General features: G+C 59.5%; 54 protein-coding genes (2 of these 54 only partly in view). 37 read left to right on the top strand and 17 right to left on the bottom strand.

Annotated features, from left to right (window positions below; translation table 11 throughout):
* The 19 genes from AT6N2_RS04215 to dnaE form a co-directional block, all read left to right on the top strand.
* On the top strand, positions 1 to 967 hold the 3' portion of the coding sequence (locus tag AT6N2_RS04215) for an NADH-quinone oxidoreductase subunit D (protein WP_063951200.1). 224 nt of this gene lie to the left of the window's left edge; the window shows 967 of its 1,191 coding nt (coding positions 225–1,191); the start codon falls outside the window, past its left edge; its stop codon occupies positions 965 to 967.
* Positions 967 to 1,227, top strand: a complete 261-nt coding sequence (locus AT6N2_RS04210; protein ID WP_006697991.1) for a hypothetical protein — start codon at positions 967 to 969, stop codon at positions 1,225 to 1,227. Before AT6N2_RS04215 ends, AT6N2_RS04210 begins: the two co-directional genes overlap by 1 nt.
* 16 nt (positions 1,228 to 1,243) lie before the next feature.
* A complete protein-coding gene (gene nuoE, locus AT6N2_RS04205) occupies positions 1,244 to 2,056 on the top strand; it encodes an NADH-quinone oxidoreductase subunit NuoE (protein ID WP_063951198.1) in 813 nt (270 codons plus the stop codon).
* 11 nt (positions 2,057 to 2,067) lie between these two features.
* Positions 2,068 to 3,372, top strand: a complete 1,305-nt coding sequence (gene nuoF / locus AT6N2_RS04200) for an NADH-quinone oxidoreductase subunit NuoF (protein WP_004441321.1) — start codon at positions 2,068 to 2,070, stop codon at positions 3,370 to 3,372.
* A gap of 145 nt (positions 3,373 to 3,517) precedes the next feature.
* The gene (gene nuoG, locus AT6N2_RS04195; protein ID WP_209088722.1) at positions 3,518 to 5,599 is read left to right on the top strand and encodes an NADH-quinone oxidoreductase subunit NuoG; all 2,082 of its coding nucleotides are present in this window, start codon (positions 3,518 to 3,520) and stop codon (positions 5,597 to 5,599) included.
* A 12-nt stretch (positions 5,600 to 5,611) separates the two neighbouring features.
* Positions 5,612 to 6,658, top strand: a complete 1,047-nt coding sequence (nuoH, locus tag AT6N2_RS04190) for an NADH-quinone oxidoreductase subunit NuoH (protein ID WP_063951196.1) — start codon at positions 5,612 to 5,614, stop codon at positions 6,656 to 6,658.
* Between the two features lie 36 nt (positions 6,659 to 6,694).
* Positions 6,695 to 7,186 carry an NADH-quinone oxidoreductase subunit NuoI gene (nuoI, locus tag AT6N2_RS04185; RefSeq protein WP_004441327.1) on the top strand — a complete coding sequence of 164 codons (492 nt, stop codon included), beginning with the start codon at positions 6,695 to 6,697 and terminating at the stop codon, positions 7,184 to 7,186.
* Positions 7,187 to 7,322: 136 nt separating this feature from the next.
* Positions 7,323 to 7,937 carry an NADH-quinone oxidoreductase subunit J gene (locus AT6N2_RS04180; protein WP_209088719.1) on the top strand — a complete coding sequence of 205 codons (615 nt, stop codon included), beginning with the start codon at positions 7,323 to 7,325 and terminating at the stop codon, positions 7,935 to 7,937.
* 27 nt (positions 7,938 to 7,964) lie between these two features.
* The gene (nuoK, locus tag AT6N2_RS04175; protein ID WP_138795558.1) at positions 7,965 to 8,273 is read left to right on the top strand and encodes an NADH-quinone oxidoreductase subunit NuoK; all 309 of its coding nucleotides are present in this window, start codon (positions 7,965 to 7,967) and stop codon (positions 8,271 to 8,273) included.
* A gap of 7 nt (positions 8,274 to 8,280) precedes the next feature.
* The gene (gene nuoL / locus AT6N2_RS04170) at positions 8,281 to 10,278 is read left to right on the top strand and encodes an NADH-quinone oxidoreductase subunit L (protein ID WP_209088717.1); all 1,998 of its coding nucleotides are present in this window, start codon (positions 8,281 to 8,283) and stop codon (positions 10,276 to 10,278) included.
* The gene (locus AT6N2_RS04165; protein ID WP_063951192.1) at positions 10,278 to 11,789 is read left to right on the top strand and encodes an NADH-quinone oxidoreductase subunit M; all 1,512 of its coding nucleotides are present in this window, start codon (positions 10,278 to 10,280) and stop codon (positions 11,787 to 11,789) included. The genes nuoL and AT6N2_RS04165 overlap by 1 nt, the downstream gene beginning before the upstream one ends.
* Positions 11,790 to 11,807: 18 nt before the next feature.
* Positions 11,808 to 13,250 (top strand): NADH-quinone oxidoreductase subunit NuoN, encoded by a 1,443-nt coding sequence (nuoN, locus tag AT6N2_RS04160; protein WP_209088714.1) that lies wholly within the window; start codon positions 11,808 to 11,810, stop codon positions 13,248 to 13,250.
* A gap of 26 nt (positions 13,251 to 13,276) precedes the next feature.
* Positions 13,277 to 14,017 (top strand): biotin--[acetyl-CoA-carboxylase] ligase, encoded by a 741-nt coding sequence (locus tag AT6N2_RS04155; RefSeq protein WP_209088711.1) that lies wholly within the window; start codon positions 13,277 to 13,279, stop codon positions 14,015 to 14,017.
* A gap of 204 nt (positions 14,018 to 14,221) precedes the next feature.
* Positions 14,222 to 15,889, top strand: a complete 1,668-nt coding sequence (locus AT6N2_RS04150; protein ID WP_209088708.1) for a ribonuclease J — start codon at positions 14,222 to 14,224, stop codon at positions 15,887 to 15,889.
* A gap of 311 nt (positions 15,890 to 16,200) precedes the next feature.
* Positions 16,201 to 16,470, top strand: a complete 270-nt coding sequence (locus AT6N2_RS04145) for a DUF1467 family protein (RefSeq protein WP_209088705.1) — start codon at positions 16,201 to 16,203, stop codon at positions 16,468 to 16,470.
* Positions 16,471 to 17,122: 652 nt separating this feature from the next.
* Entirely contained in the window at positions 17,123 to 18,445 is a 1,323-nt protein-coding gene (gene proS, locus AT6N2_RS04140) for a proline--tRNA ligase (RefSeq protein WP_209088702.1), read from the top strand.
* Positions 18,446 to 18,567: 122 nt separating this feature from the next.
* Positions 18,568 to 19,875, top strand: a complete 1,308-nt coding sequence (locus tag AT6N2_RS04135) for a lipoprotein-releasing ABC transporter permease subunit (RefSeq protein WP_063951188.1) — start codon at positions 18,568 to 18,570, stop codon at positions 19,873 to 19,875.
* Positions 19,876 to 19,890: 15 nt separating this feature from the next.
* Entirely contained in the window at positions 19,891 to 20,574 is a 684-nt protein-coding gene (locus AT6N2_RS04130; RefSeq protein WP_063951187.1) for an ABC transporter ATP-binding protein, read from the top strand.
* Between the two features lie 529 nt (positions 20,575 to 21,103).
* Positions 21,104 to 24,604, top strand: a complete 3,501-nt coding sequence (dnaE, locus tag AT6N2_RS04125; RefSeq protein WP_209088699.1) for a DNA polymerase III subunit alpha — start codon at positions 21,104 to 21,106, stop codon at positions 24,602 to 24,604.
* 21 nt (positions 24,605 to 24,625) lie between these two features.
* On the opposite strand, the gene AT6N2_RS04120 is transcribed toward dnaE, so the two are convergent.
* The 3 genes from AT6N2_RS04120 to AT6N2_RS04110 form a co-directional block, all read right to left on the bottom strand.
* Entirely contained in the window at positions 24,626 to 25,864 is a 1,239-nt protein-coding gene (locus AT6N2_RS04120) for a L,D-transpeptidase family protein (RefSeq protein ID WP_209088696.1), read from the bottom strand.
* Positions 25,865 to 26,019: 155 nt separating this feature from the next.
* Complete coding sequence (locus AT6N2_RS04115; protein ID WP_209088693.1) at positions 26,020 to 27,303, bottom strand: DNA polymerase IV; 1,284 nt, start codon at positions 27,301 to 27,303, stop codon at positions 26,020 to 26,022.
* A 70-nt stretch (positions 27,304 to 27,373) separates the two neighbouring features.
* The gene (locus tag AT6N2_RS04110) at positions 27,374 to 27,682 is read right to left on the bottom strand and encodes a DUF3572 domain-containing protein (protein ID WP_063951183.1); all 309 of its coding nucleotides are present in this window, start codon (positions 27,680 to 27,682) and stop codon (positions 27,374 to 27,376) included.
* Positions 27,683 to 27,812: 130 nt separating this feature from the next.
* Between AT6N2_RS04110 and AT6N2_RS04105 the strand changes: the two genes are divergently transcribed.
* Both AT6N2_RS04105 and AT6N2_RS04100 read left to right on the top strand, forming a co-directional pair.
* The gene (locus AT6N2_RS04105) at positions 27,813 to 28,184 is read left to right on the top strand and encodes a response regulator (protein ID WP_003496409.1); all 372 of its coding nucleotides are present in this window, start codon (positions 27,813 to 27,815) and stop codon (positions 28,182 to 28,184) included.
* Between the two features lie 18 nt (positions 28,185 to 28,202).
* Complete coding sequence (locus AT6N2_RS04100) at positions 28,203 to 29,573, top strand: PleD family two-component system response regulator (protein WP_209088690.1); 1,371 nt, start codon at positions 28,203 to 28,205, stop codon at positions 29,571 to 29,573.
* A gap of 940 nt (positions 29,574 to 30,513) precedes the next feature.
* Here the strand turns inward: AT6N2_RS04100 and rpmG are convergent.
* From rpmG to topA, 6 genes are all read right to left on the bottom strand, one after another.
* Complete coding sequence (gene rpmG, locus AT6N2_RS04095) at positions 30,514 to 30,681, bottom strand: 50S ribosomal protein L33 (protein WP_003496403.1); 168 nt, start codon at positions 30,679 to 30,681, stop codon at positions 30,514 to 30,516.
* An 89-nt stretch (positions 30,682 to 30,770) separates the two neighbouring features.
* Positions 30,771 to 31,937, bottom strand: coding sequence for an MFS transporter (locus AT6N2_RS04090; protein ID WP_172801657.1), 1,167 nt, complete (start codon positions 31,935 to 31,937; stop codon positions 30,771 to 30,773).
* Positions 31,938 to 31,954: 17 nt separating this feature from the next.
* Positions 31,955 to 32,623, bottom strand: a complete 669-nt coding sequence (locus AT6N2_RS04085; RefSeq protein WP_425292734.1) for an NUDIX domain-containing protein — start codon at positions 32,621 to 32,623, stop codon at positions 31,955 to 31,957.
* A 20-nt stretch (positions 32,624 to 32,643) separates the two neighbouring features.
* Positions 32,644 to 33,087, bottom strand: coding sequence for a DUF983 domain-containing protein (locus AT6N2_RS04080; protein WP_209088687.1), 444 nt, complete (start codon positions 33,085 to 33,087; stop codon positions 32,644 to 32,646).
* 42 nt (positions 33,088 to 33,129) lie between these two features.
* Complete coding sequence (gene rnr / locus AT6N2_RS04075) at positions 33,130 to 35,484, bottom strand: ribonuclease R (RefSeq protein WP_209088684.1); 2,355 nt, start codon at positions 35,482 to 35,484, stop codon at positions 33,130 to 33,132.
* Complete coding sequence (gene topA, locus AT6N2_RS04070) at positions 35,481 to 38,165, bottom strand: type I DNA topoisomerase (protein ID WP_209088681.1); 2,685 nt, start codon at positions 38,163 to 38,165, stop codon at positions 35,481 to 35,483. Before topA ends, rnr begins: the two co-directional genes overlap by 4 nt.
* 259 nt (positions 38,166 to 38,424) lie before the next feature.
* On the opposite strand from topA, the gene AT6N2_RS04065 reads away from it, so the two are divergent.
* Entirely contained in the window at positions 38,425 to 38,658 is a 234-nt protein-coding gene (locus tag AT6N2_RS04065) for a hypothetical protein (RefSeq protein WP_077225113.1), read from the top strand.
* Here the strand turns inward: AT6N2_RS04065 and dprA are convergent.
* From dprA to AT6N2_RS04045, 4 genes are read right to left on the bottom strand one after another with little or no spacing between them, the layout of a single operon-like run.
* Positions 38,611 to 39,753: a DNA-processing protein DprA gene (dprA, locus tag AT6N2_RS04060; protein ID WP_063951176.1), complete on the bottom strand. Its 1,143-nt coding sequence runs from the start codon at positions 39,751 to 39,753 to the stop codon at positions 38,611 to 38,613. The two genes, AT6N2_RS04065 and dprA, sit on opposite strands and share 48 nt — an antisense overlap.
* Positions 39,754 to 39,774: 21 nt before the next feature.
* The gene (plsY, locus tag AT6N2_RS04055; protein ID WP_209088678.1) at positions 39,775 to 40,392 is read right to left on the bottom strand and encodes a glycerol-3-phosphate 1-O-acyltransferase PlsY; all 618 of its coding nucleotides are present in this window, start codon (positions 40,390 to 40,392) and stop codon (positions 39,775 to 39,777) included.
* A gap of 45 nt (positions 40,393 to 40,437) precedes the next feature.
* On the bottom strand, positions 40,438 to 41,730 hold the full coding sequence (locus AT6N2_RS04050) for a dihydroorotase (RefSeq protein WP_209088675.1): 1,293 nt from the start codon (positions 41,728 to 41,730) through the stop codon (positions 40,438 to 40,440).
* Positions 41,727 to 42,668: an aspartate carbamoyltransferase catalytic subunit gene (locus AT6N2_RS04045; protein ID WP_209088672.1), complete on the bottom strand. Its 942-nt coding sequence runs from the start codon at positions 42,666 to 42,668 to the stop codon at positions 41,727 to 41,729. The genes AT6N2_RS04050 and AT6N2_RS04045 overlap by 4 nt, the downstream gene beginning before the upstream one ends.
* Before the next feature lie 129 nt (positions 42,669 to 42,797).
* Here AT6N2_RS04045 and AT6N2_RS04040 point away from each other — a divergent pair, with 129 nt between their 5' ends.
* From AT6N2_RS04040 to AT6N2_RS04010, 7 genes are all read left to right on the top strand, one after another.
* Positions 42,798 to 44,450, top strand: coding sequence for an acyl-CoA dehydrogenase family protein (locus AT6N2_RS04040; RefSeq protein WP_063951173.1), 1,653 nt, complete (start codon positions 42,798 to 42,800; stop codon positions 44,448 to 44,450).
* A gap of 138 nt (positions 44,451 to 44,588) precedes the next feature.
* Complete coding sequence (locus AT6N2_RS04035) at positions 44,589 to 45,200, top strand: GNAT family N-acetyltransferase (protein ID WP_209088669.1); 612 nt, start codon at positions 44,589 to 44,591, stop codon at positions 45,198 to 45,200.
* A 62-nt stretch (positions 45,201 to 45,262) separates the two neighbouring features.
* Positions 45,263 to 45,559: a type II toxin-antitoxin system ParD family antitoxin gene (locus AT6N2_RS04030; RefSeq protein ID WP_209088666.1), complete on the top strand. Its 297-nt coding sequence runs from the start codon at positions 45,263 to 45,265 to the stop codon at positions 45,557 to 45,559.
* Positions 45,556 to 45,930: a type II toxin-antitoxin system RelE/ParE family toxin gene (locus AT6N2_RS04025; RefSeq protein WP_209088663.1), complete on the top strand. Its 375-nt coding sequence runs from the start codon at positions 45,556 to 45,558 to the stop codon at positions 45,928 to 45,930. The genes AT6N2_RS04030 and AT6N2_RS04025 overlap by 4 nt, the downstream gene beginning before the upstream one ends.
* A gap of 151 nt (positions 45,931 to 46,081) precedes the next feature.
* On the top strand, positions 46,082 to 46,726 hold the full coding sequence (locus AT6N2_RS04020) for a TetR/AcrR family transcriptional regulator (protein ID WP_063951169.1): 645 nt from the start codon (positions 46,082 to 46,084) through the stop codon (positions 46,724 to 46,726).
* Between the two features lie 246 nt (positions 46,727 to 46,972).
* Positions 46,973 to 47,134: a hypothetical protein gene (locus tag AT6N2_RS04015; RefSeq protein ID WP_209089734.1), complete on the top strand. Its 162-nt coding sequence runs from the start codon at positions 46,973 to 46,975 to the stop codon at positions 47,132 to 47,134.
* Entirely contained in the window at positions 47,131 to 47,427 is a 297-nt protein-coding gene (locus AT6N2_RS04010) for a DUF6105 family protein (RefSeq protein WP_209088660.1), read from the top strand. The genes AT6N2_RS04015 and AT6N2_RS04010 overlap by 4 nt, the downstream gene beginning before the upstream one ends.
* Here the strand turns inward: AT6N2_RS04010 and ruvX are convergent.
* Positions 47,400 to 47,879, bottom strand: coding sequence for a Holliday junction resolvase RuvX (gene ruvX / locus AT6N2_RS04005; protein WP_063951167.1), 480 nt, complete (start codon positions 47,877 to 47,879; stop codon positions 47,400 to 47,402). The genes AT6N2_RS04010 and ruvX overlap by 28 nt on opposite strands.
* Positions 47,880 to 47,893: 14 nt before the next feature.
* Positions 47,894 to 48,196, bottom strand: coding sequence for an alkylphosphonate utilization protein (locus tag AT6N2_RS04000; RefSeq protein WP_144574660.1), 303 nt, complete (start codon positions 48,194 to 48,196; stop codon positions 47,894 to 47,896).
* A gap of 84 nt (positions 48,197 to 48,280) precedes the next feature.
* Between AT6N2_RS04000 and AT6N2_RS03995 the strand changes: the two genes are divergently transcribed.
* The 4 genes from AT6N2_RS03995 to AT6N2_RS03980 all read left to right on the top strand — a co-directional run bounded on the left by AT6N2_RS03995 (position 48,281) and on the right by AT6N2_RS03980 (position 51,422).
* Positions 48,281 to 48,985, top strand: coding sequence for a metal-dependent hydrolase (locus AT6N2_RS03995; RefSeq protein WP_209088657.1), 705 nt, complete (start codon positions 48,281 to 48,283; stop codon positions 48,983 to 48,985).
* A 125-nt stretch (positions 48,986 to 49,110) separates the two neighbouring features.
* Complete coding sequence (gatC, locus tag AT6N2_RS03990) at positions 49,111 to 49,398, top strand: Asp-tRNA(Asn)/Glu-tRNA(Gln) amidotransferase subunit GatC (RefSeq protein WP_063951164.1); 288 nt, start codon at positions 49,111 to 49,113, stop codon at positions 49,396 to 49,398.
* A gap of 54 nt (positions 49,399 to 49,452) precedes the next feature.
* Positions 49,453 to 50,934 carry an Asp-tRNA(Asn)/Glu-tRNA(Gln) amidotransferase subunit GatA gene (gene gatA, locus AT6N2_RS03985; RefSeq protein ID WP_063951163.1) on the top strand — a complete coding sequence of 494 codons (1,482 nt, stop codon included), beginning with the start codon at positions 49,453 to 49,455 and terminating at the stop codon, positions 50,932 to 50,934.
* 20 nt (positions 50,935 to 50,954) lie between these two features.
* Entirely contained in the window at positions 50,955 to 51,422 is a 468-nt protein-coding gene (locus tag AT6N2_RS03980) for a GNAT family N-acetyltransferase (protein ID WP_209088654.1), read from the top strand.
* A 66-nt stretch (positions 51,423 to 51,488) separates the two neighbouring features.
* Here AT6N2_RS03980 and AT6N2_RS03975 read toward each other — a convergent pair whose 3' ends face one another.
* Positions 51,489 to 51,746, bottom strand: coding sequence for a YjhX family toxin (locus AT6N2_RS03975; RefSeq protein ID WP_063951161.1), 258 nt, complete (start codon positions 51,744 to 51,746; stop codon positions 51,489 to 51,491).
* A 272-nt stretch (positions 51,747 to 52,018) separates the two neighbouring features.
* On the opposite strand from AT6N2_RS03975, the gene AT6N2_RS03970 reads away from it, so the two are divergent.
* Complete coding sequence (locus AT6N2_RS03970; protein WP_144574643.1) at positions 52,019 to 52,528, top strand: GNAT family N-acetyltransferase; 510 nt, start codon at positions 52,019 to 52,021, stop codon at positions 52,526 to 52,528.
* On the opposite strand, the gene AT6N2_RS03965 is transcribed toward AT6N2_RS03970, so the two are convergent.
* Positions 52,510 to 52,842 (bottom strand): DUF1294 domain-containing protein, encoded by a 333-nt coding sequence (locus tag AT6N2_RS03965; protein WP_209088651.1) that lies wholly within the window; start codon positions 52,840 to 52,842, stop codon positions 52,510 to 52,512. The two genes, AT6N2_RS03970 and AT6N2_RS03965, sit on opposite strands and share 19 nt — an antisense overlap.
* A 151-nt stretch (positions 52,843 to 52,993) precedes the next feature.
* Between AT6N2_RS03965 and gatB the strand changes: the two genes are divergently transcribed.
* The 3 genes from gatB to AT6N2_RS03950 form a co-directional block, all read left to right on the top strand.
* Entirely contained in the window at positions 52,994 to 54,499 is a 1,506-nt protein-coding gene (gene gatB / locus AT6N2_RS03960; RefSeq protein ID WP_006698017.1) for an Asp-tRNA(Asn)/Glu-tRNA(Gln) amidotransferase subunit GatB, read from the top strand.
* A gap of 281 nt (positions 54,500 to 54,780) precedes the next feature.
* Positions 54,781 to 55,278 carry a GNAT family N-acetyltransferase gene (locus AT6N2_RS03955; RefSeq protein ID WP_063951159.1) on the top strand — a complete coding sequence of 166 codons (498 nt, stop codon included), beginning with the start codon at positions 54,781 to 54,783 and terminating at the stop codon, positions 55,276 to 55,278.
* Positions 55,275 to 55,709: the 5' portion of a GNAT family N-acetyltransferase gene (locus AT6N2_RS03950; RefSeq protein WP_063951158.1), read on the top strand. Its footprint extends 39 nt past the window's final position; 435 of the gene's 474 nt are visible here — the first part of the coding sequence; the start codon lies at positions 55,275 to 55,277; its stop codon lies beyond the right edge, outside the window. The genes AT6N2_RS03955 and AT6N2_RS03950 overlap by 4 nt, the downstream gene beginning before the upstream one ends.

Raw genomic sequence — 55,709 nt, 5'->3', positions numbered from 1 at the left:
CCAGGAACACGCTTTCGCGCTTGCCGTCGAAAAGCTGCTGGGCCTGGAAATCCCCATGCGCGGCCAGCTGATCCGCGTTCTCTATTCGGAAATCGGCCGCATCCTGTCGCACATCATGAACGTGACCACGCAGGCGATGGACGTGGGCGCGATGACGCCGCCGGTCTGGGGCTTTGAAGAGCGTGAAAAGCTGATGGTCTTTTATGAGCGGGCCTGCGGCGCGCGCATGCACTCTGCCTATTTCCGCCCGGGTGGTGTTCACCAGGACCTGCCGCCGGAACTGGTCGACGACATCGGCAAGTGGTGCGATCCCTTCATCACCGTCCTCGACAATATCGAGGGTCTTCTGACGGACAACCGTATCTACAAGCAGCGTAACGTCGATATCGGCGTCGTCTCGCTTGAGGATGCTTTTGCATGGGGCTTTACGGGCGTCATGGTTCGCGGCTCGGGCGCTGCCTGGGACCTGCGCCGGGCGCAGCCCTATGAGTGCTACTCCGATCTCGAATTCGACATTCCGGTCGGCAAAAACGGCGACTGCTACGATCGTTATCTGATCCGCATGCAGGAAATGCGCGAATCCGTGAAGATCATGAAGCAGTGCGTTGAGCTTCTGTCCGGCAAGCATCGCATCGGCCCGGTCTCCTCGCTCGATGGCAAGGTGGTTCCGCCCAAGCGTGGTGAGATGAAGCGTTCGATGGAAGCGCTGATCCACCACTTCAAGCTCTACACCGAAGGTTACCACGTTCCCGCCGGCGAAGTTTACGCCGCCGTCGAGGCGCCGAAGGGCGAGTTCGGCGTCTATGTGGTTGCCGATGGTTCCAACAAGCCCTACCGCTGCAAGATCCGCGCGCCGGGCTACGCCCATCTTCAGGCGATGGACTTCCTGTGCAAGGGCCATCAGCTTGCCGACGTTACAGCCGTGCTCGGCTCTCTCGACATCGTGTTCGGGGAGGTCGACCGCTGATGCGTTTGCCGCTGGCCATTCCGGCTTTTCTCGCAGCGATGACGGCACCCGTTCTTGCCCAGACGGCAACGGACGAGGGTGCTGTTGCGCTATCGAGCGGCGGCTCTTCGACCATCAAGCAGCTTCTGTCGTCGGGATACGAGATCAAGGCCTCGGTTCCCAATGGCAGCAAGTTCATCGTGTTCATGCAAAAAGACAAGGCGGCTTATGCCTGCGAATTCGTCACGGTGGCGAGATCGCGGTGTGAGACGTTAAACTGAAAAGTCGTGAGGAAGTATGTCCGTTCGTCGACTAGCCGAAGATCAGTTCCAGCCCGTGGCATTTGCCTTCAATGCGGAAAACACCGCATGGGCTGAGAAGACGATCAAGAAATATCCCGAGGGACGTCAGCAATCTGCCGTTATCCCCCTGCTCATGCGTGCGCAGGAGCAGGACGGCTGGGTTACCCGCGCCGCCATCGAAAAAATCGCAGACATGCTTGATATGGCCTATATCCGTGTCCTGGAAGTGGCGACCTTCTATACGCAGTTCCAGCTGAAGCCTGTCGGCACGCGTGCTCACGTTCAGGTCTGCGGCACCACGCCCTGCATGCTGCGTGGCTCCGAAGCGCTGATGGATGTCTGCCGCAAGAAGATCCACCACGATCCGCTGCACACCAACGAAAGCGGCACGCTTTCCTGGGAAGAAGTGGAATGTCAGGGCGCCTGCGTCAACGCGCCAATGGTCATCATCTTCAAGGATGCCTATGAAGACCTGACGCCGGAGCGTCTGGAAGAGATCATCGACACGTTCGAGGCAGGCAAGGGCGATACCGTCAAGACCGGTCCGCAGATCGACCGTCATCAGTCCGTGCCCGTTGGCGGCCTGACGACGTTGACGGAAGAGATCAAGCCGGATCGTTCCAACCTCGATAAGCCCGCAGAGCCTGCAGCCGACGCCGCCCAGACGCCGCCGTCCAATGCTGCCAAGCCGAAGACCGACGCGCCGGAAACCGATCCGAAGCTGAAGACACCGGCAACGGCGCCGAAGGCTGCCGCTGAAAACGCCAAGGCTGCCGAGACCGAAGACGCCGGCAAGAAGTCGCAGTGAGAGGTTGAACCATGTTGAAAGATCAGGATCGCATCTTTACCAATCTCTACGGCCTCAAGGACAAGTCCCTGAAGGGCGTGCTGGCGCGCGGCCACTGGGATGGTACCAAGCAGATCATCGAAAAGGGCCGGGACTGGATCATCAATGAGATGAAAGCGTCCGGCCTTCGCGGTCGTGGCGGCGCCGGCTTTCCGACGGGTCTCAAGTGGTCGTTCATGCCGAAGGAAAACGACGGCCGTCCGCATTACCTCGTCGTCAATGCCGACGAATCCGAACCGGGCACCTGCAAGGACCGCGAAATCCTGCGCAACGATCCGCACACGCTGATCGAAGGCTGCGTGATCGCTGGTTTCGCCATGGGTGCGCATACGGCTTACATCTATGTTCGTGGCGAATATATGCGCGAGCGCGAAGCGCTTCAGGCAGCCATCGATGAATGCTACGATGCAGGCCTGCTAGGCGGGAACAACAAGAACGGCTGGGATTTCGACATCTACGTCCATCACGGTGCAGGTGCCTATATCTGCGGCGAAGAGACGGCATTGCTTGAAAGCCTCGAAGGCAAGAAGGGCCAGCCGCGCCTCAAGCCGCCGTTCCCGGCTAATATGGGCCTTTATGGTTGCCCCACCACCGTCAACAACGTTGAGTCCATCGCCGTTGCGCCGACCATTCTGCGTCGCGGCGCGGCCTGGTTCTCGTCGATTGGCCGTCCGAACAACGTCGGCACCAAGCTGTTCATGGTCTCCGGCCATGTTGAGCGTCCCTGCACGTTCGAAGACGCGCTCGGTCTGTCCTTCCGCGAACTGATTGAACACCACTGCGGTGGCATCCGTGGCGGCTGGGACAATCTGCTTGGCGTCATCCCCGGCGGCGCATCCTGCCCCATCGTGCGCGGTGAGGACATGAAGGACGCGATCATGGACTTCGACGGCATGCGCGAAGTGAAGTCTTCCTTCGGCACCGGTGGCATGATCGTCATGGACAAGTCCACCGACGTCATCAAGGCGATTGCCCGCATCGCGGCCTTCTTCAAGCACGAAAGCTGCGGCCAGTGCACGCCATGCCGCGAAGGCACGGGCTGGATGTGGCGCGTGCTGGAGCGTATGGTCAAGGGCAATGCGCAGAAGCGCGAGATCGACATGCTGTTCGAAGTGACGAAACAGATCGAAGGCCACACCATCTGCGCGCTCGGCGATGCTGCCGCATGGCCGGTACAGGCGCTGATCCGCAATTTCCGTCCGGAAATCGAAAAGCGCATCGACCAATATACCTACAGGGCCATGGATGATGGCGCTGTTCTGGAAGCCGCTGAATAAGCGTTGAGGCTTCGGGCGAAGCCGGAGAATTTCCGGTCTCGCGACACCATGAAGCGCCTGGCTGTTAATTGCCGGGTGCGATTAAGGATTTGTTGCGGACCGTGTGAGACACGGGACGAACAGGCAACAGGACGTAAGTAGGACCATGGCAAAGCTCAAGGTTGACGGTAAAGAGATCGAGGTTCCGGATCATTTCACGCTGTTGCAGGCGTGTGAGGAGGCTGGCGCCGAAGTTCCGCGCTTTTGTTTTCATGAGCGCTTGTCGGTCGCGGGTAACTGCCGCATGTGTCTCATCGAGGTGAAGGGCGGACCGCCTAAGCCGGCCGCTTCCTGCGCCATGGGCGTGCGCGATGTTCGCGGCGGCCCGAACGGCGAATTGCCTGAGGTCTTCACCAACACGCCGATGGTCAAGAAGGCCCGCGAAGGCGTGATGGAATTCCTGCTCATCAACCACCCGCTGGATTGCCCGATCTGCGACCAGGGCGGCGAATGCGACCTGCAGGACCAGGCGATGGCCTTCGGTATCGCTGGTTCGCGTTACGCGGAAAACAAACGCGCGGTCGAAGACAAATATATCGGGCCGCTCGTCAAGACGGTCATGAACCGTTGCATCCACTGCACACGCTGCGTCCGTTTCACCACGGAAGTGGCCGGCATTGCCGAACTCGGCCTCATCGGCCGCGGCGAAGATGCCGAGATCACCACCTATCTAGAACAGGCGATGACATCAGAGCTTCAGGGCAACGTCGTTGATCTCTGCCCGGTCGGCGCGCTCACCTCCAAGCCCTTCGCCTTCACCGCCCGCCCGTGGGAGCTGAACAAGACCGAAACCATCGACGTGATGGACGCTCTCGGTTCGGCCATCCGCGTCGATACCCGTGGCCGCGAAGTCATGCGCGTCATGCCGCGCGTCAACGAGGCGATCAATGAAGAGTGGATCTCCGACAAGAGCCGCTTCATCTGGGACGGCCTGAAGACGCAGCGCCTTGACCGGCCTTACGTCCGCAAGGATGGTCGCCTTCAGCCCGCAACCTGGGGCGAAGCATTCGGCGCGATCAAGCAGGCTGTTGCCGCAACGTCCGGCAACAAGATCGGCGCGATCGCTGGCGATCTGTCGTCCGTCGAAGAAATGTTCGCGCTGAAGTCGCTTCTCGCTTCGCTCGGCTCCGCCAATGTCGATTGCCGCCAGGATGGTGCAGCGCTTGACCCGTCGCTCGGCCGCGCCAGCTATCTGTTCAATACCACCATCGAAGGTATCGAACAGGCCGACGCCTTGCTGATCGTTGGTTCCAACCCGCGTTACGAAGCGGCTGTCCTCAACGCCCGCATTCGCAAGCGCTGGCGTCGTGGCGGCTTCCCGATCGGTGTGATCGGCGAAGCCGGTGAGCTGCGTTACAATTACGAATATCTCGGTTCGGGTGCTGAAACCCTGTCCGATCTCGCCAATGGCTCCCACAGCTTCATCGAGAAGCTGAAGTCCGCCAAGAATCCGCTGATCATCGTTGGTCAGGGCGCTTTGTCCCGCGCTGATGGCGCTGCCGTTCTTGCGGCTGCTGCCAAGCTCGCGACCTCGGTCGGCGCTGTCACCGAAGAGTGGAACGGGTTCTCGGTTCTGCACACTGCCGCTGCCCGTGTTGGCGGTCTCGATATCGGCTTCGTGCCGGGCGAGGGCGGTGTCGCCGCAGCCGACATGGTCGCCTCGATGGATGTTCTCTTCCTGCTCGGCGCCGATGAACTCGACCTGTCGAACAAGGGCGCGAAGTTCACCGTCTATATCGGCAGCCATGGCGATCAGGGCGCGATGAACGCCGACGTTATCCTTCCGGGTGCGGCCTATACCGAAAAATCCGGTATCTGGGTCAACACCGAAGGCCGTGTGCAGGTTGGCAACCGTGCCGGTTTCGCACCGGGCGAGGCCCGTGAAGACTGGGCGATCCTGCGTGCGCTGTCCGACGTCCTCGGCAAGAAACTGCCCTTCGATTCGCTGTCTGCCTTGCGCGGCCAGCTCTACGTCGCGCATCCGCATCTGGCGGAAACCGACGAGATCGTTGCCGGCAAGGCTTCCGATATCGAGGCTCTGGCTGCTAAAACGGGCTCGCTTGTGAAGTCGGCGTTTGCTTCGCCGGTAAAAGACTTTTATTTGACGAACCCGATTGCGCGCGCCTCTGCCGTCATGGCCGAGTGCTCCGCATTGGCCCGCAACAATTTCCAGGCTGCGGCAGAGTAAGGGTAGGGGATTATGGAATCGTTTTTCTGGAGCTACGTCTGGCCCGCGCTGATCATGGTCGGCCAGTCCCTGCTGCTTCTTGTCGTTCTTCTGGTGTCGATCGCGTTTCTGCTTCTTGCCGACCGTAAGGTCTGGGCGGCGGTTCAGCTGCGCCGTGGTCCGAACGTCGTTGGTCCCTTTGGTCTGTTCCAGTCCTTCGCCGACCTGCTGAAGTTCATCCTCAAGGAGCCCGTTATTCCCGCGGGTGCGAACAAGGCGGTCTTCCTCCTGGCGCCGCTTGTTGCCGTGACGCTGGCGCTTGCCACCTACGCGGTCATTCCTTTTGCGGATGGCTGGGTTGTCGCCAATATCAATGTCGGCATTCTCTACATCTTCGCGATCTCGTCGCTTGAAGTGTATGGCATCATCATGGGCGGCTGGGCTTCGAACTCGAAATATCCTTTCCTTGGCGCGTTGCGTTCTGCCGCGCAGATGGTGTCTTACGAAGTCTCGATCGGTCTCGTTATCGTCACCGTTCTGCTCTGCGTCGGCTCGCTGAATCTTACGGATATCGTTCTGGCGCAGCGTACCGGCCTCGGCACCATGCTCGGCCTGCCCGCCTCGTTCCTTGACTGGCACTGGCTGTCGCTGTTCCCGATGTTCATCGTGTTCTTCATCTCGGGCCTTGCCGAAACCAACCGTCCTCCCTTCGACCTTCCGGAAGCGGAATCGGAACTGGTTGCCGGTCACATGGTGGAATATGGCTCCACGCCCTACATGATGTTCATGCTCGGTGAATATGCCGCAATCGTCCTGATCTGCTGCCTCACCACCATTCTTTTCCTTGGCGGCTGGCTGCCAATCGTGGATGTATGGTTCCTGAACTGGGTGCCTGGTATCATCTGGTTCGCGCTGAAGGGCTGCATGGTCTTCTTCATGATCGCGCTCACCAAGGCCTTCGTTCCGCGTTACCGTTACGACCAGCTCATGCGCCTTGGCTGGAAGGTTTTCCTGCCGCTGTCGCTCGCCATGGTCGTTATCGTTGCATTCGTACTGAAGCTGACGGGGTGGGCCGGTTGATGTCCAAACTCCTCGCTCAAAGATCTGGAGACTGAGATGGCAAGCCTCTCCCAAGCCGTCAACTCGCTGTTCCTCAAGGAATTCGTCGGCGCGATCTTCCTGACGATGCGTCACTTCTTCAAGCAGAAGGCGACGATCAATTATCCTTTCGAAAAGGGTCCGGTCTCGCCGCGCTTCCGTGGCGAACATGCGCTGCGCCGTTATCCGAACGGGGAAGAACGCTGCATCGCCTGCAAGCTGTGCGAAGCGATCTGTCCTGCTCAGGCGATCACCATCGAAGCCGGCCCGCGTCGCAACGACGGCACGCGTCGCACGGTGCGTTACGATATCGACATGGTGAAGTGCATCTATTGCGGCTTCTGCCAGGAAGCCTGCCCGGTCGATGCCATCGTCGAGGGCCCAAACTTCGAATTCGCGACGGAAACCCGCGAAGAGCTTTATTTCGACAAGCAGAAGCTTCTCGACAATGGCGACCGCTGGGAGCGTGAAATCGCGCGCAACCTCGCACTGGATGCACCTTACCGTTAAGGTGCAACCGTCTTTCCGGGGGCAATCCCGGAGAGCGATGAAAAGTAAAATGCCTGCGCGGTTTTCGCCGGCGGGGACGAAACGGGCGAGGGGGCGTTAAGCCCTCTTCTCCCGATGAGGACAAGAAGGCACCAAGATGGGTCTGCACGCTGTATTCTTTTATATATTCGCTTTCGTCGCCGTGGCGTCTGCGTTCATGGTCATCGCCTCGAAGAACCCCGTTCATTCGGTGCTCTTCCTGATTTTGACCTTTTTCAACGCAGCCGCGCTGTTCCTGCTGACGGGGGCTGAGTTCCTCGCCATGATCCTGCTGGTGGTTTATGTCGGCGCGGTGGCGGTGCTGTTCCTCTTCGTTGTCATGATGCTGGACGTGGATTTCGCCGAGCTGCGCTCCGGTGTGCTGCAATATGCTCCTGTTGGCGCGCTGATCGGCGTCATCCTGGCGGCGGAACTGATCGTTGTGGTGGGTGGCAGCATGCTGAACCCGATCGCGGCAAAGTCCATCACCATGCCCATCCCGCCTGTGGCCGAACGCACCAATACGGCGGCACTCGGTGACGTGCTCTATACCAATTACGTCTACTTCTTCCAGCTCGCCGGTCTCGTGCTGCTGGTGGCCATGATCGGCTCCATCGTGCTGACGCTGCGTCATCGCACCGACATCAAGCGACAGGACATCTCCACGCAGGTTGGTCGCGACCCGAAGACCGCCGTTACCACGGTCAAGGTCAAGCCGGGCCAAGGCATCTGAAGGCGAACGGATCCAAGGAAAAAGAATATGGAAATCGGTCTTTCCCACTACCTGACGGTCAGCGCCATCCTCTTCACGATCGGCGTCTTCGGCATCTTCCTCAACCGGAAGAATGTCATCGTCATCCTCATGTCGATCGAGCTTATCCTGCTTGCGGTCAACCTTAACATGGTGGCGTTTTCGTCGTTCCTGAACGATATCGTCGGCCAGGTCTTCGCATTGTTCATCCTGACCGTTGCTGCTGCCGAAGCGGCCATTGGTCTTGCAATACTCGTTGTCTTCTACCGCAACCGCGGATCGATCGCCGTCGAAGACGTCAATATGATGAAGGGCTGATAAGGCTATGATCTACAAGGCTATCGTCTTTCTTCCACTGATCGGCTTCCTGATCGCCGGCTTGTTCGGCCGGTCCATCGGCGCCAAGGCTTCGGAATACGTCACCACCGGTCTGATGATCGTGGTCGCCATTCTGTCGTGGATCGTGTTCTTCAACGTCGCGCTTGCCCATGGCGAGCCGGGCGAGGTGATCAAGGTCACCGTGCTGCGCTGGATCCAGTCCGGCGGCATCGATGTCGAATGGGCGTTCCGCATCGATACGCTGACGGCCGTCATGTTCGTCGTCGTCAACACCGTCTCGACGCTCGTGCACCTCTATTCGATCGGATACATGCACCACGATCCGCATCGTCCGCGCTTCTTTGCCTATCTGTCGCTCTTCACCTTCGCCATGCTGATGCTGGTGACCTCGGACAACCTGTTGCAGATGTTCTTCGGCTGGGAAGGCGTGGGTCTGGCGTCCTATCTGCTGATCGGCTTCTGGTTCAAGAAGCCGTCCGCATCGGCTGCCGCCATGAAGGCCTTCATCGTCAACCGCGTCGGTGACTTCGGTTTCATTCTCGGCATTGGCGGCGTGTTCGTGCTGTTCGGCTCGATCAATTTCGAAACGATCTTCGCGGCTGCGGCAACCTATCTGCCGGCCGAAGGCGCTGCCTCGACGGAAACCGTCATCAACCTGTTCGGCATGCATCTGGATAAGGCCAATGCGATGACAGGCGTCTGCCTGCTGCTCTTCATGGGCGCCATGGGTAAGTCGGCGCAGTTCCTGCTGCACACCTGGCTGCCGGACGCGATGGAAGGCCCGACACCCGTGTCTGCCCTCATTCACGCCGCAACCATGGTCACCGCCGGCGTCTTCCTCGTTGCCCGCATGTCGCCGCTGTTCGAACTGTCGCATGATGCGCTCACCGTCGTAACGCTGATCGGCGCGATCACCGCTTTCTTCGCGGCAACCGTCGGCCTCGTACAGAACGACATCAAGCGCGTTATCGCCTATTCGACCTGCTCGCAGCTCGGTTACATGTTCGTGGCGCTTGGCGTCGGTGCTTATGGTGCCGCTGTGTTCCACCTCTTCACGCACGCCTTCTTCAAGGCTCTCCTGTTCTTGTGCGCCGGCTCGGTCATCCATGCCGTCGATGGCGAGCAGGACATGCGTTACATGGGCGGTCTGCGCAAGCATATCCCCATCACCTTCTGGACCATGACTGTCGGCACGCTGGCACTGACCGGCGTCGGTATTCCGGGCACGATGATCGGTTTTGCCGGCTTCTTCTCCAAGGACGTCATCATCGAATCCGCTTATGCCTCGCATTCGGTTCTGTCCGGTTTAGCCTTCACGCTGCTGGTTATCGCCGCGCTGTTCACCAGCTTCTACTCCTGGCGTCTGGCCTTCATGACCTTCTTCGGCAAGCCGCGCGCTTCCGCCGACGTCATGCACCATGTGCATGAATCGCCGATGGTCATGCTGATCCCGCTCTTCATCCTCACCGTTGGTGCGATCTTCGCCGGTGTCGCATTCGAAGGTTATTTCTTCGGCCACGAATATGCCGAGTTCTGGAAGGGCGCGCTCTTCACGCTCCCGGAAAACGAGATCCTCGAAGAGTTCCACCACGTTCCGCTGTGGGTGAAGTGGAGCCCGTTCGTCGCCATGGCGCTTGGTTTCGTGACCGCATGGTACATGTACATCAAGTCGCCGGAGACGCCGAAGCGTTTGGCCGAGACCCATCGTGGTCTCTACCAGTTCCTTCTCAACAAGTGGTATTTCGACGAACTCTACGACTTCCTCTTCGTTCGTTCCGCAAAGGCGCTCGGCCGCTTCCTGTGGAAGAAGGGCGACGTCGCCGTCATCGACCACTATGGACCGAACGGCATTGCAGCGCGTGTGGTTGACGTGACCAACCGCATGGTCCGCCTGCAATCCGGTTACCTCTATCACTATGCCTTTGCGATGCTGATCGGCATCGCGGCGCTTGTCACCTGGATGATGCTCGGGAGTGCCCTCTGATGACCGATTGGCCCATTCTTTCAACGGTCACCTTTCTGCCGCTCGTCGGCGTGGTGCTCCTGCTTCTGACGAATGAGAACGGCCCCTATGGTCGCCGCAATATTCTCAACGTCTCGCTGCTGACGACGGTCTTCACCTTCATCGTGTCGCTGTTCATCTGGATCGGTTTCGACAATTCGAACCCCGGCTTCCAGATGGTCGAGAAGCATCAGTGGTTCGGTAACATCGCCGCCTATCATCTTGGCGTCGACGGCATCTCCATGCTGTTCGTTATCCTCACCACTTTCCTCATGCCGTTCTGCGTGCTGGCAAGCTGGGATTCGATCGAAAAGCGCATCAAGGAATACATGATCGCCTTCCTGCTGCTGGAAGTCGTCATGATCGGCGTCTTTGTGGCGCTGGATACGGTTCTCTTCTACGTCTTCTTCGAAGCGACGCTGATTCCGATGTTCATCATCATCGGTGTCTGGGGCGGCAAGGATCGCGTTTACGCGTCCTACAAGTTCTTCCTCTACACGCTGCTCGGCTCGGTTCTGACCATGCTCGCCATCATGGCCATGTACTGGCAGGCCGGCACGACCGATATGACGGAACTGCTGAAATACGGCTTCCCCGCTGGCATGCAGACCTGGCTGTGGCTTGCCTGTTTTGCCGCCTTCTCGGTCAAGATGCCGATGTGGCCGGTGCACACTTGGCTGCCCGATGCCCACGTTCAGGCGCCGACCGCAGGTTCCGTCATTCTGGCTGGCGTCATGCTGAAGCTCGGCGGTTACGGTTTCATCCGCTTCTCGCTGTCGATGTTCCCCTTAGCGTCGGATTATTTCGCACCCTTCGTCTTCACGCTGTCGGTTCTCGCCATCATCTACACCTCGCTGGTGGCGATGATGCAGGACGACATCAAGAAGCTGATCGCCTATTCCTCCGTTGCTCACATGGGTTACGTCACCATGGGCATCTTCGCTGCCAACGTTCAGGGCGTGCAGGGTGCAATCTTCCAGATGCTGTCGCACGGTATCGTGTCGGGCGCGCTCTTCCTCTGCGTCGGCGTCGTTTACGACCGTCTCCATACCCGCGAAATCGCGGCCTATGGCGGCCTCGTCAACAACATGCCGAAATATGCCGTGGCCTTCATGATCTTCACCATGGCCAATGTCGGTCTGCCCGGCACCTCCGGCTTCATCGGTGAATTCCTCACGCTCATCGGTGTGTTCCGCGCCAACACGCTGGTCGCACTCTTTGCTGCCACCGGCGTCATCCTCTCGGCCGCCTATGCGCTGTGGCTTTACCGCCGCGTGATCTTCGGCGCGCTGGAGAAGGAAAGCCTGAAGAGCCTGCTCGATCTGTCGACCCGCGAAAAGGTCATCCTTTATCCGCTGGTCGTGCTGACGATCTTCTTCGGTGTCTATCCGGCACCGGTGTTCGATGCGACAGCCGCCTCGGTCGATCTTCTGGTAAACAACTATTCGGCTGCACTGCAGGCGGCGCAAAATGTTGCGCTCTCTATGAATTGACGACAGGACCCGTTGGACATGACCGCTGAAATCCTTTTTGCCAGTCTGCACATTGCGACGCCCGAGCTGATCCTTGCGGTCGGCGCGCTGGCGCTGCTCATGATTGGCGTCTTCTCGGGCGACAAGTCGACAACGACGGTCACCGGCCTTGCCGTTGCCCTCCTGCTCGTCGTCGGTCTCTGGATCATCTTTGCCCCCGCATCGGGCGTTGCTTTCGGCGGTGTCTACATCGCCGATGCCTTCGGGAACTTCATGAAGGTGCTGGCGCTGATCGGCTCCATCACCGCCATGATCCTTGCCGTCGGCCAAGGGCGCTTCGAGCCGATCGGCCGTTTCGAATATCCGGTGCTGCTGGTTCTCGCGACGCTCGGCATCCTGCTGATGATCTCGGCCAATAACCTGATCTCGCTCTACATGGCGCTGGAACTGCAGTCGTTGGCACTCTACGTCGTCTGCGCCATCAACCGCGAAAGCCTGCGCTCCACGGAAGCGGGCCTGAAGTATTTCGTTCTCGGCGCACTGTCCTCGGGCATGCTGCTTTACGGCATGTCGTTGGTCTACGGTTTCACCGGCAATACCGGCTTTACCGAAATCGCCCAGGTACTGGCCTCGGAAACCCGTTCGCTCGGCCTCGTTTTCGGTCTGGTTTTCGTGCTGGCCGGTCTCGCATTCAAGATTTCCGCCGTTCCGTTCCACATGTGGACGCCGGACGTTTATGAAGGCGCTCCGACCCCGGTCACGGCCTTCCTCTCGGCCGCGCCGAAGATCGGCGCCATGGCGATCCTCGTTCGCATCGTCATCGAGGCCTTCCAGCCCGTCTTCGCCGACTGGCAGCAGATCGTCGTCTTCATCTCCATCGCGTCCATGCTGCTTGGTTCTTTCGCCGCAATCGGCCAGAAGAACATCAAGCGCCTGATGGCCTATTCCTCCATCGGTCATATGGGTTATGCGCTGGTCGGCCTTGCCGCGGGCACCGAAGCGGGTGTTGCTGGCGTTATCCTGTACATGGCCGTCTACATGGTCATGACTCTTGGCACCTTCGCCTGCATCCTCGCCATGCGCCGCAAGGAAATCGGCAATGTCGAGAATGTCGAAGATCTCGCCGGTCTTTCGTCGTCCAATCCCTTCATGGCGGTTGTGCTGACGATCCTGATGTTCTCGCTTGCTGGCATTCCGCCGCTCGCCGGCTTCTTCGGCAAGTACTACGTGTTCCTCGCCGCCATCGAAGCGAAGCTATACCCGCTCGCCATCATCGGTGTGATCGGCTCGGTTGTCGGCGCCTATTATTACATCCGCGTCGTCAAGGTCATGTGGTTCGATGAAGCCAAGGACGACTTCGAGCGTCCGTCGGGCGAATTGAAGGTGGTTTACGCGCTTTCGGCTCTCTTTACCGTCGCCTTCATCGTCTTCGGCGGTGCGCTTGGCAACGCGGTCACGGCTGCGGCGAAGACCTTCTTTTGAGCAGTACACGAACGAATACGGGCCGGATGTCCATCGATGATATCAGGCACGAGGCGATGGCGGAAACGCCATCGACCAATCTGGAATGTTTCGCCCGGGCACGGGCGGGGGATGGCGGCAACCTGTGGGTTACCGCCGTCCGCCAGACCGGCGGCCGGGGCCGCCGAGGCCGGCCCTGGGTCTCAGAGCCCGGCAATCTCTACGCTTCTCTTCTTCTGATCGATCCCGCGCCGATGGAGCGCATCGGCTCTCTGCCGCTCGCTTTTGCGCTGGCGGTTTATCGCGCCATTCGCGCGGTGCTGCCGCCGGGCGGCGACGCGCTTGAAATCAAATGGCCAAACGATGTGCTCATCCGCCGCCGCAAGACCTGCGGCATCCTGATGGAGGCGGAGCTTTTGCCAGACGGCCGCCGCGCCATCGTTATCGGCATTGGTATCAATATCGCCCATAAGCCCGACAATCCGCTTTATCCCGTCACGATGCTATCGGAACATGGTGCATCCTGCTCGCCCGAGGAACTGTTTGCCCATCTCTTCCGTGAGACGGCCGAGGTTCTGCGCGAATGGGACGAGGGCAGGGGCGTATCTGGCATCATCGCCAGCTGGCGGGCGGCGGCCTGCGGCATCGGCGAGCATATCACTGTCAACTTCCCGGATCGTTCGATTGGCGGGCGTTTTGTCGGAATTGATGATAATGGTTATCTGCTGCTGGATGAGGACGAGGGCGCAAGACGCTCCATCGCCGCCGGCGACGTGTTTTTCGGATGAGGCGAACGGTGCGGGCAAAAAATCCGCGCCGAACCCTATCCCAGAGGTTGGAGCTTTCCTGCGGCTCATGAAATGCAGGGCGACAAACCGGATCCGCATCGGCCCGGTCGATCAGATGGTTCAACAGGTCCGATGCGGGATAGCAGCGGCAGGGCGCGGCATGACGCCGTCCTGCGCGCGTTTTGTGAATGGATAAGAAAAACAATGGCTCAACAGGACGAACTGGTTTTTGTGCCGCTTGGCGGCGTTGGTGAAATTGGCATGAATCTGGCGCTTTACGGCTACGGGCCGGCAAGCAGGCGGGAATGGATCATGGTGGATTGCGGCGTGACCTTTGCCGGCTTGGATTTGCCGGGCGTCGATCTGGTCCTGCCCGATATCAGCTATATCGAGGCGCAGAAGAAAAACCTCAAGGGCATCATCATCACCCACGCCCACGAGGACCACTATGGTGCGCTGAACGATCTCTGGCCCGGCCTTAATGTGCCGGTCTATGCCTCGGCCTTCACCGCCGGCATGCTGGAGGCGAAGCGCGCTTATGAAGGCACCCGCGCGGAAATTCCGATCACGCCGTTCAAGGCGGGCGACCGCATTAATGTCGGCCCCTTTGAAATCGAAGCCGTTGGCGTCAACCACTCCATTCCCGAGCCGATGTCGCTGGTAATCCGCACGCCGCTCGGCAATGTCATCCACACCGGTGACTGGAAGATCGACGAAGCGCCGTCACTTGGGCCGTTGACGGATGAAGCCCGGTTCCGCGCCATCGGTGAAGAGGGCGTTCTGGCACTTATGTGCGACAGCACCAACTCCGTGCGCGACGGCGTGTCGCCTTCCGAGCATGAGGTTTCGGAAGGCCTGCGCCAGATCATCGAAAATGCCGAGGGACGCGTGGCCGTTACCACCTTCTCCTCCAATGTCGGGCGCATCCGCTCGATCGCGCAGGCGGCTGAGGCTGCCGGTCGTGAAGTGCTGCTGCTTGGCTCATCGCTGAAGCGCGTCGTCAACGTGTCGCAGGATCTCGGCATCATGGAAGGCATCAAGCCGTTCCTCGCCGAAGATGAATTCGGTTATATTCCCCGTGATCGTGTGGTGCTGATCCTGACCGGTTCGCAGGGCGAACCGCGTGCAGCGCTCGCCAAGCTTTCCCGGGATGAGATGCGCAATGTGGCGCTCGCGTCCGGCGATACGGTCGTATTTTCGTCACGCGCCATCCCCGGCAATGAAAAGGCGATCATCGATATCAAGAACGGCCTCATCGAACAGGGCGTGCACATCGTCACCGACAATGAGGCGCTCGTTCATGTCTCCGGCCATCCGCGCCGTAACGAGCTTCTCAGGATGTATGAATGGACAAAGCCGCAGATCGTCGTGCCCGTCCATGGCGAAGCGGCGCATCTCGTGGCGCAGAAGGAACTGGCCGAGCAGGCTGGCATTTCCCAGGTGCCGAAGGTGCGCAACGGCAACGTTCTGCGCCTCGCACCCGGTCCTGCCGAAGTGATCGATGACGTGCCACACGGCCGCGTCTTCAAGGACGGCAATCTCATCGGTGACATGGACGAGATGGGCATCAGCAACCGCCGCAAGCTCTCCTTTGCGGGCCATGTCTCGGTGAATGTCGTGCTGGACAGCCGTTATGATTTCCTCGGCGATCCCGATGTCGTGCCTTTCGGCCTGCCGGAATTCGATGACGAGGATGAGGCGATGGAGGACACGCTTTATGACGCCGTGCTCGGCGCCGTCGAAAGCATTCCGCGCGCCCGCCGCAAAGATCTGGAATTGCTGCGCGAAGCCGTGCGCCGCGCCGTGCGCGCCGCCGCCAATCAGAGTTGGGGCAAGAAGCCGATCGTGACGGTTTTTGTGACGAAGGTGTAAGCCGGGAAGCAGGAGCTTTCGGGCGATAGTATTATCCGCTCTCCGTCACCCCGCATTAGATCCGGGGTCCAGCGCGATCAAGTCCTTGATCGCGTAAAGACTCGTCTCACGGCGCAGACGCGCCGTGGCTGGATGCCGGATCAAGTGCGGCATGGCGGAGGAGAGGTCCTCCGCCTTCGTGAGCGACCTCACGGTACCTGCTCAAAGCGCGGTTCTGGTCGTCCTTCCAAGGCTTTTTGCGCTTCTTGCAGAGAAGTGATTCCGGTTTGCGGATGAATGCGATACAAGGGCGCATTGTGCAGGAGGATCACATGCCGTTTCTTTCGCTCTTCGCCGTTTATTTCATCGTCTGGTGGACGGTGCTTTTCATCGTGCTTCCGATTGGTCTGCGCACCCAGGACGATGACGGCGACGTGGCGCTGGGCACGGTTGCCAGCGCCCCATCCAGCTTCAGGGGCGGACGGATCGTCTTGTGGACGACCCTCATTTCGGCGCTGATCTGTGGGATCTGGTACGGTGGAAGCTGGTGGTTCGGCGTGAGCCTTGATGACCTGCCGAGAATTATCCCCGTTTTTGATTGAATGGCGCCGCCGCCACGCGGGTCATCGTGGCGCGTGACATCTCGCTGCTAGCGAATGAGAGTGCCTGTTAAGGAGGCAACTCGGCGCGGATCTCTCGTGCAAAGCGTCATACGGATGTCACATGGATCGTGCACACACCATCCAAAGTGGTGCATCGACGGTCGGCATTCGCGCAAATGAATGAGCTAAAGAGCGAAACCGGGTTCGAAGCAAAAAAAAACAAGGCCTTTCAGCCTTGTTTTCCAGTTTTCGCGTGATCTGTAACCGTTACCGGGGCAGCGAACGAGCGCGCCTAAGATCTAATCCTCCCAAGACTGACCGCGAAATGACAAGAATTTAAACTTCCTGCCTCTTTTGTAAGCTAAAGCTAGCTCAAAGCCCCATGCTTGTCATCTTATTTTTTGCATATTTGTTACAGTCGGCAAAAAATTCCCTGTGGTGCATTATGTCGCACCCAAGCAAGAATAATATTCCGGCCAAAGCGTTTTGACGAGAATTAGCTATCGCGAAAATACCTTGAAATCGCCTTTATCGCTCTTTTCATGGCGGGTTTTCATCCGGGCCGGAAACGGCTATATCCGGCGCCAATATCCCTCTATTCGGGGCGATTCCCGCGCTTCACGCGCTGTCGTCCGCATCAATGGAAGCCGTCATGCGTCTTAGCCGTTATTTCCTGCCCATCCTGAAGGAAAACCCCAAGGAAGCCGAGATTGTGTCTCACCGCCTCATGCTGCGTGCCGGGATGATCCGGCAGCAATCGGCTGGCATCTATTCCTGGCTGCCACTCGGCAAACGAGTGCTCGATAAGGTTAACAAGATCATCCGCGAGGAGCAGAACCGCTCCGGCGCCATCGAGCTCCTGATGCCCACCCTGCAGTCGGCAGAGCTGTGGCAGGAAAGCGGCCGTTATGACGACTACGGCAAGGAAATGCTGCGCATCAAGGACCGCCAGGATCGCCAGATGCTCTATGGCCCCACCAACGAGGAGATGATCACCGACATCTTCCGTTCGTACGTGAAGTCCTACAAGAACCTGCCGCTGAACCTCTATCATATTCAGCTGAAGTTCCGCGACGAGGTGCGTCCGCGCTTCGGCACCATGCGCTCGCGCGAGTTCCTGATGAAGGACGCTTATTCCTTCGACCTTACGAAGGAAGACGCGATCCATTCCTACAACAAGATGTTCGTGGCGTACCTGCGCACTTTCGAACGGCTTGGCCTGCGCGCCATTCCCATGCGCGCCGATACCGGCCCGATCGGCGGCAATCACAGCCACGAGTTCATCATTCTGGCAGATACAGGCGAATCCGAGGTCTTCTGCCACAAGAGCTTCCTGGACCGCGCGATTCCCGCTGAAAGCACTGACTTCGACGATGTCGAAGCATTGCAGGGCGTGTTTGACGAATGGACGGCTGATTACGCCGCCACCTCTGAAATGCATGACGAAGCCGCCTATGACGCGATTCCTGAGGGCGAACGCCTTTCGGCACGCGGCATTGAGGTCGGCCACATCTTCTATTTTGGCACGAAATATTCCGAGCCGATGGGCGCAAAAGTGCAGGGCAAGGACGGAAAAGAACACCCTGTCCACATGGGTTCCTACGGCATTGGACCGACACGCCTTGTTCCCGCCATCATTGAAGCATCGCATGACGAGAACGGAATCATCTGGCCGGCTTCGGTCGCTCCTTTCGACGTCGTGATCATCAACATGAAGGCTGGAGACGCGGCCTGCGATGCAGCTTGCGAAAAGCTGTATTACCAGCTCTCCAACGCCGGCAAGGATGTTCTCTACGACGATACGGACGACCGTGCGGGCCAGAAATTCGCCACGGCCGATCTGATTGGCGTGCCGCTGCAGATCATCGTCGGTCCGCGTTCGGTCGCGAATGGTGAAGTCGAAGTGAAGGATCGCAAGACCGGCGAGCGGGAAACCGTCACCGTCGAGGCGGCAATGAACAGGGTGCTGGCCTGAGCGCAAGCGCTAGCCGGAGCGGCCCAGTTGATGGTCGCTCCGCTTTTGCATCGCCGATGCCAAGGAAATACAGGCCGGGTTTTGGAAAAGCCGGCCTTGCAGTTTGAAATCAGGGAGACGACATGGCACAAGCCGAGGCTGAAAAGGGTGCGGCTGTTTCCGCCGGGGTAAAGACCGCCCGGCCGTTTTCCGCTTTTGAACGGATGGTGGCCTGGCGCTACCTGCGGTCACGGCGCAAGGAAGCCTTCATTTCCGTCATCGCCGGTTTTTCCTTTGTCGGCATTATGCTGGGCGTAGCGACGCTCATCATCGTGATGGCCGTCATGAACGGTTTTCGCACGGAGCTGATCTCCCGCATTCTCGGCATCAACGGCCACATGATCGTGCAGCCGATCGATCAGCCCTTCAACAATTACGATGAACTGGCGAAGAAGTTCGCCGCCGTTCCCGGCGTGACCATGGCCTTGCCGCTGGTGGAGGGCCAGACGCTCGCCTCCGGCCGCGGCGGTGCGGGCTCCGGCGCTCTGGTCCGCGGTGTGCGCCAGGAGGATATCGACAAGGTCAAGGAGGTCGCCACCAACATCAAGACCGGCGATCTCGTTGGCTTCATGGCAGGTGACGGCGTCCTCGTCGGTTCCAGGCTTGCATCGCAATTGGGTGTCACGGCTGGCGACGATATCACCCTCATATCACCGGAAGGTGACGTGACCCCGATGGGGGTTAATCCGCGCGTCAAATCCTACAAGATCTCCGGTGTCTTCGAGATCGGCATGTCCGAATACGACGCGTCGATGATCTATATGCCGCTCTCGGAGGCGCAGCTTTATTTCAACGCTGACGGAGTCGTGCAGTCCATCGAGCTCTATGTCAGCCGCCCGGATGACGTTGACGGCATCCGCCCGCTGGTGGAACAGGCGGCTGAAAGGCAGGTCTACATTACCGACTGGCGGCAGCGGAACCAGACCTTCTTCTCCGCCCTGCAGGTGGAGCGGAACGTGATGTTCATGATCCTGACGCTCATCGTTCTGGTGGCGGCGCTCAACATCATTTCCGGCCTGATCATGCTGGTAAAGGACAAGGGCAGTGATATCGCCATTTTGCGCACCATGGGCGCAAGCTCAGGTGCCGTGATGCGCATCTTTTTCATGACTGGAGCGGCGATCGGCACGGTCGGTACCTTCGCTGGCGTGGCGCTTGGTGTCCTCGTGTGTCTCAATGTCGAATCCATCCGGCAGTTCTTCTCCTGGATTTCGGGCACGGTGCTGTTTGATCCGCAGCTCTATTTCCTCAGCCAGCTTCCGGCCGAAATGGATATTGGTGAGACCATCACGGTCGTCATCATGGCTCTGACGCTCTCTTTCCTGGCAACGATCTTCCCGGCCTGGCGTGCTTCCAAGCTCGATCCGGTTCAGGCCCTGCGTTACGAATAAGGACCGCTTCGCAATATGGCAAAAAAAACAGTGCTGCGGCTTACCGGTGTCGAAAGAACCTATGGTCAGGGCGAGACATCGCTTTCCATCCTGCGCAAGGCGGATTTCCAGTTAAAGAGCGGTGAGATGGTGGCGCTGGTCGCCCCCTCTGGTACCGGCAAATCGACCCTGCTGCATCTCGCTGGGCTTCTCGAACATCCAGACGCCGGCGAAGTTTATATCAACGACGCGCCGTGTAACGGCCTGCCGGATGAGACGCGCACGGCGATCCGCCGCAGTGACATCGGCTTCGTTTATCAGTTCCACCATCTCCTGCCAGAGTTTTCAGCAGTTGAGAACGTGATGATGCCGCAGCTCATTGCTGGCCTCACGCAGGCAGAGGCCCGCAAGCGCGCGAGTGCGTTGCTGGATTACATGCGGGTGGGACACCGCGGAGAACACCGGCCGGCCGAACTTTCCGGCGGTGAACAGCAGCGTGTCGCCATTGCCCGCGCGGTCGCCAACGCGCCCCTCCTGCTTCTGGCTGATGAACCGACCGGCAATCTCGATCCGGAAACGGCATCCTATGTCTTCGACGCGCTGGAGGCGCTGGTGCGACAGTCGGGCCTCGCCGCCCTCATCGCCACCCACAATCACGAGCTTGCCGGCCGTATGGACCGGCGTGTGACGCTCGCCGAAGGAAAGATCGTCGACTTCTGACCCTGACCGGCAGGGCAGCATCTGTCTCTCAGCATTCCGACCGCAGTGGCGGATCGTCATCTGGACGCCGAGACCATGCCATAGCAAAGCGCTGGGTTGCTGGCCTGGGTGATGTCGGCGTCGCGATCCAAGGATAAGCATCCTTACTACATGATTTTTTTGAACCCGGAGGTTTTTTCACCTCCGGGTTTTTTGCTTTGGAGTCAGCCACTTGTTTGGCTGCTCGCGGGAACCCGCGGCGATTCTCCTGCATTGGCAAGAGGAACATCGACAGAACCCTGTTGACAAACGAACAGAATGAGAACAAAGTTAGAACATAACGAGTAAGGAGAGACCAATGACTGATTTCATCCGTGACGTTGCCGCTTTCACCTCCATCGCTGTCTTCGTTGCCAGCTTTTCGGTGATCCTCACCGCCCTGTGAAGAAGACACCGGCGCAGAAGCGTGTATGGACACCGCAAGGCGGTGGACATTGAGCGCCGGAAATCGGAAAATCGCCCCCGTGATTCAGAATGACAGGATGATGATATGGGCGATATGGTTGTGCATGGGGAGAGCTCTGGCGACACCGTGAAAACTCCCGGTTTCGTCCATCTTCGGGTGCACTCCGCCTATTCTCTTCTTGAGGGGGCCTTGCCGCTCAAGAAAATAATGGCCAAGGCCGTCGCAGACGGTCAACCGGCCATTGCCATCACTGATACCAATAACCTTTTTGTGGCGCTGGAATTTTCCGAAAAGGCCCGTGACGAGGGATTGCAGCCGATCATTGGCTGCCAGCTATCGATCGACATGCAGGATGCGGCGGATGACCGCCGCAGCCATAATAGCCATCTTCAGAAACTTCCCGCCATCGTCCTCCTTGCCGCCAATGCGGAAGGATACGAGCGTCTGGTCGATCTCGTCAGTCGCGCTTATCTCGACGGCGAGGGCAGTGGTCACGCGGTGCATATAACCCGCGCGTGGCTGGAAGAAGCTTCCAATGCGGGGCTCATTGCACTGACCGGCGCATCCGGCGGGCCAGTTGATATGGCACTGAAGGACGGCCACGCCGCGCAGGCCAGAGAGAGGCTTCTGGCGCTGAAGTCACTCTTCGGTGACGGCCTCTATATCGAGTTGCAGCGCCAGTCAGGTTACGATCGTTCGCACGAGCGGCGCATGATCGGCCTTGCCTATGAGCACGATATTCCGCTGGTTGCGACCAACGAAGCCTTCTTTCCGTCGAAGGCCGATTATGAGGCGCATGATGCGCTGATGGCCGTCGCGCACAATGCTATCGTCTCGGACGACAGCCGCTTCCGGCTGACGCCTGATCACTACCTCAAGAGCCGTGCGGAGATGACGGCGCTGTTTGCCGATCTCCCCGAGGCGCTCGACAACACCGTCGAGATCGCGCTGCGCTGCTCTTACGTACTGAAAAAACGTGGGCCCATCCTGCCGCGTTTCACCGGCGCCAGCGATGATCCGGAGGCGGCCGAGCGCGCCGAGACCGAGGAACTGCGCCGCCAGGCCGTGGAGGGGTTGAATCAGCGCCTTTCTGCCCTCGGCATGGCGCCCGGTTACACGGAGCAGGAGTATCGCGACCGCCTCGATTTCGAACTCGGCGTCATCTCGCGCATGAAGTTCCCGGGTTACTTCCTCATCGTTGCCGACTTCATCAAATGGGCGAAACAGCACGATATTCCGGTTGGGCCGGGCCGTGGTTCGGGTGCGGGTTCGCTTGTCGCTTATGCGCTGACGATCACCGACGTCGACCCGTTGCGGTTCTCGCTACTCTTCGAGCGCTTCCTCAATCCCGAACGCGTATCGATGCCCGACTTCGATATCGACTTCTGTCAGGATCGCCGCGAAGAGGTCATACGCTACGTGCAGGCAAAATATGGCCGTGAGCAGGTGGCGCAGATCATCACTTTCGGTTCGCTGCAGGCCCGCGCCGCGCTACGCGATGTCGGCCGCGTGCTGGAAATGCCCTATGGGCAGGTGGACAAGATCTGCAAGCTCGTGCCCAACAATCCGGCCAACCCGACACCGCTGTCCAAAGCGATCGAGGAAGAGCCACGCCTGCAGGAGGAGGCGGACAAGGAGCCGGTGGTCGCCCGCTTGCTGGATATCGCCCAGAAGATCGAAGGGCTTTACCGGCACGCCTCCACCCATGCCGCCGGTATCGTCATTGGTGACCGCCCGCTGTCGAAGCTTGTACCAATGTATCGCGATCCGCGATCCGATATGCCCGTCACGCAGTTCAACATGAAGTGGGTGGAAAGCGCCGGCCTCGTCAAATTCGACTTTCTCGGCCTGAAGACGCTGACGGTGCTGAAAGTCGCCGTCGATTTCGTCGCCAAGCGCGGGATCAAGGTCGATCTTGCGGCAATTCCGCTTGAGGACGTCAAAACCTACGAGATGTTGTCGCGCGGCGAAACCATCGGCGTGTTCCAGGTGGAAAGCGCCGGCATGCGCAAGGCGCTGATCGGCATGCGGCCTGACTGCATCGAGGACATCATCGCACTGGTCGCGCTCTATCGTCCGGGCCCGATGGAGAACATCCCGGTCTACAACGCGCGCAAGCACGGCGAGGAGGAGCTGGAATCAATCCACCCGACCATCGACCATCTGCTCAAGGAAACGCAGGGCGTTATCGTCTATCAGGAACAGGTGATGCAGATCGCCCAGGTTCTGTCGGGATATTCGCTTGGTGAAGCCGATCTTCTGCGCCGCGCCATGGGCAAGAAGATCAAGGAGGAAATGGACAAGCAGCGCGAGCGCTTCGTGGACGGTGCGATCAAGAACGGCGTTTCGAAGCCGCAGGCCGACACGATCTTCGATCTTCTCGCGAAATTCGCCAATTACGGCTTCAACAAGAGCCATGCCGCGGCCTACGCCATCGTCTCCTACCAGACCGCCTACATGAAGGCGCATTACCCGGTGGAGTTCCTGGCGGCCTCTATGACGCTCGACATGGCCAACACGGAAAAGCTCAACGATTTCCGTCAGGACGCGGGGCGTCTCGGCATCGAGATCGTCGCACCGTCGGTGCAGACTTCTTTCCGTCAGTTCGAGACGGGTGAGAACCGGATCTATTATTCGCTTGCCGCCATCAAGGGTGTGGGCGAGGGCGCGGTAGAGCACATCGTCCAGGTCCGCGGCGACAAGCCATTTACGAGTCTTGAGGATTTCTGCCTGCGCATCGATCCGAAGCAGATCAACCGGCGTGTACTGGAAAGCCTCATCAATGCCGGCGCTTTCGATTGTTTCGGCCGCGACCGTGCAGAATTGATCGGCGGGTTGGACCGGATCATCGGTTATGCGCAGATGGCGCAGAACAACCGCACCATCGGCCAGTCGGACATGTTCGGCTCCGGTGGCGGCAATGGGCCGGAAAAGCTGGTTCTGCCGGCCTTTCAGCCATGGCTCGCCTCGGAAAAGCTGCTGCGCGAATATCAGGTTCTCGGTTTTTACCTGACCGCCCATCCGCTCGATACTTACCGCCCGATTTTGGAGAAGTTGCGAGTGCAGAACTTCGCCGATTTTTCGGCCGCGGTAAAACAGGGTGCGACGGCCGGCCGCCTCGCCGGGACCGTCACCGGCAAGCAGGAGCGCAAGACCCGCACCGGCAACAAGATGGGTATCGTCACCTTCTCGGATGCTTCAGGACAATATGAGGCCGTGCTGTTTTCCGAAGGGCTCGGCCAGTTCCGCGATCTGCTTGAGGTCGGCAAGTCTCTTGTCATCACCGTGCAGGCGGAAGAGCGCCCGGAAGGCATTGGTCTGCGTATTCAGACGGCGCAGTCGCTGGAAGAAAAATCCGTGCAGATGCAGAAGGCGCTGCGTGTTTATGTGCGCGATTCCGGTCCGCTGAAAACGGTGGCGCGCCACCTCAACACCAAGGGTGACGGCTCCGTCTATTTCATCGTCATCAAGGATGAAGGAAGCCGGGAGATCGAGGTGGAGTTGACGGAGAAGTACCGCATCTCACCTGAGATCGCCGCTGCGCTCAGGTCTGCACCGGGAGTGGTCGATGTGGAGCTGGTGTGAGGTACACAGCTCACCCAGTGCTCACATTGGCCCTTCTTTCGTGACGGTGATGAAGTCCGTACCGGTCCCTGTCTCCAGCTGGTGACTGATATCGGAGACGGTGATGGAGCTACCGCTCGAAAGCTCCTGCTCGATCCGATTGCGGACATCTGCAGGTATATCGACGCGGCTCAGCACGGCGCTTAACTGATCAAAACCACCGGGGGCTTCGGTCTCGGTGATTCCGAGCCGTTTTTGGGCGGCTGCCGGCAAGTGGTTTTCCAGCGTGACGCCATTCCATTCCGCAGTTCCGGCCGCTCGATCCACGGAGACGGCTTCGAAGAAATGGGTTCCGAGCGCGACTTCCGGGTCCTTGATGTCGATGGCGGCTTCGAATAGCGGCTTGAAATCCTGCCGCACCATGATCTGGCCAGTCGGGGGATGGTCTTCACCGGCGGAGGCGTACAGCGCCGTCACGAAGGCGTCGGTCAAAAGCGGGCCGGTTGTTTTGAGACCCTTCCAGCGCTTGAAGCCGTTGATGGCGCTGATTGTCATTTCTCCCGCGTAACCATCCGCCACACCGGCGTCGAAGCCGAGACGCGTCAGCACCGTTTGAATATCCATCACCTTTTCCCGCTCCCCACGCCGGGTGATGAGAATGCGCAGCGGCGAGGGGTCTTTCACCTTCGCTGTCGGCTTGAGAGACTGGGTTTTTTCATTAATGGCCACTTCGACTGCGCCCAAGGCCGCATCGAAAGTCGCTGGACGCAACTCGACATCCGAGAGCAGCAGCTTCCCGTCATCGGTATCGTCACGCGGAACAAACAGAGCCGGATGCTGAACGAAGCGCAGCGACACCGGACGGTCGGTGATGATGACATGAACGCCGGTGCGCGTATCGCCGAACAGTGACTTGGCGAACTTGGATGGCAACCGCACGCAGCCGTGCGAGGCCGCGTAGTTCGGCACTTTGCCTTCATGCAGTGCAATGCCGGACCACGTCAGCCGTTGCATGAACGGCATGGGCGCAGCCGAGTAGATATTCGATTCGTGATATTTCCGCTTTTCCAGAATGGAGAAGATGCCGCTCGGCGTCTCGTGCCCGGGCTTGCCGGTGGACACTTTCGAGGTGGCGATGATCTCACCGTTTTCGTAGAGCGCCAGTGATTGATCGCTTTTGGAAACGAGGATCTGCAACGACCGGCCGTCGGCGGCAAGCGCCGGAAACGCAAGAATGCTGGCTGACAGCATGCCAGCCAAGAGACGAAGGCGAAAGGACATGACGCAATACACCACATGCACAAAACTTGCTTCATTCAACCACGGGAAGTTTAATGAAGCTTAAGGACCGGGAATTTTGGACATCACTAATTTGTGTAAAATCTGAAATATCCACAACAAGACGGGCGCGGCAGCGTGATGCAACGCTGCAACCGCTATTTGCGGTGTCCAAACGTATAGCCCGTCTCGACGCTGCCCTTGCCGAACTTGTCGCGCAGCTTGTCCATCGCCGCTTCTGCCGCAGCCCGGCGTTCCGCCTGTTTGTCAACGAGATCAGGCGGATCGGCAAGCGCTGCGTCGCGCAGGTCGCTGACGCCAATGCCGATCAGCCGGAATTTCGTGCCGTCGATTTCTTTTTCGAGCAGCGAGAGGCCGGTGCGGAAAATCCGGTCGGCAAGCTGCGTCGGGTCGTCCAGTCGGCGATTGCGGGTGCGCAGCCTGAAGTCCGCCGTTTTCATCTTCAGCACCACCGTATGGCCGGAAATACCGCTCTTCTTCAGCCGCCAGGCAACCTTCTCCGAAAGCGAGCGCAGGATCGGGACGATATCCTCGTGGCGCGAAATGTCGTTGAAAAAAGTGGTTTCCGATGACACGCTTTTGGCCGGATCATTGTCATGCACATGCCGTTCGTCGATGCCGCGGGAGAGCCGGAACAGGCGCTGCCCCATCCCGCCATAACGGCGCATCAGCTCGCTTTCCTCCATCTCCTGCAATTGCGAGATCATGCGAATGCCGTCTGCTTCCAGCGTCGCCGCGAAGGCCTTGCCCACGCCCCAGATCGTCGTGACGGGGCGCGTCGCCAGAAAGGTAAGCGCCTCGGCTTCGCCGATCACGGAAAAGCCGCGTGGCTTTTGCAGGTCGGACGCCACCTTGGCGAGAAATTTGCAATAGGAAAGCCCGGCCGAAACCGTGACCCCGACCTCCTTTTCAACCCTCCGGGCGAATTTCGCCAGAACACGTGCCGGGGGATCGTGATGCAGCTTCTCGGTGCCGGAAAGATCAAGAAAAGCCTCGTCGATGGAGATCGGCTGCACCAGCGGCGTTAACTCCTGCATCATCTCTCGGATTTGCCGCCCGACGCGGCTGTATTTTTCCATGTCAGGCTTGATGACGACGGCGTCAGGACAGGCTTCCAGCGCCTTGAACATGGGCATCGCGGAACGTACGCCGTGTATTCGGGCAATATAGCAGGCGGTCGACACCACGCCGCGCTTGCCGCCGCCGATGATCAGTGGTTTGTCTGCCAGCTCCGGATTGTCGCGTTTTTCGACGGATGCATAAAACGCGTCGCAGTCGATATGGGCAATGCTCAGATCATACAGCTCGGAATGGTAGAGAAGGCGCGGGCTGCCGCATGCGCGGCAACGCCTGACCCCTTCTGGCTGGCCGGCCAGACAGTCACGGCAAAAACCGGGATCATAGTGCTGCGACGTGGACATGAACCGAAAACAAAACCAGAACGTCCCCGACCATACTCCGGCCGTGACAGCGGCTCAAGAGGCCGCCATCTTAATACACGCCTGAATCCAGTCCCGGCCCGGAAAAGTGATGCCAGGCGGCGGCCACCGTTTCGGGTGACGTATCGGTCGCCGCGCAGAATGCCATCAGGTCCGGTTCGTGGCTCATCAGGAAATCGGTGAGACCCGCCAGAAAGCCGGGATCGGTGACTGCCTGGCGCAGCATGTTGGCCTGCAGCCCGCTCAGCGCCAGAAAACGTCCCAGCATATCAGGCTCATTTGCCAGCCAGCCAAGTATGGCGGCGGCTGTTTCTTGCGGATCCTGGGCGGCTGTGCCCTTGTTTTTTGTATCGCGCAGCATTTCTTCCCCGAAGTTACCTTTTTTGAAACCAAATCCCTCTAGCTTTGCGCAACGAATGGACGATGGAATCGGCATCTTGGCAACTTATATGTCTGGATGAAGGTTTCAAAGGGAAACGGGGACTTCTCACATGCCCAAGCAGGTCATGATAGTCGAAGACAACGAGCTGAACATGAAGCTCTTTCGCGACCTGATCGAGGCGTCCGGTTACACGACGATCCAGACGCGTAACGGCATGGAAGCGCTCGATCTCGCCCGCAAGCATCGCCCTGACCTCATCCTCATGGATATTCAGCTTCCGGAAGTCTCCGGGCTGGAAGTGACAAAATGGCTGAAGGAGGACGACGAGTTGCACGTCATCCCGGTTATTGCCGTCACGGCCTTTGCCATGAAGGGTGATGAGGAGCGTATCCGCCAGGGCGGATGTGAGGCCTATGTATCGAAGCCGATTTCCGTTCCGAAATTCATCGAGATCATCAAGACCTATCTGGGCGACGCGTAAGGCGACTGGGGAACGGGAATGACAGCGAGAGTTCTGGTTGTTGACGATATTCCGGCCAATGTGAAGCTTCTGGAAGCCCGTCTTGTGGCGGAATATTTCGACGTTGTCACGGCCGAGGATGGGTTCAAGGCTCTGGCCATCTGCGACGACGAGCAGGTGGACATCATCCTCCTCGATATCATGATGCCGGGCATGGACGGATTCGAAGTTTGCGAGAAGCTGAAGAGCAATCCGAAGACGGCGCATATCCCCGTTGTGATGGTCACTGCGCTGGATCAGCCCTCGGACCGCGTGCGGGGTCTGAAGGCTGGAGCCGACGATTTCCTGACCAAGCCGGTCAATGACCTGCAGCTTATCGCCCGCGTCAAAAGCCTCGTGCGTCTGAAAGCCGTCAGTGACGAATTGCGGCTGCGCGCCGAGACGGCACGCCAGATCGGCATCGAGGAGATGCTGCGCAGCGATGGCTTGATGCAGACGCCGGGGCGCGTGCTGGTGGCGGATGGCCGCGCCAGCTCGCAGGAGCGGATCGTCCGGGCACTGAAGCCGATTGCCGACGTCGATGCCGTCACGGAGCCACAATCGGCGCTGCTGAAGGCCGCGAGCAATCCATTCGAGCTGGTCATCGTCAATTCCAATTTTGAGGATTACGATCCGCTGCGGCTGTGCTCGCAGCTACGTTCGCTGGAGCGCACCCGCTTCCTGCCATTGCTTCTGGTGGCGGAGCAGGGGGCGGATGACATGGTGGCGCGGGCGCTCGATCTTGGCGTCAATGATTACATCCTCCGGCCGATCGATCCGAATGAACTCGTCGCCCGCACGCTGACGCAGATCAGGCGCAAACGGTACAACGAGCATCTGCGGTTGAACCTTCAGCACACGATGGAACTCGCCATCGTTGACGCGCTGACCGGGCTCAACAATCGTCGCTATCTCGACAATCACCTGAAGATACTGTTCGATCGCGCCGCCGTTCGCGGCCGCCCTATCTCCATCTGCATGACGGATATAGACCGCTTCAAGCTGGTCAACGACACCTATGGTCATGATGTCGGTGACGAGGTTCTGCGAGAATTTGCCACCCGCATCCGCAGCACGGTGCGAGGTGCGGATCTCGCCTGCCGATACGGCGGAGAGGAATTCGTCGTCGTTATGCCCGATACGCCAATGGAGCTCGCGGCAAGTGTTGCAGAGCGCCTGCGGTCGATCGTAGAGGACAAGCCTTTTTACGTCCGTTCCATAGACCGGCAGCTGAGTATCACCGCGTCGCTCGGCATCGCGACGAGCAGTGGTGCCTTCGGCACGCCGGACGAAATACTGAAGCAGGCAGACAGGGCGCTTTACGAGGCAAAGCACACCGGACGCAACCGGGTTGTCGCAGCAGCTGCCTGAGCCGGCTACGCGCATGCCGTCATCACTCTTGCGCTATTCTTCGTCATGTCCGACGGAAGCGCGGGCCCGACGGGAGAATGCCGGGGTGTGATGCTGCAAGTCTTTGAGTTCGGATGTATTTTATCATTTCACAATGAAAAGATGTAATGAGTCGATGTAAATATAGTAAAAGTTGAGAAATGCGTTGAATTCTGCCGTTTCACGAACTATAGTGTACCAGATTTGTAAACTTAACCATGTCTACCTGGTCCCGTACTTTAGCCTAAGATTTTGTTGATTTTTATTTTACTTCTGCGCAAACTCATTGTTGAGAATAACAGTTCTTCCCAGCGGTTTATCCGTTTCATGATGATGAATGATGGCGGCTAACCGTCGCGATTTCGCTTGTCAGGGGCTGGTATTGCGTAGTTTGAATGCCCCATGATGCTCAGGTCCGCCGCATCTCCTGAATCGTGGGGTCGGTCGGCTGGCGATGTTCGAATCGGTTCCTCGTGCCGTAATCGCATCGTTGGTCGACCGCCTTGTTTCTGAAAATTGGCCTGCCTTAACGCTGCTCGCCCTCGGGTGCGAGCGGCGTTTTCTTTGCTTTGTTGCAACGCGGGTTTGAGCCTGTTGGCGAATGTGGTCTTCCTGCCGTCGCGTCGCATTTTCCGAACGTGAAATCACTTGCACGCGTCGCGGGAAGGCTGTGGCGCCACTTCATCCCATGCCTGGTTGCCCGGCCGTGCCTATTGCAGGCGGGCCTCTGCATGACGATCGCTGCTTGCGATCGGGCGTCGCGTCCAGGGAGGTAGTGATTGCACACCGGAAGCGGCTTTTTGCACCGTCTTTCAAACGAGGGAAGGGCGGCGAAGCCGGCGACCTGATGGAATGCCGGGGAAGCCACAAACAAAAAACGCGCCCGTGGGGCGCGCTATTTGCCGGAGAACCGATCAAGAAATTACTTGATCTTGGTTTCCTTGAATTCAACGTGCTTGCGTACAACCGGGTCGTACTTCGTCTTCGTCATCTTGTCCGTGAACGTACGGCTGTTCTTGGTGGTGACGTAGAAGGTACCGGTGTCGGCTGTCGACAGCAGCTTGATCTTGATTGTTGTAGCTTTCGCCATGGTCGTCCTGCCTTTAAACAAAAGAGAAGCCGCAGGCTCTTGTGACCTCGGCTAAATCTGGCGCGAAACTACGTATCGCGCCCGAAAAGTCAAGCCTGTTTTGCCCGGAAAACAAAACGGACGATATAAAGCACCACGTAAAGTCCGAAAAATGCGGCCAGAGACCAGGCGAAACCATCGGTGCCGGCGAGGTCCATCGAAATACCGACGGCCTGCGGTCCTGCAATCGTGCCGACGGCATAACAGAAGATGAAGGCAGCGTTGGCGGCAACGAGGTCGGCACCCGTCAGGCGCGAGCCGAGATGGGTCAGTCCAACCGTGTACATGCCGGACACGAGACCACCCCAGAACAGGAGAAGCGCAGCCACGAGCAGCCAGCTGTCAACAAGGAAAGGCAACGCCAGAGTGCCACAGACGCCCGCAAGGGCCATGAGCCCGAGCATGGTGCGCCTGTCCTTCATCCGGTCTGAAAGAAGGCCAATTGGGATCTGGAACACCATGTTGCCTATCCCCATCACGGTAAGCAGGAGTGCCGCCTGTGATTCGTTGAAGCCCTCTCGGGTGGCATAGATCGGAAAGAGCGACAGACCGCCCGCCTGTACCGACCCGAAGACAAAGGCCGCGGCGGATGCCATGGGCACCAGCCAGACATACCGCACGAAATGATGGTTCGGCCGCTCATCGAGCTCCGGGCTTTCGCCTCGGGCCATGAAGATCGGGATGGCTGCCAGAAGAATGATCGCCGCGCCAACGAGGAAGGGCAGGATGCCTTCGCTGCCAACCGCGGAAAACAGCAATGGACCCACCGCAAAACCGACGGCGAGGCCTGTGGCGTAGATGCCGAGAACCATGCCGCGTTTGCGCGGCGGCGCGGACATGTTGATCCAGTATTCCGACAGGATGAAGAGCGTCGTGGTCGCACCGTGGAACACGATTCGCAGTGGAAACCACATCCAGAAGGCGTCGGCGAAATAGAAGCCGAGAGCACTGAGTGCCGAAATGACGACGGCGAACAGCATGGTGCGCGCGACGCCGAAATCATGGGCGATCTTGGTGGTGACCGGCGCCGCCATCATTGCCGCGACGCCCGCCATGGCCGAGTTCACCCCGATCATGGTGGAGGAGATACCGCGCTTCTCAAGGATGATGGAGAGCAGCGGCAGGCCGAGACCAATGGCGACGCCCACCGCACTGATGGCGGAGATGGCGGCAATCAATGAGGGCCAGTGAATGGCGTCCGCTTCTTCGCATTTCATATCTGACATGACGGCCTTTATACAAAGTCTCGAATGAAGCGGCCGTGGCGCGTGACATAGAGCCGCGCGGGGCTTTCAAATGGTAGTGAGGGATCACCTATCATGAGTTTTGTGACATCTTCGAGAACCGTGCGCGTAATTTGGGGCATGTTCAGACCGGAAAGGTCTGCCGTGTCAAGCCATTGCACGTTGCCGAGTTCATCGGAATCGCGGGCACCGCTCACATCGAGCTGCAATTCATCGGCGTAACAGCAGAAGAATCGCGTGTCATAGCGCCGCACATTGCCGGGCGGGGTGATGGCGCGGGCCACATATCGGAAATGGGAGAGATCGGGTCCGCCTGCGGCAAAACCCAGGTCCATACCGGTCTCCTCCAAAAGCTCACGCGCAGCGGCAAGTGCTAGCGCTCTGGCGCCGGCGGAGGTCAGACGCCGGGACGCAGAGAGCGTCAGGCGCTGAAGAACGACAGGGTGGAGATCGCCGGAAAAGGGAAGCGCATGGTCGCGAGGGTCGCGCTTACCGCCCGGAAAGACATAAGCCCCCGGCATGAAGACGTGAGCCTTGCTCCGTTGGCCCATGAGGACCCTCGGCCTTGGTCCGGCACGATCGAACAGGATGATGGACGCCGCATCGCGCGGCCGCATCGGAGGATGAGCGGCTTTTTTACCCACCGGATGCTGAAGCATCTGCAAGGTCTCTCCCTCGATCAGTGGGAAGAGCCGTCTATCTGCACTTTCGGCTCCCGTCGGTCGAATCCATGCATGCGCAGCGCCCATTGCAGGCCGATGACACCGCCCTTGATGGGTTGCAACGTCAGAAGCGCTGCCAGAATGGTGATCGGCACCCAGATGGCGAAATGCGCCCACATGGGGATATTGAGGACCAGGTCGGTCATCATGAAGCCGCCGACCGCGATGTGGCCGATGATGACGATGGAGATATAGGGTGGAAGGTCGTCCGAGCGGTGATGGTGCATTTCTTCGCCGCAGGACGCGCAGGCATCGACCGGCTTCAGCCATGCGCGAAACAGACGGCCGCTGCCACAGGCCGGGCAACGGTTGGCCATGCCGCGCATGATGGATCGGCCAAGTGGCCGTTCGGCGCTATCGTCTCCGAAGGTAACGGTCTCCGAGCCCTGATGTGCACTCATCCTTAAGTCCTTCCCGTCCGTTCGGCCGTTGAGGCCGCCTTGTTATCGTCGCCTTCTCGGCGGCCGTGTTCCGGGTTTGGCGGCAGCCCGCGCTGTCCGCCGTCCGGCCTTGTGGAACGAGCGTACGCCCATCGGCATCTTGCGCCCAGGACTCAGCATATCGAATCTGAGCGCACCCGCCAGCGGCACCGCTTCCGCGAGCCTCACCTGCACCGTGTCACCAAGCTGATAACCGAGACCGGTCTTTTCCCCCGTAAGAGCCTGATGGGCTTCGTCGTACAGGAAATAATCGGTTCCGAGCGTAGATATAGGAACAAATCCATCAGCGCCAAACTGCGGAAGCGCGACAAATAGTCCTGCCTTGGTGACACCACCGACCCGACCCTCGAATTCCTCGCCAACCCGCTCGGAAAGATGATGCGCGATCAGCCGGTTGACGGTGTCGCGCTCGGCCGCCATGGCGCGGCGCTCGAAGGTGGAGATTTCCGCAGCGATATCGTCGAGAGTCGCTTCTTCCTGTGGGGTGATGCCGCCTTCACCCAACCCCAGAGAACCCACCAGCGCGCGATGCACGATGAGGTCGGCATAACGCCGGATCGGTGAGGTGAAATGGGCGTATTTCATCAGGTTGAGGCCGAAATGGCCGATATTTTCGGGGCTGTAGATCGCCTGGCTCTGGCTGCGCAGCACCATCTCGTTGACCATGATCTGGTGCGGCGTATCGAGCGCGCGCGCCAGAATGCCGTTGAAGGAATTGGCGCGCATGGCCGCACCCTTGGCCATGGTAATGCCAATCGTCCCGAGAAACTCGCGCAACACCTCCTGCTTGGAAAGCGTGGGCGCATCGTGGACACGGTAGACCAGCGGCTGCTTCTTCTTTTCCAGCGTCTCGGCGGCGGCGACATTCGCCTGGATCATCATTTCTTCGATCAGCTTGTGCGCATCGAGACGTTCGGGAATGACCACCGAGTCGACGGTACCATCGGGACGCAGCTTGATCTTGCGCTCGGGCATGTCGAGTTCCAGCGGCTGGCGCCGGTCACGGCCTCGCTTCATCACCTCATAAGCGTGCCACAGCGGCTTGAGGATCGGCTCCAGCAGCGGTCCGGTCTTGTCGTCGGGCTTGCCATCAATCGCCGCCTGGGCCTGCTGGTAGGAAAGCTTGGCGGCGCTCTTCATCATGATGCGGTGGAAGGTGTGCCCGGCCTTGCGGCCTTCCTTCGAGAAGGTCATCCGCACCGCAAGGGCAGGGCGGTCGACGCCTTCCTTCAGCGAGCATAGATCGTTGGAGATGCGCTCCGGCAGCATCGGCACGACGCGATCCGGGAAATAGACGGAGTTGCCGCGTTTCAGCGCCTCGCGGTCCAGTGGCGAACCTGGCCGAACATACCAGGAGACATCGGCAATCGCGACGGTAACGATGACACCGTCAGGATTGTCGGGTGACGTGTCCGGCTCGGCATAGACCGCATCGTCATGGTCCTTGGCATCGGCCGGATCGATGGTAATGAGCGGCAGGTCGCGCCAGTCCTCGCGATGGGACATGGTCGCTGCCTTGGCCGCATCCGCTTCGGCAAGAACATTCTGCGGGAATATATGCGGGATGCCGTGGGCGTGGATTGCGATCATCGAGATCGCTTTTTCCGAAGCGACGGAGCCAACGACCGAGAGAACCTTGGCGCGCGTCAGGCCGTAGCGGCCGCTGTTGCGCGAGGTTTCAACCTCGATCAGATCGCCATCCTTGGCATCGCCGACGCCTTCGGGGTCGATGACCATTTCCTCGCCGCGCCGATCAATCGGCATCAGCCGTCCGCCGCCGCCGGGCGTTGCCTTGAACACGCCAAGCAATGCATTTTGGCGGCGGTCGATCAGCTTGACGACGCGGGCGGTGTAAGCAGGGCCAGTGCTTTCCTTCGAGGGAAAGATTTTCGCAAGAATGCGGTCGCCGAGACCGGCAGCTGGCGCTTTCTTGCCGCGGTCCTGCGAGGACTGGCGGATCAGCACGGCCGGCGCTGCGCCCAGATCCTCGGGCCATTCCGCCGGGCGGCCGATCAGCTCGCCGTCCTTGTCGCGGGTGGTGATGTCGAGAACCGTCACGGGCGGCAGGCCGCCCGGCCGCGTCAGCGACTTGCGGCTCTTGTGCACCATGCCGTCGATTTCGAGTTCCTTCAGCAGAGCCTTAAGGACAACGCGGTTTTCGCCCTTCAGGCCGAAAGCCTTGGCGATTTCCCGCTTGGAGGCCTGTTGCGGATGATCCGCAATGAATTTCAGCAGCACTTCGCGGGAAGGCACCTCGCCGTGGATGATGCCTTCGCCTTCACTCACCCGTTTGCCGCGCCCGGTGCGTCCGAAACCGTCGCTGGCGGAACCCTGTCTCTGACGCGGCGCTTTGCTCACTCTGCTGCCTTCTTGGGTTTGGCCGCTGCCTTCGGCTTGGCGGCCGTCTTGCTCTTTGTTGCCGCCTTGGCCTTGGTCGCCTTCGGCTTGGCCGCGGCGTCACCATCGGCCTTCTTGGCGGTGGTTTTCTTGGCCTTGGCGGGCTTGCCGCCGGTGCCGGTCTTGGCAATGCGCTCGGCAATCAGCACCAGCGCCTCGTCCAGCGTCACAGAGGCCGGATCCTGGCCCTTGGGAATGGTGGCGTTGACCTTGCCCCAGTTCACATAGGCCCCGTACCGCCCGTCACGAACGGTGATAGCGCCACCATCGGGATGGTCGCCCAGCTCCTTGAGAGCAGCGGGCGTGCCGCTACGGCCGCGTCCCGGTCCCTTGCTCTGCTTTTCAGCAATGACGGTCACGGCGCGGTTGAGGCCGATCGAGAACACGTCCTCGATGCTTTCGAGGTTCGCATAAGAACCATCATGCAGCAGGAAAGGTCCGTAGCGGCCGAGGCCCGCGGAAATCATCTTGCCGGTTTCCGGGTGCTTGCCGATATCGCGCGGCAGGTTGATGAGGGCCAGCGCCTTCTCGTGGTCGATATCCTCAGGCTTCCAGCCCTTGGGCAGGGAAGAGCGCTTGGCATCCTTGCCCTCGCCGCGCTGGATATAGGGTCCGAAGCGGCCGGAGCGAAGCGTCAGCTCCTCCCCGGTCATGGGGTCGGCACCCAGCGCCTTCGGCTCGTTGAGAGCAGCGGCTTCGGCTTCCGCACCGTCGGAGGTCAGCTGACGCGTATAGTTGCACTCAGGGTAGTTCGAGCAACCGACAAAAGCGCCGTATTTGCCAAGCTTCAGTGACAGATTGCCGGTGCCGCAAACCTGACAAATGCGTGGATCGGAACCATCCTCGCGCTTTGGGAAGACCAGAGGCGCCAGAACCTCGTTCAGCGCGTCCAGCACGTTGGTGACGCGCAGTTCCTTGGTATCTTCGATCTGGGCGAAGAAATCCTTCCAGAAATCGCGCAGCACCTGCTTCCAGTCCAGTTCACCGGCGGAGATGCGGTCGAGCTTTTCTTCAAGGGCGGCGGTAAAGTCGTACTCGACGTATTTGGTGAAAAAGCTTTCGAGGAAAGCAGTCACCAGCCGGCCGCGCGAATGCGGCACCAGCTTGCGCTTGTCGATGACGATATATTCGCGGTCGCTCAGCGTCTTCAGCGTCGCCGCATAGGTGGAAGGACGGCCGATGCCGAGTTCTTCCATCTTCTTGATCAGCGACGCTTCCGAATAACGCGGCGGCGGCTCGGTGAAGTGCTGGCTGGCATTGATCTTCTGCTTGGCGAGGTTTTCGCGTTCATTGATCGGCGGCAGACGGCCTTCGTCGTCACCATCGTCGCTCTGCTCGCCATCTTCCTTCTGGTCGGTATAAGCGGCGATAAAGCCGTCAAAACGAATGACGGAGCCAACGGCGCGCAGGCCCGCCCTTTCGCCGCCGTTGCTGGCGAGAATCTCTACCGTCGTGCGCTCTATTTCGGCTGACGCCATCTGGCTCGCAATACCGCGTTTCCAGATCAGCTCGTAAAGACGCAGCTGGTCGGCATCGAGGTAACGCTTCACCTGATCCGGTGTGCGGTTGAAATCGGTCGGGCGGATAGCCTCGTGCGCTTCCTGGGCGTTCTTTGCCTTTGTCGAGTAGAAACGCGCCTTTTCCGGCACGTAACGGTCACCGAACTGCTCGCCAATAGCCTTGCGGGCGGCATCGATCGCTTCCGGGGCCATCTGCACGCCGTCGGTACGCATATAGGTGATCAGACCGACGGTCTCGCCGCCGATATCGATACCTTCATAAAGCTTCTGCGCCACCTGCATCGTGCGCGAGGCGCCGAAGCCCATGCGCGACGAGGCCGCCTGCTGCAGCGTCGAGGTGGTGAAGGGCGGGCCGGGGTTGCGCTTGACCGGCTTGGCCTCGACGCTGTCGACCAGATACGTCGCGCCTTCGAGCAGCGACTTCAGCCGGTTGGCTTCGTCGCCGGTCTTGATCGCGCGGTTCTGCAATCGCTTGCCATCGGCCGAAACCAGCTTGGCTTCGAACTCGCCACCGCGCGGTGTCTTCAGCAGGGCACTGATATTCCAGTATTCTTCGGATACGAACCGCTCGATTTCGGATTCGCGGTCACAGACCAGGCGCAGCGCCACCGACTGCACACGGCCGGCGGAACGGGCGCCCGGCAGCTTGCGCCACAGAACCGGAGAGAGGTTGAAACCGACGAGATAATCGAGCGCACGGCGGGCGAGATAGGCGTCCACCAGCGGCACGTCGATGTCGCGCGGGTTCGCCATGGCGTCCAGAACCGCCTTTTTGGTGATGGCGTTGAAGACCACGCGTTTCACTGGCTTGTCGCCAAGCACACGCTTCTTCTTCAGGAGATCAAGAACGTGCCAGGAAATGGCTTCGCCTTCGCGATCCGGGTCGGTTGCGAGAAAGAGGCCGTCGGAGGATTTTACCGCATCGGCAATATCTTTCATGCGCTTGGCGGACGCGCTATCGACCTCCCAGGACATTTCGAAATCCTGGTCGGGCAGCACCGAGCCGTCCTTGGCAGGAAGGTCTCTGACGTGGCCAAAGGATGCAAGAACCTTATAGCCCGAGCCAAGATACTTATTGATCGTCTTGGCTTTGGCAGGAGATTCTACGACGACGACATTCATATTGTTCTTCTCTGGAACTGGTCCGTTAACGTGGCCCCGGTTGCAGCCTATTGCCGCAATTGGCCTTCTTTATAATTCGACATGGACAGGTAATGCCCGCTGGTCAAGAGGCAAGCCCGATTTTCTCGTTTCGAGATGACTGCAACCTATGGATAATCTATTGTTGTATTGCAATCTTTGGTAAATTGGTTATGATGGGAAACATCATTTGAGAAGACGTATTGCTTCCCGTTTCACGGTGAATTTTCAGGATAAATATATGGTCCCCAACGCAACAAACAATAATGCCGACAAGGATGGGACCAGAGAGAGCTTGGCTTACATCCGCCAGATGCTGGCTGAGCTACGGCAGGTAGCGCACCGGGAGGGTGCCGACATGCTGTGTTACCTGATCGAGATGGCCTATGTGGAAGTCGGTGATATCCAGAGCGGCCGGCGCAAACTCTCAATCCGCGATGATGAGCGACACGCGCCCCCCGGCATGCCGGTTTAGACGCCCGGCAATATCGAGCTCCAGCAGCACAAGATGAACGGTTGCGGCTGAGAAACCCGTATGTCTGATGATGTCATCCGTTTCAACGGGCGAGGGACCGAGAGCGGCGGCGATGATGCTGCGCTCGTCGTCTCCTGGCGGTGACATTTCCACATCCTGCTCCGGTTCCTCAATCTTGCGGTCATAGGGCAATTGCGGTTCCATCAATGGTCGCAGTGCATCAAGAATATCGGCCGCTCCCGTGGTCAGCATGGCGCCTTCCTTGATCAGCCGGTTCGTCCCTTCGCAGCGCGCGTCAAGCGGGGAGCCGGGAACGGCGAAAACAAGCCGCCCGGCTTCACCTGCAAGCCGCGCCGTAATCAATGAACCCGAACGTTCCGCGGCCTCAACGATGACGACGCCGAGCGAGACGCCCGCGATCAGCCGATTGCGGCGCGGGAAATCCCGCGCGCGAGGCTCCCAGCCAAAGGGCATTTCGCTGATCGTTGCGCCGCCCTGATCGTAGATGTCATCCAAAAGGCCGAAATTTTCCTGCGGGTAGGGGCGGTCGAGACCACCGGCCAGCATCGCCACCGTGCCGGTTGCAAGGCTTGCCCGGTGCGCTGCCGCATCGATCCCGCGCGCCAGCCCCGATGCGATCGTATAGCCGGCCCGACCACAATCGCGCGCCAGCATTGCCGCGAATTTCGCGCCATTGATGGAGGCGTTGCGTGAGCCGACAATGCCGATGCTGGGCCGGGTTGCTGCGTCTGCCGAGCCCTTCATGGCGATGAGCGGCGGCGCGCCATCCATTTGCCGCAGGGCTGGCGGGTAGTCCGGCTCGCCGATGCCAACGAAACGCGCGCCGAAATTCTCGGCAGCCTCAAGCTCCCGTTCCGCCTCCGCCTGGGTGGCGATGCGCGGGCTGCGCGACGAACCGCCACGGCGCGACAGTTCGGGCAGCGCCTCCAGCGCTTTTTCAGCGCTGCCGAAATGATTGATGAGTTCGCGAAAGGTCACGGGACCGATATTGTCGCTACGGATCAACCGCAACCATGCCACCCGCTGCCGCGCGGAAAGCTCTATGCCCTGCCGTGTCGGTTCCTTATTCGGCATGACATGTCCCCGAGATGAAGCTTAGCCCTTCTGTCCGATCCTGCTTTCCGTGCCGGCCATCAGACGCCTGATATTTTCGTGGTGTTTCAGCCAGGAGATCGCACTGAGCAGCGTCACGAGAAGCGCCGTCTTCTCAGGACCAAGCACCCAAAGCGCGACAGGGATGATCACCATTGCCACCAGCGCGGAGAGTGACGAATAGCGCGTGATAAAGGCGGTCGCGATCCAGACCAGTGCAAAGGCGAGCATCATCAGGGGGGCGGCGCCGAGAAGCACGCCAATATAGGTCGCAACACCTTTGCCGCCCTTGAAACCGAGCCACACGGGAAAGAGATGGCCGAGAAAAGCGAAAAAACCGGCGACCAGCGACGCTTCGTAACCCCAGAGCGCATTGGCGACAAGGACCGCCGCCGTGCCCTTCAAAGCGTCGAGCAGCAGTGTTGCGGCGGCGAGCTTCTTGTTGCCGGTGCGCAGCACGTTGGTCGCGCCGATATTGCCGGACCCGATCTTGCGCACGTCACCCAGCCCGGCCATGCGGGTCAGAAGGAGGCCGAAGGGAATGGAGCCCAACAGATAGCCGATCAGCGCCGAAAGCGCGAGAAGGGCAGGCGCGGTCTGCCAGTCAGTCAAAGCACTCATCCAATGTCCCCTCTGTCCCGCCTGCCGCGTGATCTCTTGATGATCTTATGCCAAGGAATGAACGGCTTTGCCAGCCACATAAGTGGCGATTGCGCGACCGCTGAATCGGGCATCCTCGAACGGCGTATTCTTGGATTTCGAGACCAGCTGCTCCTTCGCCACAAGCCATGGCTCGTCGAGATCGATCAGCGTGATATCGGCCTTGGCGCCGACTTTGAGTGTCCCTGCATCGAGACCGAAAATCTTGGCCGGGCGGGTGGAGAGCGCATCGATCAGCCGCATCAGCGGAACCTCGCCGCTATGGTGGAGGCGAAGCGCCGCCGCCAGCAGGGTTTCGAGCCCGACAGCGCCGCTCGCCGCATCCGAAAACGGCAGGCGCTTGGTATCGACATCCTGCGGGTCGTGCGAGGAGACGATGATATCGATGGTGCCGTCCTTCAGCGCTTCAACCATCGCCTTGCGGTCGTCTTCGGCGCGCAGCGGTGGGGAGAGCTTGAAGAAGGTCCGGTATTCGCCAATATCGTTTTCATTGAGCGTGAGATGATTGATCGAGATGCCGCAGGTGGCTTTCACACCCCGCAGCCGCGCAAGCCGGATCGCGTCTGCCGATTCCGGCACGGAAATCTTGGCGGCGTGATAGATCGCCTGCGTCAGGCCTGCAATGCGCAGATCACGCTCCAGGGGAATGATCTCTGCTTCTTTTGGAACGCCTGAAAGTCCGAGCCAGCTTGCGAAAAGCCCCTCATTCATGTCACCGCCGCCGATATATTTGTCGCGGGTCTCGAGCGCGATCACAGCCCCGAGTTCACGCGCATAGGTCATGGCGCGGCGCAGCACCAGCGTGTCGGAAAGCGCCTTGCGACCATTGGTGAATGCCACCGCACCGGCTTCCTTCAGCATTCCGAATTCGGTCATCTCTTCGCCCCGCAGACCCTTGGTGAGGGCCGCGGCGGGATGCACGTTGACGATAGCCTTGTCACGCGCCGCCTTCTTGACATATTCGACCAGCGCAATGTCGTCGATGACGGGGTCGGTATCCGGCATCACGATAATGCTGGTGACGCCACCTGCCGCTGCCGCGCGGGCGGCGGATTCGATCGTCTCGCGGTGTTCCGCGCCGGGTTCGCCGACAAAAACGCGCGCATCCACCAAACCGGGAACGGCCACCACACCCTTGCAGTCGCGCACCGTCGCATCCTCGGGCGCACCCTGATTATGCGCATTCTTGCCGGCTGCGAGAATGGTGCCGTCCGCACCGATAACGATGCTACCGGTCTCATCCAGATTACGGGAGGGATCGACGATACGGAGATTTTTGAGAACGGTCGCGGCACTCATACGCGTTCACCCTGGTTTTGCGAGACAAGCAGGGTTTCCATGACGGCCATGCGCACGGCAACCCCCATTTCCACCTGGCTTTCGATGACACTCTGCGGGCCATCGGCGACTTCGGAAGCGATTTCCACGCCGCGGTTCATCGGGCCGGGGTGCATGACGAGCGCATCTTCCTTCGCCGCCTTCAGCTTTTCGGCGTCGAGACCGTAATAATGGAAATACTCGCGCACCGAAGGCACGAAGGAGCCGGACATGCGCTCACGCTGCAGGCGCAGCATCATCACCACATCGGCGTTATGAAGCCCTTCCTTCATGTCGTGAAAAACTTCCACGCTCATGTCGCGAATGCCGGATGGAAGAAGTGTCGCAGGGGCGACGACGCGCACGCGCGCGCCCATCTGGTTGAGCAGGATGATGTTGGAGCGGGCAACGCGCGAATGCAGCACATCGCCGCAGATTGCCACCGTGATACCAGAAAGCTCGCCCTTGGCGCGACGAATGGTCAGTGCGTCAAGCAGCGCCTGTGTTGGGTGCTCATGCTGGCCGTCGCCGGCATTGACCACCGAGCAGGCGACCTTTTGCGCTAGAAGCGCTGCCGCACCGGCCGAGGAGTGGCGCACGACAAGCACATCCGGGCGCATGGCATTCAGCGTCATCGCCGTATCGATCAGCGTTTCGCCCTTCTTCACCGAGGAATTGCCGACCGACATGTTCATCACGTCAGCTCCGAGGCGTTTTCCGGCAAGTTCGAAGGAAGATTGCGTCCGCGTCGAAGCTTCGAAGAACAGGTTGATCTGCGTCAGCCCCCGAAGCGTCGAGGTCTTTTTCTCGCGCTGGCGGCTGATTTTCACGGCCTCGTCCGCCTTGTCGAGAAGCAGGGTAATATCCTGATGGGAAAGCCCCTTGATGCCGAGAAGATGGCGATGGGGAAAAAAGACCATGGAAATTGTCCTCCGGGTCGCAATAGTCAACGGGTCTATAAAGACAGGTGGCGTTGCGGGCAAGCATGCGATAAGCCGGGTTTTGGCATATACACGCAATAAAGCACGAATCCCGATAGAAGGATGCGAATGACAGGCATGAATCGGACAGAAGAACAGCTCGCCGAACTGAACCAGCCCAGCCTCTGGTCAGGTATTAACGCCTATCGTTCCGATCCGCTGATCGTCGATCTGACCTCCGGCCTGTCGCGTAATCTGAGGGATGAGTACGATCAGCTCGGTCGCTACGTTACCTCGCATGAGGCGCAGGAACTGGCGCGCATGGCGAACCAGGGCGTGCCGCAGCTGCACACCCATGGCCCGCGCGGCGAGCGCTTGGACCAGGTGGAGTTTCACCCGGCCTGGCATGCCCTCATGCGCCGTTCCATGTCATCAGGTCTGCATTCCAGCGTCTGGGAAAATTCTCCCGATACGCGCGGCAATGAGCACAAGGCCCGCGCCACGAAATTCTACCTGACCTCGCAGCTCGAAGCAGGCCATCTCTGCCCGCTGACGATGACCAGCGCCTCCGTTGCCGCCATCATGGCGTCGCCGCGCGTGCAGAAGGAATGGGCGCCGAAAATTCTGTCGCGCAAATATGATTCCGCGCAGAAGCCGGCCCTGCAGAAAACCGCCGTCACCATTGGCATGGGCATGACGGAAAAGCAGGGCGGCACGGATGTGCGCGCCAACCGCACCACGGCGGAGCGGGTGGGCGAGGGCATCTACCGTCTTTCCGGCCACAAATGGTTCCTTTCCGCGCCGATGAGCGACGGTTTCGTCATGCTTGCCCAGATGGGCGACGGCATGGGCTGTTTCCTCGTGCCACGTTACCTGGAGGACGGTTCGAAGAACGGCCTGCATTTCCAACGCCTGAAGGACAAGCTTGGCAACCGCTCCAACGCGTCAGCCGAAGTCGAGTTTACGGATGCCTTCGGTTATCTGCTTGGCGATCCCGGCAGCGGCATCCGCACCATTCTCGACATGGTGACACTGACGCGGCTCGACTGCGCGCTGGCGTCTGCGGGTATGATGCGCGCCTCGCTTGCCGAAGCCGTGCACTACGCCCGCGGTCGGTCGGTCTTCGGCAAGATGCTGGTCACGCAGCCGATCATGACGCGGGTCTTGGCCGACATGGCACTGGATGTTGCGGCCGCGACCGCGCTTTCCTTCCGGCTTGCGAGTGCTTTCGATGCCGCCCGCAACAATCCGGCCGAAGCCGCCTATGCCCGGGTCATGACGCCCATCGTCAAATATTGGTGCTGCAAGATTGCGCCGGCGCTCATCTATGAGGCGATGGAGTGCCTTGGCGGCAACGGTTACGTGGAAGAGAGACCGATTGCCCGCCACTATCGCGAAGCGCCCGTTAATGCCATCTGGGAGGGCTCCGGCAACGTCATGGCGCTGGATGTGCTGCGGGTTCTCCAGCGTGGCAAGGACCTGTTCGATCTGGTCTTCCAGACGCTGGAGCGTGATCTCGGCCCTGCCGGCAAGAAGACCACCGACGTGCTGCGCGCCGCGATCGCGCTTGCGGAGCGAGACGAGGGTGCGGCTCGCCTCTTGGTCGAGCAGTTCGCGCTTGCGGCCGCTGCCGCCGAGCTTTGCCGCCTCGGCGCCGGCAAGATCGCCGATGCATTCCTTGAAACCCGCCTTGCGGGCGGCTGGCGGCATACTTACGGCATGCTCGATTCCCGTTTTGATCCGACGTATATAATCGATTTATTGTATCCGCCTGCATCGTGATTTTGGGCATGCGGAAAATGATTTTGCAGTCCCGGTGGGAGGGGTCTTTATTTTGAAAACATTTACGGGTTTCCAAAGTGATCGTTGCTGTCATAACGCCCTTGCGGGTTTGTCGACCACGCGGGAGGGTGGCTGCCAATGCTGACCTTCCGTTCCGCCCGCGCTGAGGATGAAGACGCGCTGTATGCCATAAGTCTTGCGACGGGCGACGCGGGGCAGGACGCGACGTCGCTTTACGCCGACGGGCGCATGGTCGGTCACATCTATTCTGTTCCGTATCTGCATTTGTGGCCCGATGCCGTCTTTGTTGCCGAGGATGAAGAGGGCGTCTGCGGCTACATCGCCGGCGCGCTCGACACGGCGGCCCACGAAGAACGTCTGGAACAGGAATGGTGGCCGCATTTGCGCGCGCTCTACCCCGATCCAGGTGGCGACCAGCAGACATGGAATGCAGATCAACGCCGCGCCCATTTCATCCACCATCCACGCCGCACGCCAGTCTGGCTTACCGATCCGTTCCCCGCTCATATCCACATGAACCTTCTGCCGCGCACGCAGGGCAAAGGCGGCGGCACCCGGCTCCTGTCGCGCTGGCTGGATATGGCCAGACAGAACGACGTCTACGGCATCCACCTCGGCGCCAGCGAGCGCAACCATGCGGGCATGCGCTTTTGGGAAACGCGTGGGTTCAAACGCCTGGACAGCCACGAAACTCCAGGCAGCGTCTGGTTTGGGATGGCGCTGGAATGAGATTGGCAGATTATGCCATCAGATGATATGAATTGAGGCAGGTAATATCGTTGGAGGCGCGGATGCCAACGCGGAATGTCGTCCTGACACAACACCATGAAGATATCATAGAAGAGCTCGTCAGATCTGGGCGCTATCAAAACGCGAGCGAAGTCTTGCGCGAGGGCCTGCGATTGATCGAACGGCGCGAGTACTTTGAGGCGGCTCGAGTGGAAGCCTTAAAGAGAGCCGCGCAAAAGGGGTTTGCGGACCTAGATCAGGGACGCTTCACTGATGTCGCAGATGATGATCTCGACGACTTCATGGCCGCACTGGGGCGCGAAGCTGAAGTTCGTGCCGCCAAGCTTGATCAAAAATGAAGACGTATCGGCTTTCGCAAGCCGCGCGATCGGACATTATCGAAATCCTCGCATGGACGCACGCGACGTTTGGTGGCAATTCGAGAAAGCGCTACGAGAAATTGCTTGCGACGGCGTTGCGCGATATCGCGCAGAATCCATTCCGTGCAGGAACAAGTTTGCGACCCGAAATAGCTGATGAGGTGCGCACCTATCATCTTCGGCATAGCCGGGAGAGGGCAAGAAGTGAGAACGGCCTCGTCAAAAATCCAAGACATCTGCTGCTCTATCGCGTTCTGAACGAGGATCTGGTCGGCGTCGGCCGAGTCCTTCATGATTCCATGGAGATCGAGCGGCATCTGCCTGATGACTATGGGGAAATCAGCGCCTAAGAATAACAAATGCGTCGCGTTCTGGACCAGAAGCGCATATCGTTCTCGTCATCCACAGGAACCTTAGGCTCAATCCCACCTCCACATTGTCCTTCCCTTCACGCTTTGTTAACCCCTGCGGTCAGGCCTTCGAAACACGGGTAAGGGAATCATGCTGGCGACTGCAGAGGCGATTTCAGCCGACAGACCGGAAAAGCGCATCAAGGATCGCGCTCAGACCGAGAAGGCGATTTTTAATGCGGCGCGGTCGCTGCTTGCCGAAGAGGGGTTTCAGGGTTTCGGCATCAATGCCGTTGCCCGGCGGGCCGGCTGCGACAAGCAACTCATCTATCGCTATTTTGGCGGCCTCGACGGCTTGATCGAGTCGATCGGCGAGGATCTCGGCTCCTGGGTGAAGGATCGCATCCCCGAAGACACGGGCGGGATGTTCCTGCTGACCTATGGCGACCTCATGGAGAAGCTCGCGCTCTATTTCATCGACGCACTGCGCAGCGACCCGCTCGTTTGCAAGATCATCGCCTGGGAAGTGTCTGACGGCTCCCCGCAGGTGCGCCAACTCGCCGAAGCCCGCGCCAAATCGCTAGGGAAATGGCTGGAGCGCATGCGCGGCTCGCTCGCTGCACCGAAGGGCGTGGACACGGCCGCCGTCAACGCCGTGCTGTTTGCCGCCATTCAGCACCTTGTCATTTCCGCGGCCACCAGCGGCCAATTTGCCGGCGTGCCGTTGAAATCGGAGCGTGATTGGGAAAAGATCACGACCGCCGTCAAAAGGCTGGTGCGTGGCGTTTACGGCTGACCATCCTGTGCCGCAGACCGCGCGGATTTGATCAGGCATCATCTTAAGACCTTCTCAACCATGTTTCCATCGCCAGGCAACCGTCCGGCATTCTTTTCCGTTGCTCCATCGACAGCGTTTTCCACATGCCGACCGACCGCCATTAACCATAATGGCAGCTTTTGTTTGCGTCACTGAAGCTGGCGGTCCAGTGTGGATTAATGAACTGTTAACCATGCGCAATGATTGCGCATAAGGGAGCCGCAAGTGAGCCGCTGGACAGCTTTGAGCGTCATGATGACGTTTTTTGTTATGCTGCCGTTGGATATCGATGTGCCAGCGCTAAACCTCTGCATCATGGCATTGGCGCGCTGGGCGGTGCTTGCCGGCGTTCCCGATACGGTTGTTGTAAGGGGGCAGGCGGCATGAAGTGGTTTCTGATCCTCTGGGCCGGCCCGGTCGCGCTGTTAGGCAGCTGGTACTGGCTTTCCTATTACGACATGAGCTTCGGTTTCTTCATGCTGACGCGCCAGACCCATGATCTCGTCTTCGAGATTTACGGGAATATCCTCGGTCTTCCGCCGGAAAGCCTGCCGCCGCTGGTGGCGCGCGCCATCGCGATCGATAGCCTGATCGTGTTTGCGATTATTGGTTTCCGTAAGAGAAAGCAGATCGCCGCCTGGTGGCAGGCCCGTCAGTCCGCTGCGCGTGCGAGCGCGTAAAGCCTGTCCAAGGCACCCTGAAGAATGAAGCTAGCCGCCGCCGAATCGATGCGTTCGGCCCGCTTGGCGCGAGACACATCCATTTCCAGCAACGCACGCTCGGCCGCGACAGTCGACAGCCGCTCATCCCAATAAATGAAGGGCAGATCGGTTTTTTCGCTCATGCTGCGCACAAAGGCGCGGGTTGCCTGCACCCTTGGTCCGGATGAACCGTCCATGTTCATGGGAAGGCCGATGATGAATGCCGCAACTTTTTCCTTTTCCGCAAAAGCCAGCAGCACCTGAGCATCCTGCGTGAATTTCACACGCTTTAATACCGGGCGCGGCGTCGCAAAACGTCGCGACAGATCAGACATGGCAAGCCCTATTGTCTTCGTGCCGAGGTCCAGGCCGGCAACAGCCTGACCGGGTTGAAGCACCTGCGCCAGTTCCTCGATGGTGAGTGTCGCCATATCCTGCGCCGTCCTTACCGCTTGCGGACGAATTCGGTGCGCAGCACCAGTCCCTTGACCGCATCGTGCCTGCAGTCGATCTCTTCGGGATTATCGGTAAGGCGGATCGACTTGATGACGGTTCCCTGTTTGATGACCGTGCTGGTTCCCTTGACCTTGAGATCCTTGATCAGCGTAACAGAATCGCCGTCGGCGAGGACGTTTCCAGCTGCATCGCGCACTTCATTCGCGCGCGCTGCCTCCGCAGCCAGTTCGGAAGCGGGCCGCCATTCACCGGTCGCTTCGTCGTACACATAATCGTCATTGTCAGCGGCCATTGTCGCCTCTCTTAATTATCGGTAGTGCGGTTGTTCAGGCCGTCCTATGTCATACTATACCGGCAATACAAAGGAGAACTTCCCATGAAAATCACCTGGCTCGGCCATTCCGCCTTCCGCCTTGAAAACGGCAGCTCGAAGATCCTTATCGATCCGTTCTTCACCGGCAATCCCGGTTTCGTTGGACAGGATGCAAAGTCGGCGGCCGAAGGCATCACCCATATTCTCCTCACCCACGGTCATGGCGACCATGTCGGCGATACCGTGCAGCTTGCCCGGGAAACGGGCGCAACGGTACTCGCCAATGCCGATCTCGCCGCCTGGCTCTCCGCCAAGGGTGTCGCAAAGGTCGACATGGGCAATACCGGCGGCACCGTGCATTTTGACGGCTTTTCCGTCACTTTCACTAACGCGCTGCATTCCTCCGCCCAGATTACCGAAGATGGCGTTTCCCATTCGCTCGGTAATGCCAATGGCCTGATGCTGCATTTCGAGGACGGCCCGGCCGTCTATCACATGGGTGATACCGACATCTTCTCCGACATGAAACTCATCAATGAACTGCACCAGCCGGATATCGGCCTCGTGCCGATCGGCGACCGCTTCACCATGGGTGGGGCCGTGGCGGCGCTTGCCTGCCAGCGCTTCTTCAAGTTCCAGAATGTCGTTCCTTGCCACTACGGCTCCTTCCCGATCATCGATCAGACGCCGGACAAGTTTGTGGCCGCCATGGAAGGCGCGGAAGCGCGTGTCCACACGCCGAAGGCGGGCGATACCTTGTCCTTCTAAAGCTCCGTGAGAGCATGTCGTTGCCGCAAAACCGCTCCGCAGTGTGATGCGACATGCTTTCTACCGTTGCGAAGGACGGACATGGTGATTATAGCGGGTAGGAAAATTCTGACCGGAGTAAAACCATGTCCGTCGATCTCGCCACCGTAAAGCGCGTTGCGCGCCTTGCCCGTATCGCTGTCACCGAAGATGAAGCACAGAATATGCTCGGCCAGCTGAACGGCATACTCGGTTTCGTGGAGCAGCTTTCGGAAGTGAATGTCGACGGCGTCGAGCCGATGACGTCGGTAACGCCGGTCGCGATGAAAAAGCGCGCCGACGAGGTCACCGATGGCAACAAGGCGGATGATATCGTCGCCAATGCGCCCGCGACCGATCGCAATTTCTTCATGGTGCCGAAAGTGGTCGAATAATCGATCCATCTTGCCGCCTGATTTTTCCGAGATTTTCGAAAGCCGTTGCCGACCATGACCGACCTGACGAGCCTGACCATTGCCGAAGCCCGTGAGAAGCTGAAGGCGAAAGATTTTTCCGCCCTTGAGCTGACGGACGCCTATCTCTCCGCCATCGACGCCGCCAACGGCGCGCTGAACGCCTATGTCGCGACGACGCCTGAGAAGGCGCGCGAGATGGCGAAAGCCTCCGATGGTCGTATCGCTGCGGGTTCCGCGGGTGAGCTGGAAGGCATTCCGCTGGGCGTGAAGGACCTTTTCGCAACGCGTGATGTTCATACCCAGGCCTGCTCGCACATCCTTGATGGTTTCAAGCCGAAATACGAATCCACCGTTACCCAGAACCTCTGGGACCAAGGCGCCGTTATGCTCGGCAAGCTCAACATGGACGAATTCGCCATGGGCTCGTCCAATGAAAGCTCCTGGTACGGCCCGGCCATCAACCCGTGGCGCGCCAATGGTTCCGAACAGAAGCTGGTGCCGGGCGGCTCCTCGGGCGGTTCGGCCGCAGCCGTTGCCGCGCATCTCTGCGCCGGCGCCACCGCAACCGACACGGGCGGCTCCATCCGCCAGCCGGCAGCCTTCACAGGCACCGTCGGCATCAAGCCCACTTACGGCCGCTGCTCGCGCTTCGGCATTGTGGCTTACGCCTCGTCGCTCGATCAGGCTGGCCCGATTGCCCGCGACGTGCGCGATGCCGCCATCCTCTTGAAGACGATGGCAAGCGTCGACGCCAAGGACACGACCTCGGTTGACCTTCCCGTGCCGGATTACGAAAAGGCCATCGGCCAGTCGCTGAAGGGCCTGAAGATCGGTATCCCCCGGGAATACCGCGTTGACGGCATGCCTGATGAAATCGAAAAGCTCTGGGCCAAGGGCGTCGAATGGCTGCGCGACGCCGGTGCCGAGGTGGTCGACATCTCGCTGCCGCACACCAAATATGCGCTTCCCGCCTATTACATCGTCGCGCCGGCAGAAGCCTCGTCCAACCTTGCCCGTTATGACGGCGTCCGCTACGGCCTGCGTGTTGACGGCAAGGACATTGCCGACATGTATGAAAAGAGCCGCGCCGCCGGTTTCGGTAAGGAAGTGCAGCGTCGCATCATGGTCGGCACCTATGTGTTGTCGGCCGGTTACTACGACGCCTATTACCTGAAGGCGCAGAAGGTCCGCACGCTCATCAAGCGCGACTTCGAAAACGTCTTCCACGAAGGCGTTGACGCGATCCTGGCCCCGATCACCCCGTCTTCCGCCTTCGCTGTCGGGGACGAAGAGCTCGCTTCCGATCCCGTCAAGATGTACCTGCAGGACGTCTTCACCATCACCGTCAACATGGCCGGTCTCCCGGGCCTCTCGGTTCCCGCCGGTCTCGACGGCAAGGGCCTGCCGCTTGGCCTGCAGCTCATCGGCAAGCCTTTCGAGGAAGAAACGCTGTTCAAGACGGCTCATGCCATCGAGCAGGCAGCCGGCAAGTTCACCCCCGCCAAGTGGTGGTAAGCGGCATTACGATTCGAAAGATGAATGAAGCCGATCGCGATGCGGTCGGCTTTGTCGGATTTGCCGCCTGGCGTGCCGGCGAAGCCTTCGACGCCGCCTATCTCGATTCCTGTGTCATCGAGCGGGTGAGGGGCGAATTCGAAAGCTTCGCCAAGTCTCCGACCGGTGACGTCGTCGTAGCCGAAATCGACGGTGATGTTGTCGGCTGGGGCGCTTGCGATGCCAAGCCTCATCACATTTCCGATCTGTGGGTGAACCCAGCCTGGCAGGGGAAGGGGATTGGCAAAGCGCTGATTGTCCATTTTCTTGACAAGATGCGGGCCGAAGGCTTGCCGCTCGCCACCATCGACACCCATGCAAACAATCGCAATGCCATTGGTCTATACGAGCGTTGCGGCTTTCAGATCGTCTGGCGCGGCATGGAATATTCCGACATCATGAAACTCGAACTCGAGAAGGTGAAGCTCGAGCAAAAACTTTCGACGTAACGTGTTTGCACCGTCGATGCTGCGTGGCGAAATGGCGGGCGACGGCATTGCCGCCGCCCGGTCGGTTTATCGGTTGTCCAGCTCACCCCGTACGAGTTCCAGCCCACGGGACGTGATCCGGTAGGGCTTGCCGCCGCAGGAGGCGATGGCTCTCTTGCGTTTCAGCTTACGGAAGGTGAGGAGATCGAGGCCGCTGAAAATCCAGCCCTCGCGCGTAAAAAGCGAGAGTTTTTCGATTTTGCGGGCATCGTCTCGAACGAGTTCAATTCTGCCGCCCTGGGCGAGCAGGTGAAGAATGCGCTGTTCTGCGCGGGAAATGTCCATTTTTGGAAGTCCGGTCGGCGTCTCAAAGACGCGTGAAAGCAAACCCGGGTGCCTTGAGGCAGCCGGCTCGGTTTCATATGGCCCGGCGCGCAAGAAACTCGCGGGCAGGGCCTTTACCGGGACTCCGATTGAGCGAACATAAAAACTCCGTTCTTACCGGTTCTGGATAGCGGGCAGGCCCTATGCGGTCAAGTTAGATGAAAGCAAGCGAAAGCGCGCTGGTCGAATCACACGCGCAATGGTTTAATTTTCGCGGCCAAGGAGGGCGCGGCTTGATCGTCATTCGCAACGCGCATGAGCAGGAAGCGGACGTGCTGGCGGCCATCGGCATCAGGGCATGGCGGCAGGCGACCGCGGCTCTTGGCATCACGCCCACGCTTTACGACAATGCGGCCAGCGCCTTTTCCAACTTCACCCGCTCGTCGTGGCTTGCCATCCGCGTGGCAGAGCTGGGCGGCTCGGTCGCGGGGTGGGCCGCGCGGGAGCATTTTGACGATGCTATTTCCGATTTCTGGATCGATCCGGATTTTCAGCGAAGAGGCGTCGGCAGCCGTCTGCTCGCAGATGTCGAACGACTGATAGAAGACAGGGGCTTCGAGACAATCCGGCTTGAGACACACGCCCAGAATGAACCGGCCGTCGCCTTTTTTCGTCACCACGGATATAGCGTTCGCTGGCTATCTGTTTCCTATGCGCCGAAGCTGGACCGTGAGGTGCAATCGGTGGGTCTTCAGAAACAATTGGCCGAGGTCGAGAGCGGGCTTTACGGACCGGCGTTCTGAGACATGGTTCGTAGAGTGGCGATCAGCCGCATCGGCCAGTCCGGCGTGATGAGGAGCGACGCGACGAGGCCCGCCTGCAATATGACGATCGATGTCAGCTTGCTACGAAATGGCTCCTTGCGTGTTTTATGCCGCAGCAAGCTTTGCGCCGAGATAGCGCCCGCACTGCCGCCTACGAGCGCGAGCAAAAGCAGCGTGCTTTCCCGGATACGCCACCCGCCCTGTCTCGCCGCTTCCTTGTCCCACCAGTAGACAAGAAAGACGAAGAGATTGAAGGCGAGATAAGCGAGGAAGCAGAGAGCGATCGTTTGCATGGCGTGATTTGAAACCCGTAAGCATAAAAAACGCGTAACCGGCACTCTCGAAAATCGTGAGCCGGGCGTGACGGGGCGCAACATGTCTTGCGCCCACGCTCCATTTGTTCTACCCACCAAGGCCAAAGAACCCGTATATCGTGAGCTTCAGATGACCCTTGTAGACGTGCGCACCCCCGACCCGAAACGCTTCATTCCCGGCGCCACCGGCGATTGGGAAATCGTGATCGGCATGGAGGTGCATGCGCAGGTTCTCTCTAATTCCAAGCTGTTCTCCGGCGCCTCCACCACCTTCGGCAATGCGCCGAATTCCAACGTGTCGCTGGTCGATGCCGCGATGCCTGGCATGCTGCCCGTCATCAATGAGGAATGCGTGAAGCAGGCGGTCCGCACGGGTCTCGGTCTCAAGGCAAAGATCAACAACCGATCGATCTTCGACCGTAAGAACTATTTCTATCCGGATTTGCCGCAGGGCTACCAGATTTCGCAGTTCAAGGATCCGATCGTCGGTGAGGGCACCATCACCATTTCGCTCGGTCCCGACCGCCAGGGCAACTTCGAGGATATCGAAATCGGCATCGAGCGCCTGCATCTGGAACAGGATGCCGGCAAATCGATGCATGACCAGCACCCGACCATGTCTTTCGTGGACCTCAACCGTTCGGGCGTGGCGCTGATGGAAATCGTGTCGAAGCCAGACATGCGCTCGTCGGATGAGGCGAAGGCCTATCTGACCAAGCTGCGCTCCATCGTGCGTTATCTCGGCACCTGTGACGGCAACATGGACGAAGGCTCGATGCGCGCCGACGTCAACGTCTCCGTGCGCCGTCCGGGCGAAGGCTTCGGCACGCGCTGCGAAATCAAGAACGTCAATTCCATCCGCTTCGTCGGTCAGGCGATTGAATATGAGGCGCGTCGCCAGATCGCCATTCTGGAAGATGGCGGCGTCATCGATCAGGAAACCCGCTTGTTCGATCCCGGCAAGGGCGAGACGCGGTCCATGCGCTCCAAGGAAGATGCACATGACTATCGCTACTTCCCCGACCCGGATCTGTTGCCGCTGGAATTTGACGATGCCTTCGTCGAGGCGCTGAAGGTCGATCTGCCGGAACTGCCTGACGACAAGAAGGCCCGTTTCGTCGCCGATCTCGGTCTCTCGGTCTATGACGCCTCGATTCTGGTCTCAGAAAAGGCGATTGCAGATTATTACGAAGCCGTCGCTGCCGGCCGCGATCCGAAGGCTGCCGCCAACTGGGTCATCAACGACCTGCTCGGCGCGCTGAACAAGTCTGGCAAAGACATCGAGACGACTCCGGTGTCGCCCGAACAGCTTGGCGGCATCATCGATCTCATCAAGGCCGAGACCATCTCCGGCAAAATTGCCAAGGATTTGTTCGAGATCGTCTGGAACGAGGGCGGCAATCCGGCTGAGATCGTCGAAGCTCGCGGCATGAAGCAGGTGACCGATACCGGTGCCATCGAAAAGGCCGTTGACGAGATCATCGCCGCCAACCCCGATCAGGTCGAGAAGGTCAAGGCAAAGCCGACACTCGCCGGCTGGTTCGTCGGTCAGGTGATGAAGGCGACGGGCGGCAAAGCCAACCCGCAGGCGGTGCAGGCGCTCGTGAAGGCGAAACTTGGTATCGAGGAAGAGTAAGCGAAGGCTGCTTCCTGCTCGAGTAACGGCATAGAGGTTCCGTCATCCCGGCCTTGAACCGGGATCCAGCCAGCCCAAGTCCTTGGGCTGAAAAGACTCTTTTCACCGCGCGGACGCGCGTCGGCTGGATGCCGGATCAAGTCCGGCATGACGCAAGCCCAGACTATTCGCGATTAAGCCACACAGTGGTACAAGCCGAGGATGACGTCCAGTAAGGGCGACTGACATCACTTCTGCCGGGATCGACGCCCGGCATTTCTGTTTCAAGACGGAGCCAGATCATGTTTTTCATCCGCACAGCCAGCCTGCGTGACATCGAGCCGGTCCGGTCGCTGCTCGCGACGACATGGCACGCCACTTATGACGCGATCTACGGCGCGGAAAAGGTCGATGAGCTGATCGCAGCCTGGCATTCGCCGCAGGCCATGAAAGACCGCGTCGAGAAGAAGGGTGGCGAGTTCCTTGTTGCCGATGACGGCAAGCGGATCGGCGGCATGGCTTACGGCTCCATGTCGACCAAGATGGCGAAGACGGCGCTGTTGCACCAACTTTACGTCGCGCCCGATCTTCAGCGGCAAGGCGTCGGCCGCGATCTCTTCGCGGAGCTTGAAACCTGCTTTCCCGACGCGGAAATCATGCGGCTGGAGGTCGAGCCAAAAAATACTGTCGCAATCAACTTCTATGAAGGCGTCGGATTTGTCGAGGTGGACCGAATCGAGCGCATGGCGGGTATCGAGGGGTTGCCCGGCATCGTGATGGAAAAGAGCCTGACCCGATGAATGCGACCTTGGAGAATCTGATAATTCGAACGGCCCGTGAGGACGATCTGCCGGCGCTCGCCGCCATTTTTGCCGCTGACGAGATCGGCGGCCACGGCGATACGGCCGACGAATCGGCACAGCCCGATTATCTTGCCGCCTTCCGGGCAATCGAGGCGTCGCCGAGGGAAACGCTTTACGTCGCCGAACTGGATGGCGAGGTGGTCGGCACCTTTCAGACGGCGATCCTCACCAAGCTCGTTGGGCGAGGGGCGAAGTCGATGGTGATCGAGGCGGTGCAGACACGCGCCGATATGCGCGGTCGCGGCATTGGCGCGGTGATGATCAACTATTGTCTTGATGAAGCCCGCCGGCAGGGCCTGAAAGCCGCGCAGCTCACCTCCAACATGGCGCGGCTCGATGCGCATCGCTTCTACGAGCGGCTGGGTTTC

Source organism: Agrobacterium tumefaciens (genome assembly GCF_017726655.1).
Taxonomy (GTDB): Bacteria; Pseudomonadota; Alphaproteobacteria; order Rhizobiales; family Rhizobiaceae; genus Agrobacterium; species Agrobacterium tumefaciens_B.
Note: the sequence above shows the minus strand (reverse complement) of the source record. Positions and strands in the feature narration are given on the sequence as shown.

Excerpts from the sequence above, each read along its gene's own strand:
- AT6N2_RS04210 (WP_006697991.1), top strand. The coding sequence starts at position 967 with ATGCGTTTGCCGCTGGCCATTCCGGCTTTTCTCGCAGCGATGACGGCA.
- nuoE (WP_063951198.1), top strand. The coding sequence starts at position 1,244 with ATGTCCGTTCGTCGACTAGCCGAAGATCAGTTCCAGCCCGTGGCATTT.
- nuoF (WP_004441321.1), top strand. The coding sequence starts at position 2,068 with ATGTTGAAAGATCAGGATCGCATCTTTACCAATCTCTACGGCCTCAAG.
- nuoG (WP_209088722.1), top strand. The coding sequence starts at position 3,518 with ATGGCAAAGCTCAAGGTTGACGGTAAAGAGATCGAGGTTCCGGATCAT.
- nuoH (WP_063951196.1), top strand. The coding sequence starts at position 5,612 with ATGGAATCGTTTTTCTGGAGCTACGTCTGGCCCGCGCTGATCATGGTC.
- nuoI (WP_004441327.1), top strand. The coding sequence starts at position 6,695 with ATGGCAAGCCTCTCCCAAGCCGTCAACTCGCTGTTCCTCAAGGAATTC.
- AT6N2_RS04180 (WP_209088719.1), top strand. The coding sequence starts at position 7,323 with ATGGGTCTGCACGCTGTATTCTTTTATATATTCGCTTTCGTCGCCGTG.
- nuoK (WP_138795558.1), top strand. The coding sequence starts at position 7,965 with ATGGAAATCGGTCTTTCCCACTACCTGACGGTCAGCGCCATCCTCTTC.
- nuoL (WP_209088717.1), top strand. The coding sequence starts at position 8,281 with ATGATCTACAAGGCTATCGTCTTTCTTCCACTGATCGGCTTCCTGATC.
- AT6N2_RS04165 (WP_063951192.1), top strand. The coding sequence starts at position 10,278 with ATGACCGATTGGCCCATTCTTTCAACGGTCACCTTTCTGCCGCTCGTC.
- nuoN (WP_209088714.1), top strand. The coding sequence starts at position 11,808 with ATGACCGCTGAAATCCTTTTTGCCAGTCTGCACATTGCGACGCCCGAG.
- AT6N2_RS04155 (WP_209088711.1), top strand. The coding sequence starts at position 13,277 with ATGTCCATCGATGATATCAGGCACGAGGCGATGGCGGAAACGCCATCG.
- AT6N2_RS04150 (WP_209088708.1), top strand. The coding sequence starts at position 14,222 with ATGGCTCAACAGGACGAACTGGTTTTTGTGCCGCTTGGCGGCGTTGGT.
- AT6N2_RS04145 (WP_209088705.1), top strand. The coding sequence starts at position 16,201 with ATGCCGTTTCTTTCGCTCTTCGCCGTTTATTTCATCGTCTGGTGGACG.
- proS (WP_209088702.1), top strand. The coding sequence starts at position 17,123 with ATGCGTCTTAGCCGTTATTTCCTGCCCATCCTGAAGGAAAACCCCAAG.
- AT6N2_RS04135 (WP_063951188.1), top strand. The coding sequence starts at position 18,568 with ATGGCACAAGCCGAGGCTGAAAAGGGTGCGGCTGTTTCCGCCGGGGTA.
- AT6N2_RS04130 (WP_063951187.1), top strand. The coding sequence starts at position 19,891 with ATGGCAAAAAAAACAGTGCTGCGGCTTACCGGTGTCGAAAGAACCTAT.
- dnaE (WP_209088699.1), top strand. The coding sequence starts at position 21,104 with ATGGGCGATATGGTTGTGCATGGGGAGAGCTCTGGCGACACCGTGAAA.
- AT6N2_RS04120 (WP_209088696.1), bottom strand. The coding sequence starts at position 25,864 with ATGTCCTTTCGCCTTCGTCTCTTGGCTGGCATGCTGTCAGCCAGCATT.
- AT6N2_RS04115 (WP_209088693.1), bottom strand. The coding sequence starts at position 27,303 with ATGTCCACGTCGCAGCACTATGATCCCGGTTTTTGCCGTGACTGTCTG.
- AT6N2_RS04110 (WP_063951183.1), bottom strand. The coding sequence starts at position 27,682 with ATGCTGCGCGATACAAAAAACAAGGGCACAGCCGCCCAGGATCCGCAA.
- AT6N2_RS04105 (WP_003496409.1), top strand. The coding sequence starts at position 27,813 with ATGCCCAAGCAGGTCATGATAGTCGAAGACAACGAGCTGAACATGAAG.
- AT6N2_RS04100 (WP_209088690.1), top strand. The coding sequence starts at position 28,203 with ATGACAGCGAGAGTTCTGGTTGTTGACGATATTCCGGCCAATGTGAAG.
- rpmG (WP_003496403.1), bottom strand. The coding sequence starts at position 30,681 with ATGGCGAAAGCTACAACAATCAAGATCAAGCTGCTGTCGACAGCCGAC.
- AT6N2_RS04090 (WP_172801657.1), bottom strand. The coding sequence starts at position 31,937 with ATGAAATGCGAAGAAGCGGACGCCATTCACTGGCCCTCATTGATTGCC.
- AT6N2_RS04085 (WP_425292734.1), bottom strand. The coding sequence starts at position 32,623 with ATGCTTCAGCATCCGGTGGGTAAAAAAGCCGCTCATCCTCCGATGCGG.
- AT6N2_RS04080 (WP_209088687.1), bottom strand. The coding sequence starts at position 33,087 with ATGAGTGCACATCAGGGCTCGGAGACCGTTACCTTCGGAGACGATAGC.
- topA (WP_209088681.1), bottom strand. The coding sequence starts at position 38,165 with ATGAATGTCGTCGTCGTAGAATCTCCTGCCAAAGCCAAGACGATCAAT.
- AT6N2_RS04065 (WP_077225113.1), top strand. The coding sequence starts at position 38,425 with ATGGTCCCCAACGCAACAAACAATAATGCCGACAAGGATGGGACCAGA.
- dprA (WP_063951176.1), bottom strand. The coding sequence starts at position 39,753 with ATGCCGAATAAGGAACCGACACGGCAGGGCATAGAGCTTTCCGCGCGG.
- plsY (WP_209088678.1), bottom strand. The coding sequence starts at position 40,392 with ATGAGTGCTTTGACTGACTGGCAGACCGCGCCTGCCCTTCTCGCGCTT.
- AT6N2_RS04050 (WP_209088675.1), bottom strand. The coding sequence starts at position 41,730 with ATGAGTGCCGCGACCGTTCTCAAAAATCTCCGTATCGTCGATCCCTCC.
- AT6N2_RS04045 (WP_209088672.1), bottom strand. The coding sequence starts at position 42,668 with ATGGTCTTTTTTCCCCATCGCCATCTTCTCGGCATCAAGGGGCTTTCC.
- AT6N2_RS04040 (WP_063951173.1), top strand. The coding sequence starts at position 42,798 with ATGACAGGCATGAATCGGACAGAAGAACAGCTCGCCGAACTGAACCAG.
- AT6N2_RS04035 (WP_209088669.1), top strand. The coding sequence starts at position 44,589 with ATGCTGACCTTCCGTTCCGCCCGCGCTGAGGATGAAGACGCGCTGTAT.
- AT6N2_RS04030 (WP_209088666.1), top strand. The coding sequence starts at position 45,263 with ATGCCAACGCGGAATGTCGTCCTGACACAACACCATGAAGATATCATA.
- AT6N2_RS04025 (WP_209088663.1), top strand. The coding sequence starts at position 45,556 with ATGAAGACGTATCGGCTTTCGCAAGCCGCGCGATCGGACATTATCGAA.
- AT6N2_RS04020 (WP_063951169.1), top strand. The coding sequence starts at position 46,082 with ATGCTGGCGACTGCAGAGGCGATTTCAGCCGACAGACCGGAAAAGCGC.
- AT6N2_RS04010 (WP_209088660.1), top strand. The coding sequence starts at position 47,131 with ATGAAGTGGTTTCTGATCCTCTGGGCCGGCCCGGTCGCGCTGTTAGGC.
- ruvX (WP_063951167.1), bottom strand. The coding sequence starts at position 47,879 with ATGGCGACACTCACCATCGAGGAACTGGCGCAGGTGCTTCAACCCGGT.
- AT6N2_RS04000 (WP_144574660.1), bottom strand. The coding sequence starts at position 48,196 with ATGGCCGCTGACAATGACGATTATGTGTACGACGAAGCGACCGGTGAA.
- AT6N2_RS03995 (WP_209088657.1), top strand. The coding sequence starts at position 48,281 with ATGAAAATCACCTGGCTCGGCCATTCCGCCTTCCGCCTTGAAAACGGC.
- gatC (WP_063951164.1), top strand. The coding sequence starts at position 49,111 with ATGTCCGTCGATCTCGCCACCGTAAAGCGCGTTGCGCGCCTTGCCCGT.
- gatA (WP_063951163.1), top strand. The coding sequence starts at position 49,453 with ATGACCGACCTGACGAGCCTGACCATTGCCGAAGCCCGTGAGAAGCTG.
- AT6N2_RS03980 (WP_209088654.1), top strand. The coding sequence starts at position 50,955 with ATGAATGAAGCCGATCGCGATGCGGTCGGCTTTGTCGGATTTGCCGCC.
- AT6N2_RS03975 (WP_063951161.1), bottom strand. The coding sequence starts at position 51,746 with ATGGACATTTCCCGCGCAGAACAGCGCATTCTTCACCTGCTCGCCCAG.
- AT6N2_RS03965 (WP_209088651.1), bottom strand. The coding sequence starts at position 52,842 with ATGCAAACGATCGCTCTCTGCTTCCTCGCTTATCTCGCCTTCAATCTC.
- gatB (WP_006698017.1), top strand. The coding sequence starts at position 52,994 with ATGACCCTTGTAGACGTGCGCACCCCCGACCCGAAACGCTTCATTCCC.
- AT6N2_RS03955 (WP_063951159.1), top strand. The coding sequence starts at position 54,781 with ATGTTTTTCATCCGCACAGCCAGCCTGCGTGACATCGAGCCGGTCCGG.